Source organism: Ruegeria sp. CDSA221, from assembly GCF_059611825.1.
In genome coordinates this window covers 451,111-507,450 of sequence record NZ_JBXWPK010000002.1, presented here as the reverse complement: position 1 = coordinate 507,450, position 56,340 = coordinate 451,111, and the positions used below count along the sequence as shown (strand labels likewise).

Below are 56,340 nucleotides of genomic sequence, written 5' to 3'. Positions count from 1 at the left end.
CTCTTGCACGGCCATGGATCTCGGCCAAAGACTGTAGGCGCAGCAAAATTGCCGACGGGTTCGCAAAAATAGACTTTAGACCTTCATCCAGCCGGTTGCCGGGAAAAACATGGAGCTGAGCCCGGGCATGAGAATTGCAAATCAGAACATCACCCTGTGCATTGGCAATCGCGCAGGGGTACAGCTCTTCTTCGGCAAAAACCTCCATAACCCTAAGCTCACGACGTACCGAGTCGTCGGAAATCAGCGCCCTCACCACGACCAACAGTGATGCAGCAAGCAAAGACATACCTGCCACCACAAGGCCGAGATTCCAGGCTTGGGGAATGATTCCTGCCAGCGGCAGCAGTGAGAGCAACACCCCTAGCGCAACCAATGGTGCTAGACGCAAACCGCTTGGTGAATTTCGTAACTTTGGATCAGAATAGAAATCTGCGGTATCGGACATTAAATACTCAACTTGCCGGGCTAGGTGTAACCCAACGCAAAAGGGTTAACGCCCACTTAATTAACAAAGTGAGCAATTCTCCTTTAGGTTGCTATTTGTCCGCCAACTACCGCGTCAAGTGTGACGTGAAAAACCCGTCAGTACCGTGTGATACATACCACGTTTTGCGAAACGTCTCGGTCCATTCGGGGTGCGCCGCCACGAACGCATCGACCACTGCACCGTTTTCGACCTCGAGCATGGAACATGTTGCATAGGCAAGAACACCCGCTGGCCCCACCAAAGGCGCGACATCATCTAGGATCGTCCGCTGCGTTTCCGTAAGCCGGTTCAGTCCATCTTGTGTAAGAGACCATTTTCCCGCCGGGGCGCGACGCCAGGATCCGCTGCCTGAACAGGGGGCATCGGTCAGCACAATGTCGAATGGTGCCTGCGCAGAGATCTCGTCATTGGTCAGGAGTGTTATCTGTGCACCCGCTCTCTCGGCCCGGGCGGGCAAATCACGCATTCGCGCCGCATTAACGTCATGCGCGAACACATCTACACCGTGATGCGCGGCCAAGGCCAAGGCTTTGCCGCCACCGCCGGAACAATAATCCAGAACCCGCATGCCGGGGTTTAAGTCTAATGATTCAACCACGGCCTGGCTCGCCGCATCCTGCAGTTCGACCAACCCATCAGTATAGGCACGGCTTCCTGAGATTTTCCGCTCGCCCTCGACAACTTCGAGTGCGGTCGAACAAGCGGGATGTGGCCTCGCTTGGATGCCGTCCGCCAGCAAGACCGTGACCGCCTGATCGACACTCGACTTAATCAGATTGACCCGCAAATGAACCGGGGCCCGAGCGCGCAATGCCTCGGCCACTGAAAGAGTCAAATCACCCAAAGACTCTTGAAAGGTTGGCCAAAGCCATTCCGGTATGTCGTATTTCTGGGCGTCGGATTCACATGGTTTAGCCTGTTCGTGTTCTTCCAAACTGGCCGGAGCGTACCCTTCGCCATTGAATATCTGATCCAGATCGACTTCTTGCATACGCATCGCGCCAATCATCAACCCCCGACCGGTTTCCACCCCACCTGCCGCCGCAAATGACCTTTTGCACCGCAAAGCACCAAACACGTGGTCGCGAATGGCAGCCCTGTCTTTGGAACCGGCGAAACGGCTTCGCCGCGCCCAACCTGTCAGGGCCTTTTCGACCGGGGCACCCGAGAGAATCTGATCAAGAATTTCGATGGAGGCCTGAACACGTGCGGCGGGGGTCATTTCATTCTCCGATATGGTGCAGGGCAAAAACGCAAAGCGGCGCCCTCACCGGGGCGCCGCAGTTCAGGTTCCGGCAATTTACATCACTCGATAATTCGGGCTTTCGCGTGTGATTTGCACGTCATGCACATGGCTCTCCTTCAGGCCAGCCCCTGTGATTCTGACGAAGTTGCAGTTCTTTCGCATCTCTTCGACCGTGGCGCAGCCGGTATAGCCCATGGCTGCGCGCAGGCCGCCGACCAGTTGATGCACAACCGCGCTGGCCGAGCCCTTGTAAGGCACCTGCCCTTCGATCCCTTCGGGCACCAGCTTGTCGCTGGCGGCATCCTTCTGGAAATAGCGATCCGCAGAGCCACGTGCCATCGCGCCTAGACTGCCCATGCCGCGATAAGATTTGAACGACCGGCCCTGATACAGGATCACTTCGCCCGGGCTTTCATCTGTTCCTGCGATCATCGAGCCAACCATGGCACAGGACGCACCCGCCGCAATCGCCTTGGCAAAATCGCCCGAGAATTTGATACCACCATCTGCGATAACCGGCACATCGCCGGCGGCCGCGGCGCAATCCATGATCGCAGTCAGCTGCGGCACGCCCACACCGGCCACCATCCGCGTAGTACAGATCGAACCCGGCCCTATCCCCACCTTGATGGCATCCGCGCCTGCGTCGATCAGCGCCTTGGTTGCGTCCCCAGTGGCGACGTTACCGGCAATGATCTGCACCTCGTTCGACAGGGTCTTGACCCGCTTCACCGCGTCCAGCACCCCTTGAGAATGCCCATGAGCGGTGTCTACAACGATAATGTCGACACCGGAATCCACCAGTTGTTCGGATCGTTCGAAACCAGAGTCTCCAACCGACGTCGCTGCCGCGACTCGCAGACGCCCCAACCGGTCTTTGCAGGCCGTTGGGTTCAGCACCGCCTGTTCGGTATCTTTCAAAGTCAGCAGACCCGTCAGCTTGCCCGCCCCGTCCACAACCAGAAGCTTTTCGATCCGACGCGCGCGCATCAGGCTTTTGGCCTCTTCCAGATCGGCGGGTTCCTGAAGCATCGCCAGATTGTCCGAGGTCATCATCGCGTGAACCGGCGTATCATCCGAGGTCGCAAAACGCATATCACGGTTGGTCAGAATACCGACCACGCGGCCTTCTTCGTCCACCACGGGAAAGCCGGTGAAGTTATAACGCTGCACCAACGCGTTGGCGTCCGCCAGCGTCTGATCCACCCGCAGTGTCACCGGGTTGTAAACAATACCGGATTCAAACCGTTTGACCCGGCGCACTTCGCGGGCCTGTTCATCCACCGTCAGATTCTTGTGCACCACGCCGATGCCGCCCGCCTGCGCCATGGCGATGGCCATGCGCGCCTCGGTCACCGTGTCCATCGCCGAGCTGAGCAGCGGGATGTTCATGGTGATTTCCCGCGTCACGCGCGTGGTCGTATCCGCCGTGGCCGGCAGCACAGAAGATGCGCCCGGAACCAGAAGAACGTCGTCAAAGGTGAGTGCCTCACGAATCTGCATCTGTTAACCCCATGCAAAAGCCCGTTTGACGGTGACCCTATTGCATGGATTGCATCTAAGGAAAAGCCCCCGACATAAACTAGTTTTTACCTGCTGGTCGATGCTGCGACAAAAAACGACGCAACGCACACAAAACGTGCCGCTGAATGGCCTTTCCCTTTGCGTACAAAACCATATCTTGCCCGACATAGGCGCGAATATAAAAGGCAGGCCAATCATGACCACCGACCCTCTTGTTGTCTTTACCCCATCGGGCAAACGCGGGCACTTTCCCGTAGGCACTCCGGTTCTGACTGCGGCACGGCAATTGGGTGTGGATCTGGATTCCGTTTGCGGTGGACGCGGGATTTGTTCGAAATGCCAGATCACGCCAAGCTATGGCGAGTTTCCCAAGCACGGCGTGACCGTAGCCGACGGTGCACTAAGCGAATGGAACGCGGTTGAACAGCGCTATGACGACAAGCGCGGATTGAAACCCGGCCGCCGTCTTGGATGTCAGGCCACGGTTCAGGGGGATGTGGTGATCGACGTGCCACCAGAAAGCCAGGTGCACCGTCAGGTCGTACGCAAGGCCGCCACAGCACGCGCCATCACAATGGATCCGGCCACCCGGCTGTATTTTGTTGCGGTAGAAGAACCCGACATGCATTCACCAACCGGCGATCTGGAACGTCTGGAACGCGCGCTACGCGAGCAATGGAACGTCGACGCCGTAACGGCTGATCTTTCCTTGTTGTCCAAACTGCAGCCCATATTGCGCAAGGGTAAGTGGGAGGTCACCGTTGCAGTGCATAAAGGCCACAAGGACGAGGTCGCACGGATCGTGGAAATCTGGCCTGGATTGCACGAGAACGGACTTTTCGGTCTGGCCATCGACCTCGGCTCTACCACGATTGCAGCTCACCTGACCGATCTGGACACAGGCGAGGTCAAGGCATCTTCGGGCCTGATGAACCCCCAAATCCGCTTTGGCGAAGACCTGATGAGCCGCGTGTCCTACTCGATGATGAACCCCGGCGGCGACAAAGAGATGACCCGAGCCGTACGCGAAGCGATAAACGATCTGACAACATCCATCGCGGATGAGGCCGGGATTGACGCCAACCTGATTGTCGAAACGGTGTTCGTCTGTAACCCGGTCATGCACCATCTGCTGCTTGGGCTGGATCCGGTCGAGCTGGGCCAAGCGCCCTTTGCCTTGGCTACGTCCGAAAGCATGTCTTTGCCCGCGCGCGAGATGGATCTGACCAACATGAACCCACGTGCGCAGGTCTACATCCTGCCCTGCATTGCGGGTCATGTGGGTGCGGATTGTGCGGCGGTTGCCTTGTCGGAAGAGCCCGGCAAATCCGAAGATCTGGTTCTGATCGTCGATGTCGGCACCAATGCCGAGATTTTGCTGGGCAATACCAGCCGGGTTCTGGCGTGCTCCTCACCGACCGGCCCGGCCTTTGAAGGCGCGCAGATTAGCTCTGGTCAGCGTGCCGCCCCCGGTGCGATTGAGCGGATCGAGATTGATCCTGTCACTAAAGAACCCCGTTTTCGCGTCATTGGGTCCGAGAAATGGTCGGATGAAGAGGGTTTTGATCAAGACATCGCAACCACTGGCATCAGCGGCATCTGTGGATCAGGCATTATTGAAGCGGTGGCGGAAATGCGTATGGCGGGTTTGCTGGATGAAAGTGGCCTGATCGGATCCGCAGAACAAACGGGCACATCACGCAACGTCCCCGAGGGGCGCACCCATTCCTATCTGATCCACGACGCAAGCGCCGAAGGCGGCCCACGTATCACAGTCACTCAGGGCGATATTCGCGCGATTCAACTGGCGAAATCCGCGCTTTATGCAGGCGCGCGGCTTTTAATGGACGAAATGAACGTGGATACTGTCGACCGCATTGTTCTTGCTGGTGCCTTCGGCGCGCATATCTCGACCAAACATGCCATGGTTCTGGGAATGATCCCCGATGCGCCCTTGAACAAGGTCTCAAGCGCGGGCAACGCCGCCGGTACGGGCGCCCGGATCGCCCTTTGCAACATCGGGTCGCGGAGTGAAATTGAACATGTAGTGCGCGAAATCACCAAGGTTGAAACCGCCATCGAGCCCAAGTTTCAGGATCATTTCGTGGCAGCGAACGCGATACCCCACAAAACCGACCCTTTCCCGGAATTGGCACAGGTGGTCACCCTGCCCGCGCCCTCGTTCAACACCGGTGGTGGAGATCAGGAAAACTCTGGCCGCCGCCGTCGCCGGAGGTCATAGTCGCGGCAACCACGGAGGGGTACGATGCAGTCGGTGAATGAGGAACAGGCAGAATACTGGGGAAAATCCGAATTCGGAGCCAAATGGCTGACATATCAGGATCAGTTGGATCAACTGATGGCTTCGGTTCTGGACCTTGTGCTGGAGAATGCCCAGCTTAAACTAGGAATGCATGTGCTCGACATCGGCTGTGGCACTGGCGAAAGCTCTCTTGCAGCCGCGCGATTGGTCGGGCCGGATGGCGATGTTCTGGCCGCCGATATATCGCAAGCGTTTCTTGATCGTGCCAGCGCCCGAGCCTCGGAAAACGGGCTGAGCAACATCAGCTTCCAACATGCTGACGCGCAGATATTCGGGTTTCCTGCCAATCAGTTGGACGCAGCGATTTCACGGTTCGGCGTGATGTTCTTTGACGATTCGGTTGCTGCATTCGCCAATATCGCCCGCGCACTTAAACCCGGCGGGCAGATGACCTTTGCAGCTTGGGGGCCATTGGATGGCAACCCGTGGTTCAAAATACCCCATATTGCTGCGGTAAAACGCCTTGGGCAGCCGCCTCGGGTAGATCGTTACGCGCCGGGTCCGCTGGCGTTTCACGATCTGGATCACGTCACCGGCATGATGCAACAGGCGGGGCTGTCGGACATTCAGGCCCAAGCCATCTCCGTAAATCTGCCCGGCGCTGGCGGGTCAGAGGAAATAGCCGCCTTGTGCACCCGCGTCGGCCCCGCCGCGCGAACCATCGCGCATTTCGAAGGCACCGAACAGGACGCAGCAGCAATCCAGCACGAGGTCTGTCAGGAATTCGCCCAGTTCACATCCGAAACCGGCCTGCACATCCCGGCGGTGATAAACCTGTACCAAGCGCGTCGATCGAACTGAATGGAGCGGGTAGCGGGAATCGAACCCGCGCGTTCAGCTTGGGAAGCTGACAGGCTACCATTACATCATACCCGCCGCTGCTAGCTGAATATCACCGGTACAAGATCAGGTTCAAGCGGTTTTGATCCAAACCGTCAGGCTATTTGCGACGGCGAAGACAAAAATGGCCGGATCAAAAGACCCGGCCAGCATGTTGTTTTATAACGCTTATGCGCGACGACGACGGCCACCGCCGCGACGACCACCTCCAGTGCCCTCGGCACCGGCTTCGCTGGGGGCTTTGTTGAACTTGATCCAAGCGCCGCCATGCGGATCGTTGTTGGTCAGCAGGTTGGCGGCGCGGATGGCCTCCATCTCTTTGCCCGCGCGCGGAAGGGTCGAACCCAGACCAAACAGCTGGCAGAAGGTCTCATCATCCATGTCCGCAGGCAGGATGATGCCTTTGGCCTCAACCTCAGCCTTCTTCTCGGCCAGTTTCTTGGGACCAACCGGCAAGGCAACGGGGTTCATGATCGCTGAGGTCATGCCGGCGCCCATCGCCATCGGCAGGAAGGCGTTGTTGATACCATGGCGGTTCGGCAGGCCGAACGAGACATTGGACGCCCCGCAAGTGGTGTTCACGCCCAGTTCCTCACGCAAACGACGAACTAGAGCAAACACCTGCTGACCGGCAGTTGCCATTGCGCCAATAGGCATCACCAGCGGATCGACCACGATGTCATGGGCCGGGATGCCGAAATCAGCGGCCCGTTCGACAATCTTTTTGGCCACTTCGAACCGCACATCGGGGTCTTCCGAAATCCCTGTATCGTCATTTGAGATCGCCACCACAGGGACATTGTATTTCTTGACCAGCGGCAGAACCAGCTCCAGACGATCTTCTTCGCCTGTGACCGAATTCAACAGAGGACGGCCCTCTGCCGCCTCAAGACCCGCTTCCAGAGCTCCCGGAACCGATGAATCGATGCACAGCGGCACTTCGACCAGCCCCTGCACCATTTCAACGATCTTGCGCATCAGCGGCGGTTCGGTCTCGTTCGGATTGGGGTTCGAGTTGTAGACAACGCCCGCGTTGATATCCAGAACGGTCGCGCCAGCGGCAACCTGCGCGAGGGCGTCCTTTTCGACGGTCGAAAAATCGCCTGCTTCCAGTTCCGCCGCCAGTTTCTTGCGGCCTGTCGGGTTGATCCGCTCACCGATCACGCAGAACGGTTCGTCAAAGCCCAGGACGGCGGTTTTTGTTTTTGATTCTACGACTGTACGGGTCATGTCCGATCCTTAGGAGTTTACAGGCTTTGCCGAAGCGCCGCCGTTGTTGATGGCCCAGTTGGCGTTGGTCTTGATGCCGCCAAGCGGGAAGAAATGTACGTTTGTGATGTTGAAATCCGGGTTGGCCGCTTTGTGGTTGGCCAGCTCGGTGATCACATCCGTGGGCTCGTAAGGCAGCAGCAGCTTGGACACGTCCATGGCGCGCTTTTGCAGAACCTTCAGCGATGGACCAACGCCGCAGGCGATGGCGAATTTGATCAGTGTTTGCAGTTTTGCCGGACCGGCGATGCCGATATGAACCGGAATGTCGATCCCCGCCTCTTTCAGGCTGTCGGCCCAGGCGATGATCGGTTTGGCGTCAAAGGCGAACTGAGTGGCCAGCGCCATTTCGGCATCCGTGGTCTCAGAGAACTTCTGTTTCCAACGCAGCGCGTCATCGACATTCTTGGTCGATCCGTCAGGGTCGATGTCCTTGTTGCCTTCAGGGTGGCCAGCGACGTGCAGACGCTTGAAGCCCGCTTTGTCGAACAGGCCGGATTCCAGCAGCTGCATCGAGCTGTCGAAATCACCATGAGGATTCGCGACACCACCGGCCAGCAACAGCGCCTGATCCACACCTGCTTCACCCTGGTACATGGAAATCCAGTTTTCCAGCGTCGCCGTGTCTTTAATGATCCGCGCCGGGAAATGCGGCATAACAGGATAGCCGTCCACCGCGATGCGCTTGGCGGTCTTGACCATGTCTTCGATCGGAGTGCCTTCGATATGGGCAATATAGACGCGTGTGCCTTCAGGCAACAAAGCGCGAAAATCCTCGACCTTCTCGGCGGTGCGCGGCATCACCTCAATCGAATAGCCCTGCAGGAAGGCTTCGACGGTTGGATTTACCGGACCGTTTTCGGCGGCATCACGTTTCTTGAAGTTCAGCAAAGCCATAGCGGCCTCCCATATAGATTTCGAGCTCATGCCCAACCGTCATTGGCGATCAGAGCCTTGATACGGTCCTGATCATATTCCGTTTCCAATCGCACAGCCTGCTGTTCGGCAATTTCGGACGGATCGCCCTCAACCGCGAAAGGCGCGGCCTTGCGCCATTCGGCCAGGTAGGCATCGCTATCCTTGGCGTTCACCTTCATGGCGGCGCGGTCAATGGCTTGCTCGAACCGTTCTTCCAACTGCCGTTTTGCGCCCCGGCGGCCCTTGCCGACGATGACTTGGGCGGGAATGTCGCGCCAGTATACGATGGTGACGTCAGGCATCTGCTTTGATTCCTCCTAACCAGATGGACCGGTTCTAAACTTCAATGTGGTCGCAGGTCGGTCGATTTTCGACACAAGGCGCATTTCAAACGACGTTTTCACCTACAACGGGATACACGGCTTGTAACGAATTGTTCCTATAAACCTCACCTCAAAATTCTCATCACTTTAATGAGTATCTTGCACGAACCAAAAGGCCGACCTATGGTCGGGGTAACTCGTAAATCGGAGGGCGTTGAAGATGGCGCCCAAGCGTCCCAAAGGTGCGGGCGCGTTCCCGAAGGCGGTCGAAAGCCCCGCGCCGGCAAGACCCGATCCTGATGCGCTTTATGCCGCGCTGGATTTGGGAACAAATAGCTGTCGCATGTTAATTGCCCAGCCCAAGGGCAGCGGGTTTCATGTGGTGGACAGTTTTTCTAAATCCGTGCAGCTGGGCGCGGGCTTAGAGCGGACGGGGCGTTTGTCTCGGTCGTCGATGGCGCGCACCATTCAGGCGTTGCGCATTTGCCAGCAAAAGCTGAAACGCAACAAGGTCAAGCGGATGCGTCTAGTCGCAACCGAGGCTTGTCGCCGTGCAAAAAATTCACGTGAATTCATTCGCCAGGTAAAGGGTGAAACCGGGTTGACGCTTGAGATCATCCAGCCCGAGGAAGAAGCGCGTCTGGCCGTAATATCCTGTGCCCCGCTGGTGTCCACTAAGACAGAACAGTTGTTGGTTGTGGATATTGGCGGCGGTTCGACAGAGCTTGTCTGGATCGACATATCCTCGCTTCCGCGTCGGGATCGCCCGGCGGCGATTATGCGTCTGCATAATGGATTTCATACAACAGACAGCCCGTTTCCTGCAGCCAAGGTTGTGGATTGGATCAGTGTTCCCCTCGGCGTTGCGACGCTGCGCGATCAGTTCCATGATGTCGAAGATGATGCGGCGCGGTTTGCTTTGATGAGCTGGTTTTTCGAAGAAAACCTAGCCGATTTTGCGCCTTATAAGGATGAGCAAGCCCGCGAAGGTTTTCAGATCGTCGGCACCAGTGGCACGGTTACGACAGTCGCAGCCTCACATCTGGGATTGAAGCGGTATGACCGGACCAAGGTAGACGGTTTGCGCATGACAAGCGATCAGATTGACAAAGTGATACGCGGGTATCTAGAACTCGGCCCACTGGGGCGGCGGAGAGATCCGCGTATCGGCGATGACCGCCAGGCCCTGATCATGTCCGGCTCGGCCATATTGCAGGCTTTGTTACGATGTTGGCCAACCGACCGTCTTTCAGTGGCGGACCGGGGGCTGCGCGAAGGCCTGCTTTATGCGCAGATGAGCGCGGACGGTGTATTGGAAGACGGACCGTTCTGATGGCGAAGACACCTACTGGCAAAAACAATTCGGGCCGCGGGCAGCGCGACCTGAAGGTTAAGGTCAAAACCGCCCGCGGGCGCAAAATCAGCTCGACTCGGTGGTTGGAACGTCAGCTGAATGACCCCTATGTCAAGCGCGCGCAGGTCGAAGGCTATCGTGGGCGTGCGGCGTTCAAGATATTGGAACTGGACGATAAATTCCGCTTCCTGGTTCCAGGTGCGCGCATCGTCGATCTGGGTTGCGCCCCAGGCGGCTGGCTGCAGGTTGCGGTCCAGCGCGTTAATGCATTGGGTGAGAAAAGCGGTAAGAAAATCGGCACTGTTCTGGGTGTCGACATACAAGAGGTCGAACCGGTGGCCGGGTCCGAGGTTCATCAGTTGGACTTTATGGAGGACGATGCCGACCAGAAGGTCAAAGACTGGTTGGGTGGCAAAGCGGATGTGGTGATGTCAGATATGGCCGCTGCGTCCTCGGGGCATAAACAGACCGACCATTTGCGGATCATGGCCCTGTGCGAAACCGCCGCCTATTTTGCCTTTGATGTGCTGGAACAGGGCGGCACATTTGTCGCCAAGGTTTTGGCCGGAGGAGCCGAAGGGGATCTGCAGAAGATTCTGAAACAGAAGTTTGACAAGGTGGCGCATGTTAAACCACCGGCATCCCGTGCCGACAGTTCGGAAAAATTCGTTGTGGCAACAGGATTTCGCGGCTGAAGTTAATCTGCAAAGTCAGCCAGAGAACGCGCAAGGCGCTGTTCACGCAGCGAAGATATTGCGTTTCCTTGCAACAACAATGCCTCACCGTGACTGATATCCGTCGCCGGTTTTGCCCGTAATTCTTCAATCCGCCGGGTCAGCGACGATGGATTTTGCGATTTCGCGCTTTCGGGCAGTTTGGTCATGAGGCCTCACCTTGATGCGTATGGGGTCACAGTCCATGCAGTTTGGGTAAGAAACGTGCCGATTTCATGACGCAAACCAGGCTTTGAGTTGCTATTTCACTACCCCAGCCACCCTACCCTTCAGGTTTGTCCGTTACTTTGATCCTGCAAATCCATCAGCGCGCCGTTGAATTCAGCGCCCAGAATCAGGATGGCCGCGCATAGATATAGGAAAATCAACGCAGCCATCGCCCCCGCAAGACCAGCATAAGTAGCGCTGTACGAGGCGAACTGTCCGATATAGATCGAAAAGCCCCAACCGCCCATCGCCCACAGAGCGAGTGTCAGAACAACGCCCGGAAGGATTTGCCACAGCCGATGGCGGCGCGTCGGCAGCACAAGATGTGCAACGATAACCGTGCCCGCAGGAACCGCCACGGTAAAAGTCCAACGCAATCGATCCACAGACAACCAGTCTGACACGTTAACATCCGTCTTTTCGGACACGAGGCGCGTATAGACCGGCAAGACGACTTCGACGGCGGCGATGGCCAGAATGGCCGCCCCGCCAACAATCACCAATCCCAGGCACAGCAAGCGTGTCTTCCAGAATGGCCAGGCGTCATGATCATGATAGGCCTGATTCATGGCTGCCCGCACCGCAACTACGCCGTTTGAGGCAAAGAAAATGGCCAGCAAACCGCCCAGGGTGATTACCCCCGAACCTGATTCCGCCAGGACCGAGCGCAACTCTCCCACAATCGGGCCGGCGACATCTTTTGGCCAGGCGCCAAAGATCAGTTCGATCAGCTCGTCCGTGACATAGTCCTGAGACAGCGTACCAGCCAGTGCCACAGTGAACAGAACAAACGGAAACAGGGCCAGCATCAGGGACATGGCAACGTGGCTGCTCATGACCATGCCGTTTTTGGCTCCAAATCGCCCCAAGGCCAGCCAAAGGGCTCGAATTACTCTTCCAGTCAGGGGAATCAAACTTGTCGTCATCCGAAAACTCTACCCTGACTGTATTCGAACCAGAACCGGCAAAACCCGACTGGACGCAATTAACCAACTCCAAATGTTTGGTTGCATTGCATAATCCCTTTGTCCCGTGCAGGATCGAAACGAAACCTACACAAAGCCGGGCGAAAAATGCCAACCAGCGACCAGAACCCAAGCATACCGAACAGGTTGCGCCTTTCGGTTGTCCGCGACACCGCGATTGTCGTGTCACTGATCGTATTGGGGCTTTATGCGGGCTCGGCTTTTCTGATCCCGCTGACCATGGCCTTGCTGATCAACGTCCTGATCATCGCGCTGAGTGACCGGGTTATTGCGCTGACCAAGGCTCCGGTCTGGTTGGCTAACCTGGCTGGAGTGACCGTGGTTTTGGTCGGGTTGTTCATGATCATGTATATTCTGGGCAATCAGGCGACGCAGTTTGCACGCTCGATCAATACATACGAAAGCCAGTTCGACGAGGCCGTTAACCGCATAAACGACCTTGTGGGCAACGATATTACGGCCTTCATCCGGGACAATCTGGTCAACATTGATATGTCTTTCGTCGCCCGGATGTTGCTGGGCAGCGCGACGTCTTTGCTGAACCAGTTTTTCCTCATCAGCCTTTACGTTGCCTTCCTGATGGCCGAACGTCTGGCGTTCCGCAAAAAGATCCGTATGGCCGCCGGTGACCCTAAAACCGGTGCCGAGTTCGCTTTGGTTCTGGACGCGATTTCCTTTAGTCTGCAGCGTTATGTCGGAGTGAAGACCTTTATCAGCCTGATAACGGCTGGAATCAGCTATGTGGTCTTCAAAACCCTTGGTCTTGAGTATTCCGAGACATGGGCCGTGCTGACCTTTGCCCTGAATTTCATACCCTCGATTGGGTCGATTATTGCCGTTTTGTTTCCAGCGGCGATTGCGCTGGTCCAATTTGAAAGCATCGGGCCGTTTCTGATCATAGTTTTCGGCTGTGGCACGCTTCAGTTCATGATCGGTAATTTTCTGGACCCGGCCATGCTGGGCCGATCGCTGAACATGTCGACATTTCTGGTCATTCTGGCACTTATGTTCTGGACCACGGTCTGGGGTCTGATCGGAGCCTTTCTGAGCGTTCCGCTGACCGTCTGCATCCTGATCATCTTCAGCCATATACCCGCATTGCGCCCGATCGCAATTTTAATGTCCCTGAATGGTGAACTCGGCGACGAAGGGCCGCCATCGGGGAATACAGTCTGAACAGGCCAATCCCCAATGCAACTTGAAACACTAAGGAAAATGCCAGGATCGAATCCTCCATGCTGACACTCTTTGTTTCCCTCTTTGTCCTATGTTTGTACCTGACCGCCGCGGTCTTTTCGATACGCGCCGCTCAAACAGCGCGCACACCGCAGGGTGCCGTGGGATGGGTGGTCTTTTTGATCTCGGCGCCGATAGCTGGCGTACCGCTATACTTGTTTCTGGGACATCATCGTTTTCGCGGGTATCGCCTGGCCCGAAAGCACGCTGAGACTGTTGTCGAAGGGATAAAGAGCTTTGCGGATTTTTCGCGCCCAGATCCGGGCATGATTTCGATCAACCCACTCCCTTTCGAAGAGCTTGCGCATCTACCCATATCACGTGGCAACGGTGCAGATTTGCTTGTCGATGGGCAGGCAACCTTTGACGCTATCTTTCAGGCTATCGACGCGGCTCAGGACTATGTGCTTGTGCAATTCTACATCGTGCGTGATGACGGATTGGGGCGGCAACTGCAAAGCAAACTGATCGCCGCCGCAGAGCGCGGCGTGCAAGTTCGCTTTATGACCGACGCCGTGGGCAGTTATGGCTTACCGACAAGCTACATCACGTCGCTGCGCGCGGCGGGAATTCACGTTGCCGGTCAGCATGAAAAGCGTCATCCAGGACAGCGATTTCAGCTAAACTATCGCAATCACAGGAAAACGGTGATCATAGACGGTGAAATCGGCTTTATCGGCGGCCACAATGTCGGCGACGAATATCTCGGTCAGTCCGCAAAGTTCGGACATTGGCGGGACACACACATAAGGCTGACTGGACATATCGTGCGCCAACTACAACTGATCTTTACAGAGGACTGGTACTGGGCGCATCAAGAAGACCTGATAGATCAACTGGCCTGGGCGGGTCAGGAATCTGATCAGGACATGAACGCCCTTCTCGTCGCCACAGGTCCGGGGGACGAAACCGAAACCGGCGCCATGATGTTCTTTTCTGCAATCACGGAAGCAAAGGAACGATTGTGGATCGCATCCCCCTATTTCGTTCCTGATATCGACATCATGACCGCACTACGCCACGCTGCAATGCGCGGGGTAGATGTTCGCATTCTGGTTCCCGACGTGATTGATCACCGCTTGCCTTGGCTGGCGGCCTTTGCCTATTTCGACGAGATCAGGGAATGCGGCGCACGGGTCTACCGGTACACTGATGGGTTCATGCATCAAAAAGTATTTCTGGTGGACGACACTCTAACCGCTGTTGGCACAACCAATCTGGACAATCGCTCTTTCCGCCTGAATTTTGAGGCGATGGCCCTGTTCTTTGACAAGGACGCGGCCCATGCGGTTCACAACATGCTGCTGATGGACTTTGAATCCAGCTATGAGCTGGACAAAACCTTGCCCGAACAACCGGCCTATATTCGGTTCGGCTCGCCTCTGGCGCGGTTGTTCGCACCAATCCTTTAAAGGATCGACTCTTCCTGCAGCACCCGCGACATGACCGCGACCAAAAAGGCTGTGGACAGCCCAAATGCCAAAAGCCCGGTGACCGAGGCAAAGGCACCAAAAATGCGCAGCCCGTCGTCCAGAACAATGTCGCCGTAACCCAGCGTTGTGAACGTAACCAAAGAGAAATACAGCGCCGAGTTCCAGTCCGCCAGAACATCCCCAAAGACCCAGACAATCGCCCAAAGCCAGACCTGAAAGGTATGGATCATCACGATAAAAATCAGCGCGATAGTCAGCGGGCTTGCAATGGTGACGAACCTTTTGCTTTTTTCCAGTTTGATGGACATCACGCGGATGATCTGCATGCACCAAGTCAGCAGGGCAATTTCGATCAAAAAGCAGATACCCAAATAAACGCTTCCCCAGATAATCTGCTCGGATAAGGTCACCGGCGCCCATCCCCTCTGTTTTTAAGTCTCGTCACAATCGCTTCAATTGCAGGATTGGGCAACCCTGCGTCTGCGACGAATGGAAACGATAGCGCCATTGAACTGGACACCGCCTCGGTCGGCTGCAAATTGTGAGTGGCAGAATACAGGGCGCCTATGAATGCTGCTTAAAATAACTGATGTCCATAAATCATATGCAAACGGTCGACCGATTTTGAACGGAGTATCTCTGTCGTTGGACCATGGCCAAACGCTTGCCCTAACCGGGGAAAGTGGCAGTGGCAAAAGCACGCTTCTAAATCTCGCAGGTGCGCTGGACATATTCGATGCCGGCGAAATCTCACTGGGCGGAACCAACCTGTCCACACTAGACGATACCGGGCGCGCAGCCCTTCGGCGCGAGCGTGTGGCCCTGGTATTCCAACAGTTCAATCTGATCCCGTCGTTGACGGTCGGCCAAAACCTGTCCTTCCATGCCCGGCTTGCCGGTAAATATGATCCGGACTGGTGCGATCATCTTGCCGACAAACTGGGATTGCGAGACCTGCTAGACCGCTTTCCCGAGAACCTGTCAGGCGGCCAGCAGCAACGCGTTGCCATCGGACGCGCCCTTGCGCCGCGCCCCAGTCTTTTGCTCGCGGATGAACCAACAGGAAATCTGGATGAGGTCGCAAGCACTAATGTATTGGATTTGATGCTTGCTCTGGTCGCCGAGACCAGCGCTGCCCTGCTGTTGGTGACGCATTCGCAGGACATCGCGGCCCGTCTGGATCGGCAGGTCCGCCTGTCCGGCGGTCTGATCTCGTGACTTTGGCCGTCATACAGGCGTTGGTGTCGCACTGGCGCACCCATTGGCTTCAGCTATTGACCTTGTTGACCGGCATTGCGCTTGCGACCGGGCTGTGGTCGGCAGTTCAAGCCATAAATTCCGAGGCCCGGGCAAGCTATCAACGGGCCAATGATCAACTCTCATTTGGTCAATACGATGAATTGCACGCCACCTCGGGGAATTTGACGATCGACCATTATGTCAGCTTGCGTCGGGCTGGCTGGCAGGTCGCTGCGGTGCTTGAGGGGCGTTGGCGCCATAGTGGGCGCAATCTGCAGGTCATGGGGGTCGACATGGTCGCCTTTCCACCCCTGCCCGCCCTTAGCCGTCTGGAACAAAGCGATACGCCGCCCGATCCCGCAGACATGCTGACCGCGCCCGGCAGGATACTGGTCGCACCGGAACTGGCCCAGGTTCTGGAGCAAGCCAGCGACCTGCCGCCGATCCTGTCCAGCGACGCGCTGCCGCCCGATCTGGTCTTTACCGATATTGGCATCGCCGAACAGCTGCTTGACAAAAAGGAGCAGATTTCACGTCTGGTCATCCTGCCTGATCAACCCCGAGCGATCCCTCCGCTTGAGCAGATCGCTCCTGATCTGACACGAATTGCAGCCTCAACCAGATTGGACACGGCTCAACTGACAGAGAGCTTCCACCTCAACCTCTCTGCCTTCGCGCTTTTGTCCTTTGCCGTTGGGCTGTTCATCGTCTATGGCACCGTCGGGTTGGCTTTTGCGCAGCGCCGAGCGATCATCCGGACAATCCGTGCGCTGGGCGTATCGATGCGCCGGATCATCTGGATCATCCTGGCCGAACTGTCGCTGTTGGCCCTGATTGGAGGGGGCGCCGGTCTGGTCCTGGGGTTCTTGCTGGCCGGGGCCTTGCTGCCCGACGTGGCATCCACCCTACGCGGGTTGTATGGTGCACCAGTTGAAGGTCAGCTATCGCTTCAACTGCACTGGGTTCTCGCGGGCTTGGCCATGGCCCTGTTCGGAACGCTCTTGGCCAGTTCTCAGGCTTTGTTCCGATTGGCTCGGCTGCCGCTGTTATCAAGCCCGGGTCCGCAGGCCTGGCGGGGGGATGACACTGCAACCAAAAGATTGGCTCTGATCGGAGTATTCCTGATTGGGTTGGGGATCGTTTCAATCTTTGTGGCCGACGGTTTGGTCGCAGGGTTCGTGCTGGTTGCCGGAATCCTGACGGGTTCTGCGTTGATTTTACCGTTTCTCTTGCTGATCGCAGTAACCGGACTTCAGAAGCTACAGAACGGCCCGGTCAGACAATGGGTATTCGCCGACATGCAGGCGCAACTGCCCGGTCTCTCTTTGGCCCTGATGGCATTGATGTTGGCATTGGCCGCGAACATCGGCGTGGGCACCATGGTGTCGAGTTTCCGGCTGACATTTACCGGGTGGCTTGACCAACGACTGACATCAGAACTGTATATAGCCGCATCCGACGAACAACAGGCGCAGGACATCAAGAAATGGCTGCTGCCTCAGGTCGACGCCGTTTTGCCGATCCGCAGCGTCGAGCTGGCGCACGGAAGCGGCCCCTTGTTTCTTTACGGGGTGGTGAACAATCCGGTTTATCAAGAAAACTGGCCGCTGATCGCCTCAGTGCCCGGAGTATGGGATCAGGTGATGTCCGGAACCGCCGTTCTGATCAACGAACAGCTTGCGCGCAGATCCAGTCTGTGGCCCGGAGATCAAATCACGCTCCGCCCGGGTCACAAGCTGGTCATTGCAGGGGTCTATTCTGATTATGGCAATCCAACCGGACAAGCCATCGTGTCGATGGAGCTTTTGGAAGACATCGCACCCAATACCGAGGAACGGCGATATGGCGTTCGCATGCCCCCTGATCAAGCCAGCGATGTTGCCGAAAGGCTTCGGGCGGAATTTGACCTTCCTCCGCAGGCAGTCGTTCATCAAGCGGACATGAAGGCCCGATCCACGGAAATCTTCGAAGACACATTTGTGGTGACTTCTGCGCTGAATATCCTGACGCTCGGGGTTGCTGGATTTGCAATTCTGACCAGTCTGCTGACGCTTTGGACACAACGTTTGCCTCAGATCGCACCGGTCTGGGCGCTTGGCCTGACGCGGGCGCAACTGGCGCGGTTCGAACTGACGCAGAGCGTGCTTTTGGCCTCGCTGACCGCCGCGCTGGCCTTGCCGCTTGGGTTGGTTCTGGCCTGGACGTTGCTGACGGTCATCAATGTCGAGGCGTTTGGCTGGCGGTTACCAATGTACCTATTCCCAAGCGACTGGTTCTATCTATTTCTTCTGACCTTACTGGCCGCTGTTATCGCCGCTGCGGTTCCAGCCCTTCGGTTGCTGCGCATCCCGCCTGCCGAGTTGTTAAGAGTGTTTGCCAATGAACGCTAAAGTCTGGTTCCTAATTCTGGCCCTACTATTGCCCGCCCAACTTCGGGCGCAGGGCTTTGCCAGTCTTGGAGGTGAGGCCGACGGGTTCGACGTCCCCCAGCTTGGGTATCAGTTGAGCTTTCCGCAGGATCACGGTCCCCATCCCACTTTCAAGATCGAATGGTGGTATCTGACCGCGAACCTGAAAGGAGAAGACGGGCGCGTTTACGGAGTGCAATGGACTTTGTTCCGCTCGGCGCTGAAACCCTATGAAGAGCAATCCTGGCAAAGTCCGCAGTTGTGGTTGGGCCATGCCGCCTTGACCACCCCCGACGCCCATTACTTCGCAGAGCGCCTGTCGCGCGGCGGGATCGGTCAGGCCGGGGTCACCGCCACCCCATTTGAGGCCTGGATCGACGAGTGGTACATGCGTGGCCCAGACTTTAATGCGCTGAAGATTAGGGCCAACGGTTCCGAGTTCGGATACGATCTGTCAATGCGTGCAACGGGGCCTTTGGTCTTTCACGGGGATGCCGGGTATTCGGTCAAGTCTACGCAGGGGCAGGCAAGTCATTACTATTCACAGCCGTTTTTCGACCTGACAGGCACAGTGCATCTGCCGGATGGGGATGTTGCGGTAACCGGACAGGGATGGCTGGATCGGGAATGGTCCTCGCAGCCCTTGGCCGAGGATCAAAGCGGATGGGATTGGTTCTCGCTCAGCTTTGAGGGCGGCGACAAGCTGATGGCCTTTCGCCTGCGCGGAGAGGCTGAGGATTTCACCTCTGCCACGTGGATCGGCAAGGATGGCGAAACCACCGCGCTTGCCGCTGGCTCTGTTTCTTTTGAACCGCTTCAGACCGCCCATGTCGCTGACCGGGATATCCCGATTGAATGGCGTGTCACACTCCCCGCCCGCGGGGTGGATATTGTCGTCAGCGCCCTGACACCCAAAGCCTGGATGGCAACCCGCTTTGCCTATTGGGAGGGCCCCGTTACGGTCTCAGGCAGCCATTCAGGCCGTGGCTATCTTGAAATGACCGGGTATTAGATCATCGCACCACGTAGACCGAGACTGTCGAATGCCGCACGACGCGCGCAGCATTCGGACCCAGCAGGTAATCCTTGAAGTCCGGCTTATGCGCCCCAATGACGATCAGGTCAGATCCGGCGCTTTCTGCGGTTTTCAGGATCTCCTGATAGGCCGTGCCCGTGGCCACCACATGGCGGATCTTTTCATTGCGCTCACTGCCCAATGTTGATGCGCACAGCTCGGTCAGTTGTTTCTGCGCCTCAGCCAAAGACTTTTCATGGAAATCCGCCTGGAAAAAGCCGGACACCCAGCTTTCTCCAAAATCGGGCAGAACGCTGACCACATCCAGCTGCGCCCCCTCCAAATCGGCCAATGCAGCGGCCTTTTGAAGGACCGGGCCATCAATTTTGCCATTGCTGATATCAACAGCACACAGAACAGAACGTGTCATGCGGGCACCCCTTGTCTGGCGGCACGGCCGCGTTGCAGGAAGGCGATCAGACCCAACAGGATCATCGCCGGGATATAGACCAGCTGCTTGGGTGGCTGGCTTGACGGCAGGCTGACCGAGGTCAGGCGCACGGCCTCATCCCCGTAATAGTCGAAGTTGCCCAAATCATCGGCAACAGGCGCGCCGAACAACGGCTCTTCCAGCTTGATCAGACCGTCCTCTTCGATCAGCAGTAGACCCATCGCATCAACCCGTGCAGGACCGCCGTCTTCGTCGCCGACAGAGACGACAACCGTGGTATCCACCATCTCAAGCGTGTCGAAATCCGGGCCGCTGATGACCAGACGTACCTCGGTTCCGGGCGGTGTTTCCCCGATCGTTTCGGTGAAAGCTGCCGGTTCAACGGTCTGATATGGGGGTGAAATCCTGTCCATAAAGTAATCCGGACGGAATAGTGCGAAAGCAACCGCGACCAAGGCAACGCTTTCATAGATCCGGCTGCGGGTCAGGAAGTAGCCCATCGTGCCCGCCGTAAAGACAAGGATCGCTATCGTCGCAAATATCGCAACGATTATCCCTTCGACCCAGGTCACATCAATCAACAGAAGGTCTGTGTTGAAGATGAAGACAAACGGCAACGCGACCGTGCGCAGGCTATAGAAGAAGGCGATGAATCCGGTCTTGATCGCATCGCCCCCCGATACAGCCGCAGCCGCGAAACTGGCCAGCCCCACGGGCGGTGTCACATCCGCCATGATGCCAAAGTAGAAGACGAACAGATGCACCGCGATCAGCGGCACAATCAGCCCGCTCTGCGCGCCCAGCTCCACGACCACACCGGCCATCAAAGAACTGACGACGATATAGTTCGCAGTGGTCGGCAGGCCCATGCCCAGGATCAGGCTGAGGATACCGACCATGATCAGCATCAGGATCAGATTGCCACCCGACAGGAACTCGACCAGATCGGCCATCACCTGGCCCACACCGGTCAGGGTCACGGTACCAACGATCACACCCGCCGTGGCCGTCGCCAGCGCGATACCGATCATGTTGCGCGCGCCGTCGATCATGCCCTGCCACAGATCCGCGACACCGTCGATGAACGCGTTGTAGAGGTTGCTTTGCCCCCGGAACATCGCCTTCAGCGGTTTCTGCGTCAGCAGGATCACGAACAGCAAGGACGTGGCCCAAAAGGCCGAAAGACCGGGCGATTTCTGTTCAATCATCAGGAAATAGACCAGCACGATGATCGGCAGAAGGTAGTGCAGGCCCGCCTTGTAGATCTCGCTAATGACCGGCAGCGTCACCTCTTTGGCATTCGGGTCATCGGGTTCCAGATCGGGCACCTGTGCGGCCAGATACAGCAGCGCCACGTAAATTGCGCAGATGATGAAGCTGAGGACCAGACCGGCCGAGTTCGGCATCCAATTTGTCACTGCTTCCACAGGGAATTGAGAGCCATAGCAGAGCCCAGCAAAAACAATGAAGAACGAGAACATACCAACCACGGTACGTGCCAGTTTCACTTCGCGGTCGCCCAACGTGGGCATGTTCCGCTTTACGGCTTCGAGATGCACGATATAGACCAGAGCAATGTATGAGATCGCCGCTGGCAGGAAGGCGTGGGTGATCACCTCGACATAGGAAATACCCACATATTCTACCATCAAGAAGGCTGCAGCGCCCATGACGGGTGGCATGATCTGCCCGTTCACCGAACTGGCGACCTCAACCGAACCCGCCTGTTCGCTGCTGAACCCAACACGTTTCATCAATGGAATGGTGAAGGTACCAGTAGTCACAACGTTTGCTATGGACGAGCCCGAGATCAGACCGGTCGCAGCTGAGCCCACAACCGCCGCCTTGGCGGGGCCGCCGCGCAGGTGACCCAGCGCGCCAAAGGCCATCTTGATGAAATAGTTCCCTGCCCCGGCCTTATCCAACAAGGCGCCAAACAGAACAAACAGGAATACAAACTTGGTCGAAACACCCAAGGCGATACCGAACACGCCCTCGGAGGTGATCCACATATGGCTCATCGCCTTTTTCAGGCTGGCGCCCTTCCAGCGGATGACTTCGGGCACCCATTCGGATGATCCAAAGAAGACATAGGCCAAAAAGATCGTCGCAATGATCGCCATCGCCGGGCCAAGCGCACGGCGCGCGGCCTCGAACAACAGCAACAGACCACCCAGCGCGATCCACTTGTCAGTGTTGTCTGCCAGCCCTCCGGCATCGACGATCTTGGTATAGAAGAAATATCCATACAGCGCCACAAACGCGCCCAGAAGGCCCATGATCCAATCCTGCACAGGGATATAATCTCGTGGGCTGGATTTCAGCGCCGGATAGGCTGCAAAGGCCAGAAACATCGCAAAGGCCAGGTGAAACTGACGCGAATTGTTAACCACGCTGCCGGGCAACACATAGTTCGCCAGGGGCGAAGCAAGTACGACCTGAAAGATCGACCAGATCGCCGCCACGATCGCAAGGAAAACGCCTACATTCCCAACCGGATTACGCCCTCCGGCATCTGAAGATGCGACCAGATCCTGTAGTTCTTCTTCGGATAGCGGGCGGTTCGATTGTGTCTCGGAACTCATGAAAATGTCTCCCCGTCGTGGCCATTTGCGGCCTTCTGATTCACCCGCTTGATACGGGTTTTGTGCGGGGTGCCCGAAGGGCACCCCGCGTCAGGTCTGGCTTATTGAATCCAGCCTTTTTCTTTGTAGTACTTCTCGGCACCCGGATGCAGCGGGGCTGACAAGCCGTCCGCGATCATCTCTTCGGGCTTGAGGTTGGCAAATGCCGGGTGAAGCTTTTTGAAGTCATCGAAGTTCTCGAAAACCGAGCTGACAACCGCATAAACCGCATCATCCGACACGTCCGCCGAAGTCACGAAGGTCGCGCCAACGCCGAATGTCGCGGTATCACCATCCGACCCGCGGTACATGCCGCCGGGAATGGTAGCTGTACGGTAGAACGAGTTGTCGTTGACTAGCTTGTCCACGGCCTCGCCGCTGACATTGACCAGAACCGAGTCGCAAGCCGTGGTGGCTTCTTGAATCGAGCCCGAGGGGTGACCCACGGTATAGACCATTGCGTCAATCTGGTTGTCGCACAGGGCTGCGGACTGTTCCGCCGCTTTCAGTTCGGTCGCCAGTTCGAAATCGTCAGTGGACCAGCCCATTTCGCCCAGCAGAACCTCCATGGTGCCACGCTGACCGGAACCGGGGTTACCGATATTTACGCGCTTGCCTTTCAGGTCTTCGAAATTGGTCACACCGGAATCGGCACGGGCCACAACGGTAAACGGTTCGGGGTGAACCGAGAAGACGGCGCGCAGGTTTTCAAACGGGCCGGCCTCTTCGAATTTCGAGCTGCCGTTATAGGCGTGGTACTGCCAGTCGGACTGCGCGACACCAAACTCCAGCTCGCCTTCGCGAATGGTGTTGATGTTGTACACGGAACCGCCGGTCGATTCGACCGAGCAGCGCACGCCATGTTCCTTGCGCCCTTTGTTGACCAGACGACAGATTGCACCGCCAGTTGGGTAATACACCCCGGTCACGCCACCTGTGCCGATCGTGATAAACTCTTCGGCATAGGCCGCAGGCGCCATCAGAGCCGCCGTGACAACCGCGCCGAGGCTAAGCTTGCTGCTGTTTTTCATAAGTGAACTCCCATTATTTTTCTGGTGGGAGACACATCAAAGCGCCGGATAAATGGCCCTGCGATATGCAACAACGCCCGCTATGCAGCAGGCATATCTTTGATTTTTCAGAATCTCCCAACCCGTAAGAGGTTTCATTCTGAGCATTAGCTTGTCAAGGCCAGCAGGTCACCAAAGCAGGCGTATCCTCAGATTTGACAAGCCCCCCTGAATTTTCCCCGCCTTTGAAGCTTTTCTTGCGCATCTGCCCCGCAGTGACCGCAAACACATCCAATTATGCGCTTTTGACATCGGGAATTCTGACCAGAACGCGAAAGTGTGAGTTGGGAATCCGAGCAATTAGAACTGCCGGAAAGAAAAAACAGAAGGCAGGTTCCCCTAACCCTCTGTTTTTACTTTGGTACCCAAGGCCGGACTCGAACCGGCACGGTATCACTACCGGGGGATTTTGAATCCCCTGCGTCTACCATTCCGCCACTTGGGCCACGGACACTGAATTAGCGTTCAAAATCGAGAAGGTCCAGAGGCAAAAAACACCCTGATTGAGGAATGTTCCAGCCTGCAAGGTTGACGGCCTGCGGGGCGCATGATTTGGGTTACCCAACACATGTACAGGGAAATTGCACCTGATGCTGCGACCTCTTTATGACTGGACCATTCGTCTGGCAGAACACCCGAATGCCTTGTGGGCGCTGGCTATTGTTTCCTTCATCGAAAGCTCTTTCTTTCCGATACCGCCGGACGTTCTGATGATTCCCATGATCCTTGCCCGACCCTCCCGGGCCTGGCTGATTGCTTCTGTGGCACTGGTAGCTTCGGTTTTGGGCGGAATGTTAGGATATGCAATCGGCGCGTTCTTTTATGAAAGCCTCGGCCAGCCCATCCTTGAATCCATGGGCAAAGCCCACGCCATGGAAGAGTTCAACACACGGTTCAATGACTTTGGTTTCTGGGCTGTTCTGGCCGCTGGGGTTACGCCTTTTCCCTATAAGGTCATCACCATCATGTCCGGCTGGACAGGGATGCCCCTGGGCACCTTCATTGCCACCTCGATTCTGGCCCGAGCGATCCGGTTCTTCATCGTCGCCGGTCTGCTTTGGGGGTTCGGAGAGCCGATCCGCACCTTCATAGAAAAGCGGCTGGGCCTTATGTTTACCCTGTTCATCATCCTTTTGTTCGGCGGGTTCCTAGCGGTGAGATTCCTATGACAAGACGAAATTTACTGGTCCTGGTTGCCACGTTTGGATCTGTGGCATTGCTGCTTGGGGCCTTTGCGTTTCAGTATCTCGGCGGGCTTCCACCCTGCAAAATGTGCATCTGGCAACGCTATCCGCATGCTGTCGCCATCCTGATCGGTGCTGCGGCGCTTGCGCTACCTCGGCTGGCGATCCTCCCTCTTTTAGGCGTCATGGCGGCGCTGACCACTGCGGTCATTGGTGTCTATCACGCTGGTGTAGAACGCGGTTTGTGGGAAGGTCCGTCAAGCTGCACATCAAGCAGCATCGGCGGTCTGTCGGCAGAAGAACTGCTGGATCAGATCATGTCGGCACCACTGGTACGCTGTGATGATATTCCATGGGAGTTATTTGGTGTTTCCATGGCCGGATGGAATGCCGCTTTGTCTTTCGTTCTGGTTCTGCTCTGGTTCGCCGCGTGGCGTGAAGGCCGTTAGAGCTCGTCCAGTTCCGCATCCCAATAGAGAAAGTCGATCCAACTGTCATGCAGGTGGTTCGGTGGGAATTTTCGTCCAACGTTGCGCAAAGCCTCAGCATCCGGCTGCCGCGGAGGCTTGCGCAATGTCATTCCTGCTTGCCGCAGTGATTTAGACCCTTTGCGCAAGTTACATGGGCTACAGGCCGCAACAACGTTCTGCCAGCTTGTCACCCCGCCCGCCGCGCGCGGGATCACGTGATCAAAGGTCAGATCCCCACGGCTGCCACAGTATTGGCAGCGGAATTCATCCCTCAGAAATAAATTAAAGCGCGTGAAGGCCACGCGCTTTCTGGGTTTTACATAATCTTTCAGCACAACGACCGAGGGTATTCGTATCTCGGTGCTCGGGCTTCGGACAACTTCGTCATATTCGGCGACGATATCCACCCTGTCCAGCCAGGCAGCTTTTATGGCCTCCTGCCACGGCCAGAGCGATAGTGGATAGTAGGACAAGGGGCGGTAATCGGCGTTCAAAACCAATGCCGGATGATGCTTGAGCGCACCGGGTTCCCTGACAAATTCGGTCCTGAAATCTCCGTCCATATCAGAATCTCTCCACGCTCTGCTCTGCCTCTTTTGACATCAGAGCGGAGAACCCCCGCCCCGGCCTTAGCTTTACTATATATCGTGTTAAAGCTCTGACAAGCCCTGAGTTTCCACAATATCTCGGGGATTGAGTATTCCGAATCCGTAACAGGCCGATGACAGTTATCCACAGGTTGCACCAATTCGATCGCCGGGCTATGGCGGGTAATGTCCTGGTTCATCCGCTTCAATAAACCATTCAATGTATTGCCGCAGTTCACGGATCGCGCGAATGCGGAGTCTCCGCGCAGTACGCTGTCGGATTTCATTGATCTGCCGGACGTATATCCCGCCGGGCGATTGGACCGCGATAGCGAAGGTTTGATGCTGTTGACCGACAATGGTCGCCTTCAGGCGCAGATAGCCGATCCCAAGCATAAAATGGCTAAGACCTATTGGGTGCAGGTCGAAGGGGAGCCAGACGCCTCCGCCCTAAAAGCCCTGCGCGAGGGTGTTGAGCTGAAGGAGGGCTTGACCCGCCCTGCCAAGGCGCGATTGATGGATCAGCCCGAGGCATTATGGCCGCGCGACCCGCCGATCAGAGTGCGGCAGACGGTGTCGGATTGTTGGGTCGAACTGGTCCTTCGAGAAGGTCGAAACAGGCAAGTGCGCCGAATGACGGCGGCCGTTGGGCACCCGACCCTTCGACTGATCCGCGCCCGGATTGGCGACTGGACATTGGACGGGCTTGAGCCGGGGCAATGGGATAGCCTATCTATGCCTGCCCTTACGCCATCTTCTTCGCGCAAACGGGACCGGCGCCCACGTCGGTGACCGAAACGCCTATTTGTGATAGGATAGAGGAATGAAGGTATCACCTGACATTCCGCAGCCAACCGGCCTTTTAGAAGCGTCACTTTATGTCGACGACCTGGATGCAGCAGAGCATTTCTATGGGGACGTTCTAGCGTTTGAGCAAATCCAGCGTGTCGCCAACCGGCATGTGTTCTACAAGGTGGGTGGTTCAGTGTTGCTGCTATTCAATGCGGCAGAGACCGAAAAACCTCCGGACAACCCGCGCCTGCCTGTTCCCGCCCATGGCGCCCAAGGTCCGGGTCATGCCTGCTTTGGCATGGCGCGCGCGCAAATCGCGGTGATGCGAAAGCATCTTATAGACTGGAACGTGCCCGTAGACGCTGAATTTGAATGGCCGAACGGAGTACTGTCTTTATACGTTCGCGACCCGTCCGGGAATTCCATCGAATTCGCCGAGCCTTCCTTATGGGACTAGGATCACCGCAGCGGTTTCTTGTCACCTCCCGTGATCCGATAGATTAGACTTTCAGTCACTCCGACCTTGCCTAGCACCGCCTGAAATGTTGCCATGTGCGGTGTGGCAAAATGCGCCTCGAGCGCGGCCTGACTTTCCCATTCTTCGTAGATCCGAAACCGATTGGCATGACCCAGAATCTGGCTGAATTCATAGACCGTGCAGCCTGCTTCCTTCACCGTCTCGGCAACCATTTCCTGCGCAGCTTTTCTGGCAGCCTCGACACCTTCCGGCGTAATTTCGATAGTTCCGGTTACGATCAGCATGGTATCTCCAATCTCAGATCAATCCGTTTGGTAATCCTATCGACCGGCGTGCCGTCACGAAGGGGCACACCAAAATCAACCGAGTAATCTTGGAATCCCATCTTCTCGTAATAGTTCAGGCCCATCCGGTTATCAGCCCTTATTGTCGCGCTGATGGAGCCGAGCCCAACCCCTACGGCAAATTTGGCGGTTTCTTCAAACAAGGCACGCCCTGCCCCCTTCAAAACCGGTTCGCGGCGGGTGAAGGTTGCAATGTCAGCACAATCGTCGGGCAGTGCGTCATTCACCCCAAGCCATTGAAACCCGGCAACCTCACCTTGCGCGTCCATCGCCACATGGCTGCAAATCTTATCGAGACCCAATAGATAACTCTGCGCAAACTGCGCCTCGGAGAAAGGGGTTTCGAACGCAGTCGTACCACCAATGGCGATGATCTGGTTGAGCAAATCGCAAGCTGCTGCGACATCCTCGGGCATCATGGGGCGGACCGCAATCATCGCTTAAAGGCTCAGCTTGTCACGCATGAAAGCCAGTGCGACGCTAAGACCATCCGGGGCAATACCGTGGCCGGTGCCCTTCATGACATGGGCATAGACCTCTTTGAACTCAGCCGCTTGCAGGGCCTCGGCGGCTTCGGGCAAGGATTGTGGCGGCACGACGTCATCGGCATCGCCATGTACCAGTAGGACCGGCATGCGGCTGACTGTTTCATCCGGCAGTAGATCGGGTTCCAGAAGGCGTCCTGAAATGGCTACTATCCCGGCCACTGGGTCCTCGCGGCGCGGGGCGACATGCAGGCTCATCATCGTGCCTTGCGAAAATCCGAACAGAACCACCTGCTCGGGCAGAACGTCTTCGTCCACCATCAACGCATCGAGGAAAGCGTCGAAGTCATCCGCCGCCATTTCCATCCCGCGGCGCGATTCTTCTTCGGAAGAGCCATCAATCCACGGGATCGGGAACCACTGAAAGCCATTGGGCATACCCGGGATCTGCTCGGGCGCGTCAGGGGCAACGAACAGAGTGTCCGGTAGATGCTCGCCCAACACATCGGCCAACCCCAGCAAGTCGGCCCCGTTGGCGCCATAGCCATGCACGAACACCACGACCGAGCGCGTATCGCCGGAAACCGGCTCTTTTCGGAGCGCATTCAAAACCCGTGTCATCTGATCCCTTCTCGTTCTTTTGCGACCCGGTAATAGGCCCACAACACCCGCGCTGCAACCGACCGCCAGGGTGACCACGCTTCGGCCATCCGGCGCAGTTCTTTATCCGTAGGGCGCTTGGGTAAATCATAGAGGATGCGCGCGGCCTCTTGCAGCGCAAGGTCGCCCGGTGCAATCACATCGGCACGGCCCAGAGAAAACATCGCGTAAATCTCGGCCGTCCAAACGCCTATGCCTGAGACTTCGGTCAGAATCGCCACTACGTCCTGATCAGGTGCGTCGCGTAACGCCTTGTAATCAATACGAGCCTCCGCAAGCGCTCGGGCATATCTGATCTTTTGGCGGCTCAGGCCCACCGCACGCAAATCCTCATCGGTGGCCCACATGATTTTGCGTGGGCCCGTCAGTTTTGCATCTTGCAGTCGTTTCCAGATGGCGTTCGCCGAGGCCACACTGACCTGTTGGCTGACAATCGCACTTAGCAGCTGGGCAAACCCGTCAGGTTTACGGCGCAGCGGTAGAGGTCCGGTCTGGTCCATCGCAAAAGCCATGCGCGGACAGATATCCGCCAGCCATTTGGCCCCCTCGTCCACGCAATCGGGGGTTTCAATGATACGTCCGACGGACATGCGCGCTCCGGTAATTTGGTCAGCAGCACGTTAGGGTGCTTTGTCGCAGATGCAACCGTCTTGTACGCAATGGATTTCGCAGCTAGGCATTGGCGCATGACAATGACACCCACGATCCCGGATAACAGTCAGGCCAAGCGTAATGTCGCTGTTCTGGTCGCAGCTCAGGCCATTCTGGGATCGCAGATGCCGATGATCTTTATTGTTGGCGGTCTGGCCGGGCAGTCGCTGGCCACCAATGCCTGTCTCGCAACCCTGCCCATCTCGCTGATCGTGCTGGGGTCAATGCTGGCGGCAACGCCGATTTCCGCCATAATGCAACGCTGGGGACGGCGCGCAGGGTTTCTGGTTGGGGCAACGGCAGGTGCCTGCGGGGGTCTGGTTGGGGCCTACGGTTTGTATCTGGCCTCGTTCCCGGTCTTCCTGGCGGGCAGTCTGCTGACCGGCATCTATATGAGCGCGCACGGATTCTATCGCTTTGCCGCCGCGGACACAGCCTCGGACGCGTTTCGCCCTAAGGCAATCTCATACGTCATGGCCGGTGGTCTGGCAGCCGCGCTCATTGGCCCCCAAATCGTTAAGCTGACCTCAACCGCCTATGTAATCCCATTCCTGGGCACCTATCTGGCGGTGATTGTGCTCAACATTCTGGGTTCGGTCTTGTTTTTCTTTCTGGACATCCCCACGCCTGCAAAAGCCGCTGAGGGGGCCCCGACCGGACGCACCCGGCTTGAGATGCTAAAGACGCCGCGCATCGCCGTGGCCATCATCTGCGCAATGGTTTCTTATGCGTTGATGAATCTGGTCATGACATCCACTCCGCTGGCAGTGGTTGGTTGTGGCTACACAGCCAATGACGCGGCAGATGTGGTCTCTTTTCACGTTCTCGCCATGTACATCCCCAGTTTCTTCACCGGCCAGTTGATTGCCCGTTTCGGCGTCGAAAAAATCGTAGCTCTTGGTCTGGCAATCCTTGCCGGTGCTGGCGTTGTCGCCTTGCAAGGGGTTGAGCTTGAGAACTTCTTCATCGCTCTGATCTTGCTGGGCGTCGGTTGGAATTTTGGCTTTATTGGCGCGACCACCATGTTGGCGGCATCGCATGACATCAACGAGCGTGGCCGTATGCAGGGTCTGAACGACCTGCTGGTATTCGGTGGTGTAACACTGGCTTCGCTTGCTTCGGGTGGATTGATGAACTGCTCTGGCGGCTCACCGGTTGAAGGCTGGACCGCGGTAAACCTTGCCATGGTTCCATTGTTGACTCTGGCCGGGGGCGCATTGCTTTGGTTGGTTCTGCGCCCGTCCGATCCCGAAACGGTCTGAGGTCTACCAGCGACCCCGGACCACCTTCCACATCAGGGAAACCCGGCGCCGAACCTCACCCTGCATCAAATTCCCTGCGGCCACGCGATCTGGCTGAGCAATCGTCTTGCGCAACACCCATTCAGATTGCCAACCCACCAAAAGCGCCGGGCGCGCCTCTGGTGAAATCGCCAGACGCTGTCCCTGTGCGCGCCGTAACCGGTTCAGAGCCTTTTGCGCCAGATCGCGCACTGCATCGGGTGTTCCATCCAACAAAGGAATACGCCCGCGCGCCTCAAGATCCGGGATTGCGCGCAGCCAGTTCGCCACGCCAACGGCATAGCCGAAATCTCGTAACACAGGCTCGTCGGCCTCACCCAAAGATTGCGCCGACGCCACCATCAAACTGGCCGAGCTGTGATTTAGGTAGGCCTCGAAATGGGCCTCGTCCTCAAAAGGATCGCGATAGATATCCCAGCGCCTTACGGCCACGTATTCATCCAGCATCACCGCCAGATGTGGAGAAAGAACCTGCGATAACGGCGTCACGACCTCATGTCGACGCACAGTCGGACCTTCGGCGATTTCCTGCAGCGCATCACGCCACCATTGCAGGCGCATTTCAGCAATCATCGCCTCTTGCGTGACCCAGGGCGCGCGGGCGACCTCGACATTCAGAGCATAGATCGGAAACAGAACCGCACGTGCAGCAACCGGCGCGGCCATCGCCGCCATGAACCGGTCCGGATCGGCGCGATGCACCAATGCAGCACAAGCCTTCAGATCGTCATTGAACTGCACCGTCACTCGGCCACCACCGCCCGAGGACGGCAATCCCGTACAAGCTTCCACTGGATCGCATCCAATAGGGCCTCAAACGACGCATCCACTATGTTCGCGCTGACCCCGACAGTTGACCAGCGCCGCCCCTGCCCGTCTTCGCTGTCGATGATGACCCGCGTCACAGCCTCGGTTCCGCCTTGGGTGATCCGCACCTTGAAATCGACCAGATGCATGTCGTCCAATATCCGCGAATACTGCCCCAGATCCTTGGCCAGAGCCTTGGCCAAAGCGTTCACCGGCCCTCGGTCGCTGCCATCTTCGTCCAGAGATTCACTGACCGACAGCTTCTTTTCCCCGTCGACCTTCACCACGACAACCGCCTCGGACAGGCTGACCATCTTGTCGTATTTATTCTTCCGCCGCTCAACCGTGACCTTATAGCGTTTGACCTCGAAAAAGGCAGGCAACTGACCCAGCTCATCGCGCGCCAACAGCTCAAAACTGGCCTGGGCGGTGTCATAAGAATAGCCTTCGGCCTCGCGCTGCTTGATCCGGTCAAGAATGCGCCCCAGCGCCGGATCACCACTTTCCACGCTCAGGCCGGCCTCAGTCAGGCGTTTACGCAGATTCGACTGCCCCGCCTGGTTCGACATCGGGATGATCCGTGCATTGCCGACAGTCGCCGGATCGACATGTTCGTACGTCGACGGATCCTTCAGGATCGCGCTGGCATGCAGCCCCGCCTTATGCGCAAAAGCAGACGCCCCCACATAGGCCGCCTGCTTGCTGGGAACCCGGTTCAGGATTTCGTCCAACATACGGCTGACCCGCGTCAGACCCGCCAAGGCCTCGACGCTGACCCCAATATCAAACTGCGACACATAAGGTTCTTTCAGCAGCAAAGTGGGGATCAAAGCCGTCAGATTTGCATTCCCGCAGCGTTCGCCCAACCCGTTCAGGGTTCCCTGAACCTGACGCACGCCCGCATCCACAGCAGCGAGCGAGCACGCAACCGCGTTTTCCGTGTCATTATGGGTATGAATGCCCAAACGATCACCTGGCAAGCCTGCGGCAATCACCTCGGATACAACCCGCGACACTTCACCGGGCAATGCGCCCCCATTGGTGTCACACAGAACAACCCAGCGAGCTCCGGCCTCTAAAGCGGCCTTGCAAACCTGGACCGCATATCCGGGATTGTCCCTGTAGCCATCAAAGAAATGCTCGGCGTCAAACAACGCCTCACGCCCCTGCGCCACGATATGCGCAACCGAGGCGCGCACGTTCTCGACATTCTCGTCCAGAGTGATCCCCAGCGCCTGGGTCACGTGGTAATCATGCGACTTGCCCACAAGACACACTGCCTTCGTGCCTGCGTTCATCACCGCCGCTAGAACATCGTCATTCTCAGCCGACCGGCCCGCGCGTTTGGTCATCCCAAAAGCAGTCAACCGCGCCGCAGTTTTCGGCGCAGCATTAAAAAATGCACTGTCAGTCGGGTTCGCACCGGGCCAACCACCTTCGATGTAATCCACACCCAACTCGTCCAGAGCCTGCGCGATCTGCACCTTCTCAGCGGTCGAGAACTGCACGCCCTGCGTCTGCTGCCCATCGCGCAGCGTGGTGTCGTAGAGGTAGAGGCGGGTTTTGGTCATTCTTCTGACTCACTGGCTAGTTCGGGCCGTGCCCAGCTAAAGGCGCTGCGAAATTGGCGGATTAGGCAAAAGCTATTCAATCTGCTTTAGTAAATTGGTTTTTCTACGAATTTCCTCCAGCAACTTCTCTCGTGTCATATCCAAAGACATCTTACGCGCTTTCCACGTGACAGCATCTTTTCCATCCATCACTTCAATGAAGTGATCACTAAGAAAGCCGCGAATTTCATCCGCCAAAGCATAGTTTTTTCTAACTTTTGCAACATGCCTTAGCGCTACCAAGTGCGATATCTCGCTAGTTGTTTGTGGATCGGAATTGGAAGGCCGACCGATCATGGGAACCGACACTCCAAGCAGTTCTCTAGGGTCTTCTCCGATATTCTCAATAATCCAATTTGGAAATTGTGTGACGTGAATTCCAAGCAACGCCATACCTGCAGCCAACTCGGCGCGCTTTCCCTGTTTGAATAGCTTTCTTAGGAGCGTGATGGCCAAGGGCGTATTCAAGTCATCTGACAGCGCGGCAATGATTTGGGGATCCGGAGCTAGGTCTGAAGGAGCAAAAGTTCGCGTCGACAAAATCCAATCCGTCAGTTCGTCCTTAGCTTGTTCCGCCTTGGTTTCCGTCCAATCCATCGGCTTGCGATAATGAGTCTGCAGGAACACAAAGCGGATCACCTCTCCCGGCACGCCTTGCTCCAACAGGTCGCGCACGGTGAAGAAATTGCCCAGCGATTTGGACATCTTCTTCCCTTCGACCTGCAGCATCTCATTGTGCAGCCAGTAATTGGCAAAGACGTCTTGTTCATTTGCACAGCAGCTCTGGGCAATCTCGTTCTCATGGTGTGGGAACATCAAATCGTTGCCCCCACCATGAATATCAATGACGTGAGGATGCTGCAGCGCTTGTACAGACAAAGCGCCCTCAGCCAATGGTTGCTTCCACAACAAATCATCCGCCATCGCCGAGCATTCGATATGCCAACCCGGACGCCCTCGGCCCCAAGGAGACTCCCACCCGGGCAACTCGTCGGTAGACGGCTTCCACAGAACGAAATCCATCGGGTTCTTCTTATACGGCGCAACTTCGACCCGGGCACCCGCGATCATGTCATCCACGGACCGACCGGACAGGGCTCCGTACTGCTCTTTCCAACTGTCCACCGCGAACAGAACATGCCCTTCGGCCGCATAGGCGTGACCCTTGGCAATCAGATCCTCGATCATCGCGACCATCTGAGTAATATATTGCGTCGCGCGCGGCATCTCGGTCGGCTCCAACGCCCCCAGCGCGCCCATGTCGTGCAGATACCAGCCAATGGTCTCATCCGATCGTTCCTGCACCAAATCCTCCAGCGACCCTTTGGCCCCGGCCTTCTGTCGAGACAACGCGGTCGCGTTGATCTTGTCATCCACATCGGTGAAATTGCGCACATAGGTCACATGATCTGCGCCATAAACATGCCGCAGCAAACGATAGAGCACATCAAACACGACCACGGGCCGCGCGTTACCCAGATGGGCGCGGTCATAGACGGTAGGTCCACAGACATACATCCGCACATTGTCGGTGCTGATCGGAACGAAATCCTCTTTTGTCCGTGTCCGTGTGTTGTGCAGTTTGATCGTCTTCATCTGTCGGCTCCTAAGAACGGCATGGCGTCTCGCGTTGGCGCGGGCTTAGCAACTTGTCTCAGGGAAGAAAACGAAAGAAACCGGCCCGCTTGATAAATCAGCAGGTAATGCAGCAGAAAATGATGCAGGTCATCCGGTTCATGGATCATCCTCTAGCATGGCTATCCCGCCGCGCCAAGCCTTACGTTCTATCATGACCAGGGAGTGATTGGCGAACGCCTTGAATTGGAATAGGAAATTGACGCCATGTTCCGCAAACACCTGACCTTCTTGGTCGTGAATTCAGCAGCTCAGATCAGATTCAATCTGGAAATCTTGCTAGAACCGGAATGTCGTGCGCAGGTTGAACACATTCGAATCCAGCCCCCCATTCGATCGGGTAACGTCATTGAAATTCTGGCGCAGCGCCTCACCGCTGATGACGAAATTATTGCCAATCGGATAAGCGACACCAATGCCATAAACCGCTGCGGTATCGTTTTCGACCGTGGAATCCACGCGCGCCGCACCGATAACTACATATCCCAACGCATTGCCGAAATCGTATCCGCCGCGCAATTTCAGCCGGGTCATGCTATCCAGACTGCCTTCGCCCTGACCAAGATTCAGCGACAGCCGGTTATACTCAAGCTCACCACCCAACACGAACTTGCCGAAATCAAAGTCATACCCGAGATGAGGACCAAAGCTGGTGTCGCTGCCGCTTGAACCATTCGGCCCGTCTGCATCAGCATAGCCAAAGCTGAATCCCGCATAGGCACCGCTCCAATCCTCGGCCAAAGCCGGTGAGAAGCCGGATGTCGCCAGAGCAACAATTAATGCGATATGCGCCTTCCTACGATTCACCAAAAACCTTTCAGCAATGCTTTCGAGTATTCAGATCAATTTGCTACAAACTGGGCCGCATTCGTTAAAAAAGTGTTTAGCCTAGAGGCCCAATTCAAGTAAGCACAGGAATTATAGCAGATTTCGACCGCCTCGGGGAAAAATATCTTTAGGCAACAATCACTTGAGAATTTGCTTCGCTTTTCGGCATCAAGGTCGCAAATAGAACAGATAATGCCGTTCTGAATTGGAACACTGCGGCCACTGGATGAGGAACCAAATGCAGAACGAATTTTGGAAAATCCACCTGATCAGCCGCACAATCGGCGCGGATCGGGGACGTGCTGCCAGGGGGCGGCCGTCAGGCTTTTTGTAAGGCCTCTCAAAATACGTTTCTCACTATTGGATCCTAAACATGAACGACCAACCCCGTAACTCTTCCCGCAGTGGCGGACGTGCTGCGCGTCGTGCTGCCCGCGCATCTGCTCTGCCTGATCATCTGCGCCCTATCCGCCCGGGAATGGAGGGCGGACGCTACAAGCCACTGACTCAGCCACAAGTCGAACGCATTCACGAGGCCGCGCTGCAGGCGCTTGAAACCATAGGTCTGGCGGATGCTCCGCAAAGCGGGATCGACTATCTGGTTGGCGCGGGCTGCACACTTGGCGACGACGGACGCATCCGGTTTCCGCGCGCGCTGGTTGAAGACACCATTGCCAAAGCCAACCGCTCGGTCACTTTGTTCAGCCGGGATGGTCAAACCGACCTCGAATTGTCAGGCGCCAAGGTTCACTACGGAACCGCCGGAGCCGCCGTCAGCATGGTTGATGCCCATGGTCGCGAATACCGCGATTCAACCGTGCAGGATCTGCACGATGCCGCGCGGATTTGCCAACAGCTGGACAATATCCATTTTGTGCAGCGCCCCATGGTTTGCCGCGATATCTCTGACAATCTCGAGATGGATCTGAACACGATTTACGCTTGTACTTCAGGTACTTACAAGCATATCGGAACGTCGTTCACCGATCCCAGCTATGTCGCGCCAGCGATGGAAATGATCCATATGATCGCGGGCGGCGAAGACAAATGGCGCGAGCGGCCCTTCATGTCGAACTCGAACTGCTTTGTCGTGCCGCCGATGAAATTTGCCACCGAAAGCTGTCAGGTGATGGAGGAATGTATCAAGGCCGGAATGCCTGTTCTTCTGCTGTCTGCTGGAATGGCAGGGGCAACCGCCCCGTCCACGATCGCGGGCGCCATTGCCCAGGCCACAGCAGAATGCCTTGCCGGTTTGGTTTATGTAAATGCGGTAAAGCCAGGTGCTCCGGCGGTTTTCGGGACCTGGCCCTTTGGTCTGGACCTGCGAACCGGCGCGATGTCGGTCGGCTCTGGTGAACAGGCCCTGCTCAGCGCGGGCTGCGCCCAGATGCACAAATTCTACGACCTCCCGGGCGGAGCTGCAGCGGGTGCCTCGGATTCGAAGCTTCCGGATATGCAGGCCGGTTGGGAACAGATGTGTTCCAATGTCATGGTCGGCTTGTCCGGTCTGAACATGGTCTATGAAGCCGCTGGCATGCATTCGTCTCTATTGGGTTTTTGCTTTGAAAGCTTGATCTTAGGAGACGATCTTATCGGACAGGCACTGCGCTGCGTCCGCGGGATCGAAGTAACAGACGAGACATTGGCATTGGATCAGATGGCCGAGGTTTGCCTGGGTGGGCCCGGTCATTATCTGGGTACCGATGCCACGCTTGGCCGCATGCAGGCGGATTATGTGTACCCAACACTAGGAGATCGAACCTCTCCGAAAGAATGGGTCGAGATTGGTAAACCCGACCTGATCGAAAAAGCGACCGCGCGAAAACTTGAGATCCTGTCGACGCCGTCGCCGGCAACTTTCGATCCGGCATTGGATGCGCAGATTCGCAGCGCGTTCAACATTCATTTACCACGATAACCACTTATAAAAGCGGCCAGAATTCCTATCTGGCCGCCCTTCCTATCTATTGATCACCCGTTTGTGGAGGGCAGCAACCCGGCTTCCTGCGCGATTGCAACTTCATCCTGATCCAGCGCGCCGTCGCCATTTGCATCCATTGCTGCAAATCCGTTTGCGTCAACGTCTGGCACGACGGCCTGAACTTCTTCGATTGTCAGAACGCCGTCCCCATTGGTATCAGCCGCAGACTGCGCGAAAGCCAAAGTCGGCAGAGCAAAAGCAAGTGCGGAAAATGTGACCAGAGTATTCAGTTTCATTGTGATGCCTCCTGATAGAGTTTGTGTGTTTTGTGTCCGGACAAGCATCAAGAACACGCAATCACCACCAGTTGTCAGCCACTGAGTACCATCGCTTTGATTTCGCGCCAAACTCCGCGTGTTTGCCAGAGTCGCATCCGCGATCTGTCGCTGGGTAAAACTCCCCCAAACACGGTCGGCGGTTCTTGCCCGATGGGAAACAGGCAATATGGCGAGGCTCTGCCGAGTTAACGGCTTTAGGACAAAAAGAAAGGGGGCCGAAGCCCCCTGTCAGTTTCGCCATCCAGGCTCCATTCGTTGACCGCCCGGTGTTTTGTTTGCCTGCGGCCTGGACGTCGCATGGAACGAGCGCACCCGTTCCGTGAAAGAGTGGGAAAGAGCAAATATTCCGCCCCACCCTGTTCCCGGCCAACACGGGCATGTCGGCCGAGTGGACCAAGGCATCGAAGGTAAGTCTCTGCGCCTTGCTCCGTATTCGTCGGGGCCGGTAACTGTGGCAGCTTCCGACCCCTGCGCCCCGGGTTGCCGGGGCGCTTAACTCAGCTACACCCGCTTGTTGAGCCGCAGGTGTTGCACTTCATGCAGGTGCCGTTGCGCACCAGCGTGTAGTTTCCACATTCACCGCAGGGATCGCCCTCATAGCCTTGCATTTTGGCTTTGGTACGGGCGTCCATTCCGGTTGCGACGGCGGTTTCGGCCACCGGCGCTTCGAATGTGGCTGCGGTTTCGGCCATGCCGTTCACCACGTTCTGTCCGCCATTGAGAACCATCAGTTCCTGCGGCATCCGCTTGCGCAAGTAACCCGTCGAGCTGATTTGTTTCAGCACTTCCAATGACTTGGACGCCGCGCTTTCGCTGATCTCGGACACATTCGAGACGCCTTCTTCCTCGCCCCGGCCCAGATCGTCAAAGCTTGCGCCTTCGGGTTTCACATGGGCCAGATCGGTGCGGTCCAGATAGGACACGGCCAGTTCGCGGAAGATGTAGTCCAGGATCGACGTCGCATTTTTGATCGAGTCGTTGCCCTGCACCATCCCAGCGGGTTCGAACTTGGTGAAGGTAAAGGCATCCACGAACTCTTCCAGCGGCACACCATATTGCAGACCAACCGACACCGCGATAGCAAAGTTGTTCATCATCGCCCGGAAGCCCGCGCCTTCCTTGTGCATGTCGATGAAGATCTCGCCCAACTGTCCGTCTTCGAACTCACCGGTGCGCAGATAAACCTTGTGACCACCGACAATCGCTTTTTGGGTATAGCCCTTGCGGCGATGGGGCAGTTTTTCGCGATGGCTGCGGATCATTTCCTTGACCACAACTTTCTCGATCACCTTCTCGGCCAGAACGACGGCTTTTTCCTGCGGCGTCCCGGTTTCCAGAACTTCTGCTGCCTCTTCGTCATCCTCGACCAGCGCGGCGGCGAGCGGCTGCGACAGTTTCGAGCCGTCGCGATACAGCGCGTTGGCCTTCACACCCAGCGACCAGGACAGCTCATAGGCCTTCTGGCAGTCTTCGATGGTGGCGTCATTCGGCATGTTGATCGTCTTGCTGATCGCGCCTGAAATAAAGCTCTGAGCGGCGGCCATCATCGTGATGTGGCTATCAACACCCAGGAAACGCTTACCTTTCTTGCCACACGGATTGGCGCAGTCGAAGATCGAATAATGCTCTTCCTTAAGATGCGGCGCGCCTTCCAGCGTCATGGTTCCGCAAACGTGGTCGTTGGCCGCGTCGATATCCGCTTTGGTAAAGCCCAGATGGCGCAGCAGATCGAAGGTCGGGTCATTCAGCTTGGTCGCAGGAATGCCGAGAACGCCGGTGCAGAAATCCTCGCCCAGAGTCCACTGGTTAAACACGAACCGGATGTCGAAGGCGCTTTCGAGCGCGGCATCCACTTTGGCCAGTTCATTGGGGCCAAAGCCGTGACCCGTCAGCGAGGTGTGGTTGATCCCCGGAGCGTTGCCGATGGTGCCATGACCAACCGCGTAGCTGACGATCTCTTCAATCTGAGCCGAGGAATACCCCTGCTTTTCCAGCGCTGCAGGCACCGAGCGGTTGATGATTTTGAAATACCCGCCACCGGCCAGTTTCTTGAACTTCACCAAAGCAAAATCCGGCTCGATCCCAGTGGTGTCGCAATCCATTACCAGACCGATGGTTCCGGTTGGCGCAATCACAGTGGCCTGCGCGTTGCGGTAACCGTTCTGCTCACCCAGGCTCAGCGCTTCGTCCCAAGCTGACATCGCCAAATCAACCAAACGTTTATCCGGGCAGTTGCCATGGTCCAGAGGTACAGGCTTCACTGCCAGTTTCTCATACCCTTCAGTCACACCCTGAGATGCGCGTCGGTGGTTGCGGATGACCCGAAGCATGTTATCGGCGTTGCGCTCATAGCCATTGAACGGACCCAATTCGCCGGCGATCTCGGCCGAGGTTGCATAGGCTACACCGGTCATGATCGCGGTCAGCGCGCCACAGATCGCGCGGCCTTCATCCGAGTCATAGCTATAGCCCATGTTCATCAGCAGACCGCCGATATTGGCATAGCCCAAACCCAAAGTGCGGAAGTCATAGGACAGCTGCGCGATTTCCTTGGACGGGAACTGCGCCATGGTCACCGAGATCTCCAGCGTAAGGGTCCACAAGCGCGAGGCATGCATATAGTCCACTGCCTGGAACTCATCATCCTTGAGGAAAGTCAGCAAGTTCATCGACGCCAGGTTACAGGCCGTGTCGTCAAGGAACATATATTCCGAACACGGGTTCGATCCGCGAATCTCCCCATCTTTGGGGCATGTATGCCACTCGTTGACTGTGTCGTGAAACTGGATGCCAGGATCGGCGCAGGCCCAGGCCGCGTGGCCAACCTTTTCCCACAGGTCGCGCGCCTTGACGGTCTTGGCGACTTTCCCGTTTGTGCGGTTGACCAGTTCCCAGTCCGCGTCCTTCTCGACAGCGGTCAGGAAGGCGTTGGTTACGCGAATCGAGTTGTTCGAGTTCTGGCCCGAAACCGAGCTGTAGGCTTCCGAATCCCAATCCGTATCGTAGGTCGGGAATTCGATGCTATCGTGACCCTGCTTGGCGTAATCCAGAACGCGTTTGATGTAAGTCTCGGGGATCGCAACATTTTTCGCCTGGCGAACCGCCTTTTTCAGGCTGTCATTCGTCTTGGGATCATACGCGTCTTCCTGCGCGCCGTCCCAGCTGCGGATGGCCTCGAAAATGCCGTTCAGCATCTTCTCGTGCATCTTCGATCCGGCAACGATCGAGGCCACCTTCTGCTCTTCGATCACCTTCCATTCGATGAATTTCTCGATGTCTGGGTGATCTGCATCGACGATGACCATCTTTGCTGCTCGACGGGTCGTGCCGCCTGATTTAATCGCGCCAGCGGCGCGGTCGCCGATCTTGAGAAAGCCCATCAAACCCGAGGATTTACCGCCACCCGACAGTGCCTCGCCCTCGCCACGCAGGTGGCTAAAGTTGGTCCCGGTTCCGCTCCCGTATTTGAACAGGCGCGCCTCGCGGACCCACAGGTCCATAATGCCACCCTCGTTCACCAGATCATCATCTACGGACTGGATGAAACACGCATGCGGCTGCGGATGCTCATAGGCGGATTTCGATTTGGTCAGCTTGCCTGTCTTATAATCGACATAGTGGTGCCCCTGTGCCGGGCCATCGATTCCGTAAGCCCAGTGCAGGCCGGTATTGAACCATTGCGGGCTGTTCGGCGCAGCGCGCTGAGTCGCCAGCATATAACGCATCTCGTCGAAATAGGCGCTCGCGTCATCCTCGGTCGAGAAATAGCCACCTTTCCAGCCCCAATAGGCCCAGGCGCCGGCAAGCCGGTCAAACACCTGCTTGGACGAGATTTCGCCCCCAAATTCAGCGTCCTCAGCCGGAACAGAACGCCACAGAAATTCTGGGACATCCTTTTCCTTGACCTTCTTCAGCTTGGTTGGAACGCCTGCCTTGCGGAAATACTTCTGCGCGATGACGTCGCTTGCGACCTGGCTCCAACTGGTAGGAACCTCGATATCGTCTAGGCGGAAAACGATGGTCCCATCCGGGTTTCGGATTTCTGACGTCGCAGAAGCGAACTTAAGCTCTGCATAAGCATCCTGTCCCGATTTGGTAAATTTTCTGTCAATCTTCATGTCCGCCGCCCTAGATTCAATCAACTTGTCCCTTGGCTTTTGATCCCAATAAACGGACCATCTGCCCTAACCGAAAATCTTGGGCGCAGGAAACCGGCCGCTGCCCGAAGCAGCGTTACCCCGTTCCAACGGACGCACGTAAGTATGATGTGCTCTCCAGCCCTCGCCCTGTGCCACGTTCTGGATTTTCTACCAGATTTAGTGGCAGCACTTTCGGCCTATACAATCTGGCGTATTCACACATAGATCGTCAACGGCCTTTTTCCGCCATTTTTGGAATCTTTTATGTTGACCGATCCGCACAGACAAACTGGAGAAGGACAGTTTCCGATTCCTCCACAGAGTTATCCGCTATGGTTCGCCATCACCTGGCCAAGTCCGCAATACGATTAACCGTTCTTTCCGGCTTACTTATCGGGATTTGATAAACCAGCCTTAAGATGTCTAAGTTGAAATAGAATCAGCATCCGGCCGATTTCGACATTATTCAGAGGTGCGCGTAAAAGCACATCCAACAAAGGGCAGACCGATCAATGACCGCGTTTCGAACAATTTCCCTGTTTGCCCTGATCGTGGCCTGCACACCACAAGAAACGCCCGCCACATCGCGCAGCGCGCAGTTCTCGGCCTTTCCCGACAAGTTGTTTGCTACGTTCGAGACATCCTGCAACGGTCCGGGTGAGGAATTTAGGAAAATCGGAAATCGTCAGTTCGAGTGTCAGGAACTTCTGCCTCCGAAGACCACAGCATACCTGATTCTCAACTATGACGGCTATCCACAGAACCTACCCAAAAGTGTGACTCGGCTGACCGCCGAAAAAAATACAGGTGGCTATCTGGTTGAAGCGGATCTGTTTTTTAATGTGCCGCGCGAAACAGGGCCTGCTGCAAAAGTCCCTGTAGAAAGCAAAGAATTGGATAAAACCCTTAGCGCCATCTATCAAACGATGGGTGGGTCGCCATTTTAATTTTTGAAGAAGTGGTCGGGGCGGCAGGATTCGAACCTACGACCCCCTGTACCCAAAACAGGTGCGCTACCAGACTGCGCCACGCCCCGAACCGTGCGCCTTCCTAACCGTGCCGTTCTGATTTGAAAAGCCCTAACAGGGCCAAATTGCCGGACCATGTGAAAAAACTTTGTGCTGGATCTGTGTTCCGGGCGTGATCAGATAACGATCTGCGAGACCAGCGTTGATTTCCAACACCGCGAATACCGAATCGCCCCCTCCGATAGGGGTCAAATCACCGGGAATCGCGTTGTGATGAACTTTCGTTACCATACCCGTCTTATCTATGAAGATCAGGTCCAGAGGAATCAGCGTGTTCTTCATCCAGAACGCAACAGGTTGCGGCGGGTCGAATACAAACAGCATTCCTGAACGTACCGGAAGCGATTCTCGAAACATGAGTCCGCGCGATCGCTCCTGTGGCGACACGGCGAGTTCAATATCAAAGCCGATTTGGGACTTATCATTTTTCAGGCTAACACGATCTGTACGACAGGCGGCGTCTGCGCCACCGGCCCAAAGTAACAAGACAACAGTCAGAACCTTGAAAAGCCCTGCCATGACAGATCAGTCATCCATAGCTGCTTCCCAGGCCATAACCTGGGCCGCCATCCGACCACGCTGTCCGTCTATGACCCGCATGGCCAATGCTTCACCGGGTTGCAGATCCGCAAGCCCCGAACGGCGTAGAACCTCAATATGCAGGAACACATCCTCGCCACGCCCGAATACATTAGCGAAGCCAAACCCTTTGCCCTTGTCGAACCACTTAACCCGCGCAGCCACCAAAGGGGCCGCTGCAATCTCAACTGGATCAAGTTCAGCAAAATCCGCGAGCATCATCGTATCGGCGCGCGCTGGCGGATCGACGCTGATGACTTCGACAGCTTGCACACCGCGATCAGTGCGATGCGTCATAATTTCGATGCCCGCCCCGTCTGCAACCGAGCTTTGACCGAAATTACGCAAAACGTTTACGTGCAGCAGAATATCCGGCCCACCTTCATCCGATACGACAAAGCCGTATCCTTTGGCAGGGTCGAACCATTTAACGTGTCCTCGGACGCGGTACATGTTGTTCAGATCTTCTGGCACTGTGGTCCCACTGCGTTTTTTTTCACTTTATTAAGGGTCCGATGTGTATGGGATTGACGCGCAAATTCAAGGTGAAAAATCCCTTTGTTATCTGCGCATTGCAATTCGCGACACGTGAACGTCATGGATTCAACCTCTGAATCTGCCATTCGGAAGCAGCGTCATCCCGGCACCACCTGAACCTGTCATGCAGACGAAATGCGCCGTCTGCCCAGAATTCGATTTCCGTCGGCACAAGCCGGTAACCACCCCAAAATTTAGGGCGCGGAGGGTTAGGGCCAAGCCTTGCGGTCACTTTCGCCACATCCGCCATCAGCGCGGAACGGCTGCTAAGCGGCTGAGATTGCTTGGACGCCCATGCACCAAGCCGACTTTTCAATGACCTGGAGGCATAATATTCATCAGCCTTTGGTCCATCCTCGCGCGTGATTGTACCACGAACGCGGACTTGACGCCGCAAAGATTTCCAATGCATCACGAAGGCCGCCTTGCCAGCATTGTCCAACTCGCCCGCCTTGGTACTTTCGTAATTTGTGTAGAAAACGAAGGCGTCGGATTCGATCTCTTTCAACAGCACCATTCGTACATTGGGCATACCATCTTCGCCCACGGTTGCCAGTGCAATCGCGTTAGGATCGTTGGGTTCACTCTTCACAGCTTCACCCAGCCACCGCCCTGCTATTGCAAATGGGTCGGTTCCTGCGAAGATGCCATCACGTTCGCTCATTTCCATCCCCTGGAAACTATTGAGGGATACCCTAGGGCGAGTTCCCGCCACGGGCAAGAGTGCACGGCCTTGAAGCAGACCAGCCAATGGCATAAACCAACGCAACATAACGCGAAGACAGGCGGAGAACCGAACATGTCAAATCAGTTGATGGCCGGAAAGCGCGGCCTCATCATGGGACTGGCCAATGACAAATCAATCGCATGGGGAATCGCCCGCGCCTTGTCCGAGGCCGGGGCCGAGTTAGCATTCTCATATCAAGGGGATGCCTTGAAAAAGCGCGTTGACCCTCTGGCGGCACAGCTGGGCAGTGAGATCGTCCTGCCTTGCGATGTCAGCGATGAAGCCTCGATCGACGGTTTGTTCGATGCGCTGTCCGAGAAATGGGGAAAGCTGGACTTTGTTGTCCACGCAATCGGTTTTTCAGACAAGAATGAGCTACGCGGGCGCTACGTTGATACGTCGCGGGCGAATTTCAACCTCACGATGGACGTGTCGGTTTATTCCTTTACCGCCGTGATGCAGCGTGCCGAAAAGATGATGACCGAAGGCGGCAGCGCCATCACCCTGACCTATTACGGTGCCGAACAGGTGATGCCGCATTATAATGTCATGGGCGTTGCCAAAGCCGCGCTGGAAGCATCGGTCAAATATCTGGCCGAGGATTTAGGCAAGGACGGCATTCGTGTGAATGCGATCTCGGCCGGGCCGATCAAGACGCTGGCCGCCAGCGGTATCGGGGACTTCCGCTATATCATGAAGTGGAACGAATATAACTCACCCCTGCGCCGCAATGTGACCATCGACGATGTGGGCAACTCGGCGCTGTATCTGCTTTCCGATCTAAGCGGCGGTGTCACTGGTGAGAACCTGCATGTGGATTCGGGATACCATATCGTCGGCATGAAAGCAGTTGATGCTCCAGACGTTGAGAAGGGTTGAATCATGAGTGCCAAGGACCGCCTGCCCCACGAAAAAGGCTTTCACATCAGCTGGGATCAGATTCACCGCGATTCCCGAGCGCTCGCTTGGCGGCTGGATGGGCAAGGTCCGGATGATGGAGCCTGGCGTGGCGTCGTTGCCATTACCCGTGGCGGCATGGCACCGGCGATGATTGTCAGCCGCGAGCTGGACATTCGCACAGTCGACACGATCAGCGTGCGCTCCTACCATCATCAGGATCAAGGCGAAGCCGAAGTGCTCAAAGCGCCCGACGCTGACCTCATGGGCGACGGCACCGGAATCCTGATTGTCGACGATCTGGTCGACAGTGGCAAAACTCTGGAACTGGTGCGGGCGATGTATCCCAAGGCGCATTTCGCGACGGTTTATGCCAAGCCGAAAGGCCGCCCGATGGTTGACACTTTCATCACCGAAGTCAGCCAGGACACCTGGATTTTCTTCCCGTGGGATATGGCTTTGCAATATGTCGAACCCTACCGGGGCACGGATTGATCCGGCCCAAGCGCAGCAACTGACTGGGGCGTTGAGATGACCCGGACACGCACCGCCGCCACCTTTCCGCCCCCAGTCATGGAGGCGCGCCGGTGGATTGAAGGCGTGACCTTCCCTGAAGACCAGCCCTTGATAAATGTAAGTCAGGCGGCCCCCGTCGATCCGCCTCCACTTGAGATGCGTCAGGCTTTGGCGGCTTATGCGTCGACCGAGGATTCCGCTCATCTCTATGGCCCGGTTCTGGGCAACAGCGCCCTCAGGTCTGAGCTGGCCAGCCAGATTTCGGATCATTATGGCGCACCTGTCGTACAGGAACAGGTTGCCATTACCTCTGGCTGCAATCAGGCCTTCGCCGCTGCGATTTCCTCCATCACAGACCAAGGGGATGAAGTCATTCTGCCCACGCCGTGGTATTTCAACCATAAAATGTGGTTGGATATGACAGGTGTTAACGCCATTGATCTGAGAACTGATGATGACCTGTTGCCAGACGCGAACGCGGCACGGGACTTGATCACCGAAAGGACTCGGGCCATTGCCCTGGTCACCCCGAACAATCCCGGAGGCGTCGAATATCCCTCCGAACTGCTAAGCGCATTCTTCGAACTGTCGCGCGAAACCGGAATTAAGCTTTTGGTTGATGAGACCTACCGCGATTTCGACAGCCGCAGCGGCCCGCCCCATGATCTGTTCGCTCAGCCGGGCTGGGATGACACTCTGATTCATCTATATTCGTTTTCAAAGGCCTACCGTCTGACCGGTCACCGAGTAGGTGCTGTTGCGACCAGTCCGTCGCTGCTGTCTGAGATTGAGAAATTTCTGGATACCGTCGCGATCTGTCCAAACCAAATCGGTCAGTTTGGTGCGCTTTGGGGGATGCAAAACCTGTCGCAATGGCTGGCCGATGAACGAAGGGAAATCCTCGACCGTCGCGCTGTCATTACAAGACAACTTCCCAAACTGACCAGTAAAGGATGGCGGTTGCTTGGGTTGGGCGCCTATTTTGCCTATTTCGAACACCCGTTTGACATCTCTTCGGATGATTTAGCCCATCGGCTGGTCACGGATGCCAGCATTCTGTTGCTGCCAGGCACGATGTTCATGCCCGACCACGACCCGGCCGGGAAACGACAAGTCCGCATCGCATTTGCCAATCTTGATCGCAACGGAATTACGGAATTGTTTGACCGCCTGCACGCTCTCTCCTTCTAAGCTTGCCCCTCGGCGGTGCGCGTCGTATTCAGGGCCGCAACCGACAGGGCAAATACTTGCCGAATAAAACAAGAGGGCACCATGGCCGCAGGCATGAAAAATCTATCAAAGACCTTTGTCTGGATCCTCATGGGTCTTTTGATGCTGGGCCTTGCAGGATTTGGCGCGACCAGCCTGACTGGAACTGTGCACACTGTGGCGCAGGTGGGCAACGAAGATATCTCGATTGACGATTACGTCCGCGAACTTCAGCGAGAAATCCGCGCGGTCGAAAGCCAGACCGGCCAGCCCCTGCAAATGTCACAGGCCCGCGATTTTGGCTTGGACCAGCTGGCTCTGTCACGCCTCACCGCGCTGGCGGCTCTGGATAACGAAGTTGGTCTGCTGGGTATTTCGATCGGCGATGAAAATTTGCAGGAAGAAATCGTCTCGATCCCTGCGTTTCAGGGGCCTGACGGTTCTTTCGACCGTGAGGCATATCGCTTTCAGCTTGAACAGGTTGGTATGACCGACACCGAGTTTGAAACCGATCTGAGGAAAGAATCCGCACGGACCATCGTGCAGGATGCCGTGGTCAGCGGAGTAGAAATGCCCTCGATCCTGACTGAAGTTCTGACAGACTTTGTCGGTGCGCGCCGCAGCTTTACTGTTGCAACCGTTTCACCCGAAGCTTTGGCAGAGCCGGTTGCAACCCCAACCGATGAACAAATCCAGGCCTATTACGACGAGAACCAGGACCAGTTTTCCCTGCCCCGCACCAAAAAGCTGACCTATACGATTCTGTCGCCCAATATGCTGCTGGATAGTGTCGAGGTGGACGAAGATTCAGTTCTCCGGCTTTTCGAACAGCGCGCAGACGAGTTTCAGCAACCCGAACGCCGCCTTGTTGAACGCCTTTCTTTTTCTGATGACGCCGCTGCGCAAGATGCCATGGCACAGATTGAAGTTGGCGGGACAACCTTCGAACAACTTGTCCGTGACCGTGAGCTTGAACTGAGCGACGTGGATCTGGGCGACGTTACCCGCGACGACCTAGGCGATGCGGCCGAGGCCATTTTCGCGGCTGAACTGGACACTGTTGTTGGACCTCTGCCCTCGGTATTCGGCCCTGCCCTTTTCCGCATCAACGGCTCGCTGGCTGAGAACAACACTCCCTTCGAAGACGCCGCCCCAGCTCTGCGCGAAGAGTTGGCCGCAGACCGTGCGCGCCGCCAGATCGAGGCTCAGTCCGAAGACATCAATGACCTGCTTGCAGGCGGGGCAACACTTGAGGAGTTGGCAGCCGAGACCGGGATGGAGCTGGGGCAGATCGACTGGACTCGCGCCAGTCAGGATGGCGTGGCCGCATATGACGGTTTCCGCAGTGCAGCCGAAGCCGTGCAAGACGGAGATTTTCCCGAGATTGCATTCCTTGAGGACGGTTCGATCTTTGCGCTGCGCCTGAACGAAACGCTGCCTCGTCGGCCTGAACCGCTGGAATCAGCGCGTGATCTCGTTGCGGCGGCCTGGACACAGGTTCAAACTGACAAAGCGTTGGAAGACCACGCGAATGCCGTGTTGGAGCAGTTGCAGGAGAACGGGGATTTCACCACGACCGGTCTACTTCACCGCGTGGAAAACGCTCTGACACGAACTGCATTTCTGGAAGATGTACCCGCTGGTTTCATGCCGGAAGTGTTCGACATGGAACTAGGAAGCTATCGCGTCGTTCCCGGTGCCGGGGTCGCGTTGATCGTTCGACTTGACGAATTGTTGCCCCCTGCCGAGACCGATGAACGCCGTCAGGTTCAACAGGCGCTGGCCGCTCAGCTGAATCAGGCTCTGGCACAGAACATTTTCGATGCCTATGTTCGCGACGCCCAGGCCCGCGCCCGTCCTGTGGTGGATCAGCAAGCACTGAACGCCGTTCAGGCGAGCTATTAATTAAGAGACCGAATATGGCCCTGACCCCAGAGTTTGACAGCTTCGCCCGCGCCTATGAGGCCGGCGAAAACCAGGTCGTTTACACCCGTCTGGCAGCCGATCTTGATACGCCTGTCTCCTTGATGCTGAAACTGACCGGAGCGCAAAAAGACGCCTTTATGCTCGAGTCGGTGACTGGTGGCGAGGTCCGCGGACGGTATTCGATCATCGGTATGAAACCCGACCTGATCTGGCGCTGTCGCGCTGAGACCTCGGAACTGAACCGCTCGGCCCGGTTCGACCCGGACGCTTTCACGGCGCAGGATGGCGATCCGATGGACAACCTTCGGACGCTTCTGGCCGAAAGCCGGATCGAGCTGCCTGACGACCTTCCACAAGCTGCGGCGGGACTATTTGGCTATCTCGGTTATGACATGGTGCGCTTGGTCGAGCATCTGCCGAACATCAACCCCGACCCTTTGGGCCTGCCGGATGCCGTCATGCTGCGCCCTTCTGTCGTCGCGGTTCTGGATGGTGTGAAGGGCGAAGTCACGGTCGTTTCCCCCGCCTGGGTCAGCGATGGCCAGTCGGCCAAGGCTGCATATGCCCAGGCAGCCGAGCGCGTTATGGACGCAGTGCGCGATCTGGAGCGGGCGATGCCTGCTGAAACACGCGACCTTGGCGATGCGTACGAAGTTGCCCCGCCCGTCTCGAATTTTACCAAATCCGGCTATCTGGAAGCGGTCGAGAAGGCCAAGGAATACATCCGCGCTGGTGATATCTTTCAGGTAGTGCCAGCGCAGCGCTGGACGCAGGATTTCCCGCTGCCTCCATTTGCGCTGTACCGGTCGCTGCGGCGAACAAACCCGTCGCCCTTCATGTTCTATTTTAACTTTGGCGGGTTTCAGGTGATCGGCGCCAGCCCGGAAATCCTGGTGCGCGTGTTTGGCAATGAAGTCACCATACGACCCATCGCCGGGACGCGTCCACGTGGAGCGACCCCGGAAGAGGACAAGGCTTACGAAATTGAATTGCTGGCCGACAAGAAAGAACTGGCCGAACATCTGATGCTGTTGGATCTAGGCCGCAATGACACCGGGCGGGTTTCAAAGATCGGAACGGTGCGCCCGACCGAAGAGTTCATCATTGAACGGTACAGCCATGTTATGCACATCGTTTCAAACGTTGTGGGTGAGTTGGCCGAGGGTAAAGATGCGCTGGACGCCTTTTTTGCGGGAATGCCCGCGGGGACTGTCTCGGGCGCCCCCAAGGTACGAGCCATGGAAATCATTGATGAGCTTGAGCCGGAAAAACGCGGTGTCTACGGCGGCGGCGTCGGCTATTTCAGTGCCGGCGGAGACATGGACATGTGTATCGCCCTGCGAACGGCCATCGTTCAGGATCAAAAGCTATATATTCAGGCCGGTGGTGGCGTTGTGTATGATAGCGATCCAGAGGCTGAATTCATGGAAACCGTCCACAAGTCCAACGCGATCAGACGCGCTGCGGCTGACGCGGCCCGATTTACGCTGTCCGGCAAGAATTGATAAAGGCAGCCCGTCTGGGCTGCCTGTTTCGGGGAAGGATGTGATCGGGCTTATTGTGCCCCTTGCATCATCACCGCCGAAATAGGCGCCATTGCTACGCGGCCTCCGCGATCTTCCAGACCCCAAAGCAGCAAGGCGGATATGGTATCCGGGCGCAACCGGCCCAACATGACAACAGTGCCCTCCTGCCCGGCCCGGAACGCAGCCTGGTCCAGGAAACGTCGCATGATTTTTGCATCCTGCCGCGCGCCGTCGATATCTCTGAAAATTACCGCAGACGGAATTCCATTACGGGAGGCCAACTTCTGTACCGTGTTGAGCCCGTTATCCTGAGTGATCAGTCCTCGACCCGTTCCACCGGCGATGGCGGCGACCTGATCCGCCAGTTTCCGGTTACCCTGGATGCCGGATCCATCACCTTCAAGAATTCCTACCGTTTCGGGCAACGCTTCAAGCCACACCGAAAGCGATACCTCAGCATCCTGTGCGCTGGCCGCCTTTGGCAGGTCAGCAGTGACCATCACTTCGAACCCGGCCGCCCGATGTCGAGCCATTTTCTCAGCTGCATCGGGGTCTGATGGGCGCACCGCAAACGTAAGCGGATATGGAAAATCCTGAAGCGCCTCGGCGCCATATGCACCCTCATCGTCAATCAGAATGATCGACATGAGGGGTTTGGAATCCGGATTGTCAAACTTCTCTGCGAAGGCCTCGATCGGTTTACCTACAGGAACCTCTTCCTGCGGATCTTGGGCTACTTCATCATCTCGTTCAGTCAAAGGCACTACACGACGCCCGATAGTGGTATTTCCCGACGTGTTTTCCTCTGCGCCGATCTGCGGAACCGAGGCGATACGCGGTAGCGGCTGACTGGGCAGCGCGTCCTCGTCCCCTTCCACTGCGATTGGGTTATCCTCCGGATTCACCTCCAGCTCGATTGATTCCGAAGGCGAGACTTCGGGCAAGGGCTCGGCAAGAGCAACCTGATCAGCCGGTGGTTCAGGGGCATCTTCTGCGGCATCTGGGCTGAGGTCGGCAAGCGGCGCAGGCTGAACGGGGACAGGCATTCGCGGAACGACCGGGGCCTCACTCGAGATGCTTACGGAATCCGCCTCGCTGGGCGTCGGCGCTTCGACCGGAACGCTTACGTCATTCACTACCGGCTGGCTGTCCGGGGCGTTCTCAGCTTCGGATAAACCGGCCAGAGAATCCTCTTCTTCGACTTCATTCTCGGGCGTCTGCGCAGGGAGTTTGAGCAGATTGGCATCTGCACCCGCCTCAGCGACAACCTCGGAGCTCTCCGACGTCTGCACTGGTGCAGGTTCTGGTGCGACTGTCGCTATGGACGGCTTTTTCGACAGCGGCGCGTTGAGCGAAAAGACTGCCCCCAGCACCACAACGACAACTGCGCCTGCGATCATTCCGCCGACAAATCCGCCCATAATATTTGCCTCTCGCCTTAGTCCTGCTGCCTTGCCCTTGCACCATCTGTTGTGGCACCTGCCTGCAGGACCGCCAAGTTCGGGATGCACCCTTGACGCTGCCCCACAAGCCTGAGCATGTATGTGCCAACACTATACCGTGGCCTTGGGTTGCATCGCCAGCCCGAAATGCCCAACACGAGACAAGAGCCAAATGCTGCTGCTGATCGACAACTACGACTCATTTACCTACAACCTCGTACATTATTTAGGCGAACTTGGCTCGGAAATGGTCATTCGAAGGAATGACGCGCTGGACGTGCAAGAAGCGATGGCCATGAACCCCGCTGGCATCCTGCTCAGCCCTGGCCCTTGCGACCCTGACCGGGCAGGCATTTGCCTTGCCCTGACCGAGGCAGCCGCCGAAACACGGACGCCTTTGTTGGGTGTCTGCCTTGGCCATCAGACCATAGGTCAGGTTTTCGGTGGAAAAGTCACGCGTTGCCATGAGATTGTGCATGGCAAAATGGGAACAATGCACCACACCGGTAAAGGTGTGTTCGCGGGCCTGCCCACGCCGTTTGAGGCGACGCGCTATCATTCGCTGATTGTGGATCGCGATACCCTGCCCGATTGCCTGGAGATTACGGCGGAATTGGAAGATGGCACCATAATGGGCCTCCAGCACCGCGAACTGCCCATTCATGGCGTACAGTTCCACCCGGAATCCATCGCTTCCGAGCACGGCCACGCGTTGCTCAAGAATTTCCTGTCCGAGATGAAAGTTCCCGCATGAGCGACGCCCTGAAACCGCTGATCGGAGTTGCCGCCGACCGCCCCCTGACACGCGCCGAAGCGGAAGAAGCCTTTGGGATCCTGTTTGACGGCGCCGCAACACCCAGCCAGATCGGCGGGCTTTTGATGGCTATGCGCACACGCGGAGAGACCGTCGATGAATATGCCGCCGCCGCTGCCGTGATGCGTGCAAAATGCAATGCAGTTCAGGCACCAGCTGGCGCGATGGATATCGTAGGCACTGGCGGTGACGGCAAGGGAACGCTGAATATCTCGACCGCGACCGCCTTTGTGGTTGCGGGTGCCGGTGTCACCGTGGCCAAACACGGCAACCGGAACCTGAGTTCTAAATCCGGAGCCGCAGATGCGCTAGGCCAGCTGGGTATCAACGTTATGGTCGGCCCGCAAACCGTTGAAAATGCACTGCAAGATGTCGGCATCGGATTCATGATGGCCCCCATGCATCACCCGGCGATTGCGCATGTCATGCCCACCCGGCAAGAGCTTGGGACACGGACGATCTTTAACATTCTCGGTCCGCTGACCAATCCGGCAGGCGTCAAGCGGCAGTTGACCGGAGCCTTTAGCCGAGAGTTGATCCGCCCGATGGCCGAAACGTTGGGCCTGCTTGGGTCCGAACGCGCATGGCTGGTGCACGGATCGGACGGCACAGACGAATTGACCATCACGGGTATCAGTTGGATTGCGGCCCTCGAAGACGGCACAATTAAAGAGGTCGAGCTTCACCCAGAAGATGCAGGGCTGCCGGTACATCCCTTCGAGGACATTCTCGGCGGAACCCCCGAAGAAAACGCAGTAGCCTTCCGAGCTCTTCTAGACGGCGAGGCCTCCGCCTATCGCGATGCGGTATTGTTGAATGCCGCAGCAGCCCTGGTCGTCGCAGAGGCCACTGCTGATCTGCGCGAAGGTGTCGCAAAAGCCGCTGAAAGTATCGACAGCGGAAAAGCCAAAGACAAGATCGCGGCCCTGGCCCGCATTACTCAGGAGGCCGCATGACCGAAACGGTTCTGGACAAAATCAAAGCTTACAAGCTCGAAGAGGTCGCTTCGGACAAGGCCAATAAGTCTCTGGAAGCTGTTGAAAACGAAGCAAGATCAGCCTCTGAACCGCGCGGATTCGCATCGGCGTTGCAAATGGCTGTACGTAGCGGGTACGGGCTGATTGCAGAAGTCAAAAAAGCCAGCCCCTCCAAAGGTCTGATCCGCGCTGACTTTGATCCACCAGCACTTGCACAGGCTTACGAAGAAGGCGGCGCTGCCTGCCTTTCCGTGTTGACCGACACGCCCAGCTTTCAGGGTGCCAAAGAGTTTCTGGTTCAGGCACGCGCAGCCTGTTCTTTGCCGGTTCTACGCAAAGATTTCATGTACGATCCCTATCAGGTGGCTGAAGCCCGCGCTCTTGGGGCGGATTGTATTCTGATCATCATGGCATCGGTTGATGACAGCCAGGCGGCTGAATTGGAACAGACCGCCTTTGACTGGGGCATGGACGTTCTGATAGAAGTTCATGATGAAGCCGAGCTGGAACGTGCAACGCAGCTCAAAAGCCCGTTGATTGGGATAAACAACCGTAATCTCAAGACCTTCGAGACCACTCTTGATACGACACGCCGCCTGTCAAAACTAGTTCCCGCTGACCGGACCATCGTTTGCGAAAGCGGGTTGAGCACACCAGCAGACTTGGCCGATATCGCCCGTTACGGTGCGCGTTGTTTTCTAATTGGCGAGAGCCTGATGCGTCAGGAAGACGTCGCAGCAGCGACACACGATCTGCTGTCGCGTCCGCTCAGCCCGGGTGTGATGTGATGCCGCTGACTCACTTCGATGCCCAGGGACAGGCTCATATGGTCGATGTGTCGAACAAGCCCATCACGGATCGTGTCGCCGTCGCAGCGGCTCGTATCACGATGGCACAAGATACGTTCGACTTGATCGCAGAAGGTCGCGCCAAAAAAGGTGACGTCTTGGGGGTTGCACGTCTGGCCGGTATCATGGGGGCAAAGAAGACACCCGATCTGATCCCGCTATGTCACCCACTGCCAGTGACCAAAGTTACCGTAGACCTGACACTGGACCCAGAATTACCCGGCATACAGGTACAGGCAACCGTCAAGACATCTGGTCAAACCGGCGTGGAAATGGAGGCACTGACAGCGGCCTCAACCGCCGCACTGACCATATACGACATGGCCAAAGCCGTCGATAAGGCAATGGAAATTGGCGGCATTCGCGTCTTGCTAAAAGATGGTGGTAAATCAGGTCGTTACGAGGCGAAATGATAACCGTTGAAAGCGCCCGGGCGCAGCTATTCGATCTTGTAAACACCCTCCCCTCCGAGCCGGCTCCCTTGATGGATGCGGCGGGTAGAGTACTGGCCGAGAATGTAGCAGCCACACGCGATCAGCCGCCATTCGCTTCGTCTTCTATGGATGGCTACGCGGTAAAGTCGACCGAGGTCGAGCTGCACGCCATGTTCAAAGTCATTGGCGAGGCTGCGGCCGGTCGGCGATTTGACGGTCAGGTTGGACCCGGACAGGCGGTTCGAATCTTCACTGGCGCCCCTATTCCTGAAGGTGCAGATTTTGTTGTCATTCAAGAGGATGTTGATCGCCGAGGTGACCTAATCACCATTTCTGATCTGCCGGGCCCTAAATCCAACATTCGTCCAAAAGGCGTCGATTTCGAAATTGGCGCCAAGATTACGGCTCCACGTCGTTTGAGCCCCGAGGATCTGGCGCTTTTGGCGGCGATGAATATCCCCATGGTGCCGGTTGCACGTAAACCCGTGGTCGCGCTGATCGCAACCGGGGATGAATTGATCATGCCCGGCGAAACACCGGGACCGGATCAGATAATCGCCTCAAACACCTTTGGTATCAAAGCGTTGCTAGAGGATGTTGGAGCGCATGTTCGGGTTCTGCCTATCGCCTCTGACACGGTTTCGTCCCTTGAGACCGCCTTTGCCCTAGCAGCCGACGCTGATTTGGTGGTTACGATCGGCGGTGCCTCGGTTGGGGATTATGATCTTGTCTCTCAGGTCTCCACCGCACTGGGGTTGGAGCGGAGTTTTTACAAAATCCGCATGCGCCCCGGCAAACCGCTGATGGCCGGTCGCTTGGGCGATAGCGTGATGGTTGGACTTCCGGGTAATCCGGTCAGCGCAATGGTTTGCAGCTATCTGTTTCTTGCCCCGATGATCCGTAAGATGCTGGGCCTGGAACAGGTTCTGACCCCGCTTCAAAGCGCCAAAATGACCGAGG

The 56,340-nt window shown here is 56.7% G+C and carries 53 protein-coding genes and 3 tRNA genes (2 of these 56 cut by a window edge); 26 read left to right on the top strand and 30 right to left on the bottom strand.

Features of this window, described 5'->3' with window-relative positions; all coding sequences use genetic code 11:
* From AC2FJ5_RS04895 to guaB, 3 genes are all read right to left on the bottom strand, one after another.
* Positions 1-448, bottom strand: the beginning of a protein-coding gene (locus AC2FJ5_RS04895; RefSeq protein ID WP_496792628.1) for a hybrid sensor histidine kinase/response regulator. 1,844 nt of this gene lie to the left of the window's left edge; only the first 448 of its 2,292 coding nucleotides appear in the window; the start codon lies at positions 446-448; its stop codon lies off the left edge, out of view.
* Positions 449-554: 106 nt separating this feature from the next.
* The gene (locus tag AC2FJ5_RS04890; protein ID WP_496792627.1) at positions 555-1,712 is read right to left on the bottom strand and encodes an RsmB/NOP family class I SAM-dependent RNA methyltransferase; all 1,158 of its coding nucleotides are present in this window, start codon (positions 1,710-1,712) and stop codon (positions 555-557) included.
* A 78-nt stretch (positions 1,713-1,790) separates the two neighbouring features.
* Complete coding sequence (gene guaB, locus AC2FJ5_RS04885) at positions 1,791-3,239, bottom strand: IMP dehydrogenase (RefSeq protein WP_496675678.1); 1,449 nt, start codon at positions 3,237-3,239, stop codon at positions 1,791-1,793.
* A 217-nt stretch (positions 3,240-3,456) separates the two neighbouring features.
* Between guaB and AC2FJ5_RS04880 the strand changes: the two genes are divergently transcribed.
* Together AC2FJ5_RS04880 and AC2FJ5_RS04875 are read left to right on the top strand one after the other, a co-directional pair.
* Positions 3,457-5,502, top strand: coding sequence for an ASKHA domain-containing protein (locus tag AC2FJ5_RS04880; RefSeq protein WP_496792626.1), 2,046 nt, complete (start codon positions 3,457-3,459; stop codon positions 5,500-5,502).
* A 24-nt stretch (positions 5,503-5,526) separates the two neighbouring features.
* The gene (locus AC2FJ5_RS04875) at positions 5,527-6,384 is read left to right on the top strand and encodes a class I SAM-dependent methyltransferase (RefSeq protein WP_282021231.1); all 858 of its coding nucleotides are present in this window, start codon (positions 5,527-5,529) and stop codon (positions 6,382-6,384) included.
* Between the two features lies 1 nt (position 6,385).
* On the opposite strand, the gene AC2FJ5_RS04870 is transcribed toward AC2FJ5_RS04875, so the two are convergent.
* The 4 genes from AC2FJ5_RS04870 to AC2FJ5_RS04855 all read right to left on the bottom strand — a co-directional run bounded on the left by AC2FJ5_RS04870 (position 6,386) and on the right by AC2FJ5_RS04855 (position 8,912).
* Positions 6,386-6,459 (bottom strand) — tRNA-Gly (locus AC2FJ5_RS04870).
* A 132-nt stretch (positions 6,460-6,591) separates the two neighbouring features.
* Positions 6,592-7,653, bottom strand: coding sequence for a methyltetrahydrofolate cobalamin methyltransferase (locus tag AC2FJ5_RS04865; protein ID WP_496691210.1), 1,062 nt, complete (start codon positions 7,651-7,653; stop codon positions 6,592-6,594).
* A gap of 9 nt (positions 7,654-7,662) precedes the next feature.
* Positions 7,663-8,589, bottom strand: coding sequence for a methylenetetrahydrofolate reductase (locus AC2FJ5_RS04860; protein ID WP_496691345.1), 927 nt, complete (start codon positions 8,587-8,589; stop codon positions 7,663-7,665).
* A gap of 26 nt (positions 8,590-8,615) precedes the next feature.
* A complete protein-coding gene (locus tag AC2FJ5_RS04855; protein WP_142633696.1) occupies positions 8,616-8,912 on the bottom strand; it encodes a virulence factor in 297 nt (98 codons plus the stop codon).
* A gap of 241 nt (positions 8,913-9,153) precedes the next feature.
* Between AC2FJ5_RS04855 and AC2FJ5_RS04850 the strand changes: the two genes are divergently transcribed.
* Both AC2FJ5_RS04850 and AC2FJ5_RS04845 read left to right on the top strand, forming a co-directional pair.
* Entirely contained in the window at positions 9,154-10,266 is a 1,113-nt protein-coding gene (locus tag AC2FJ5_RS04850; RefSeq protein ID WP_142633694.1) for a Ppx/GppA phosphatase family protein, read from the top strand.
* Positions 10,266-10,982 carry an RlmE family RNA methyltransferase gene (locus AC2FJ5_RS04845; RefSeq protein WP_142633692.1) on the top strand — a complete coding sequence of 239 codons (717 nt, stop codon included), beginning with the start codon at positions 10,266-10,268 and terminating at the stop codon, positions 10,980-10,982. The genes AC2FJ5_RS04850 and AC2FJ5_RS04845 overlap by 1 nt, the downstream gene beginning before the upstream one ends.
* Positions 10,983-10,984: 2 nt before the next feature.
* On the opposite strand, the gene AC2FJ5_RS04840 is transcribed toward AC2FJ5_RS04845, so the two are convergent.
* Both AC2FJ5_RS04840 and AC2FJ5_RS04835 read right to left on the bottom strand, forming a co-directional pair.
* Positions 10,985-11,170 carry a hypothetical protein gene (locus AC2FJ5_RS04840; protein ID WP_142633690.1) on the bottom strand — a complete coding sequence of 62 codons (186 nt, stop codon included), beginning with the start codon at positions 11,168-11,170 and terminating at the stop codon, positions 10,985-10,987.
* A 120-nt stretch (positions 11,171-11,290) separates the two neighbouring features.
* Entirely contained in the window at positions 11,291-12,154 is an 864-nt protein-coding gene (locus AC2FJ5_RS04835; RefSeq protein WP_142633688.1) for a YihY/virulence factor BrkB family protein, read from the bottom strand.
* Positions 12,155-12,301: 147 nt separating this feature from the next.
* Here AC2FJ5_RS04835 and AC2FJ5_RS04830 point away from each other — a divergent pair, with 147 nt between their 5' ends.
* Positions 12,302-13,390, top strand: coding sequence for an AI-2E family transporter (locus AC2FJ5_RS04830; protein ID WP_496691208.1), 1,089 nt, complete (start codon positions 12,302-12,304; stop codon positions 13,388-13,390).
* A 59-nt stretch (positions 13,391-13,449) separates the two neighbouring features.
* Complete coding sequence (gene cls / locus AC2FJ5_RS04825; RefSeq protein WP_496792625.1) at positions 13,450-14,862, top strand: cardiolipin synthase; 1,413 nt, start codon at positions 13,450-13,452, stop codon at positions 14,860-14,862.
* Here the strand turns inward: cls and AC2FJ5_RS04820 are convergent.
* Positions 14,859-15,293, bottom strand: a complete 435-nt coding sequence (locus AC2FJ5_RS04820) for an ion channel (protein WP_271947221.1) — start codon at positions 15,291-15,293, stop codon at positions 14,859-14,861. The two genes, cls and AC2FJ5_RS04820, sit on opposite strands and share 4 nt — an antisense overlap.
* Positions 15,294-15,453: 160 nt before the next feature.
* Here AC2FJ5_RS04820 and AC2FJ5_RS04815 point away from each other — a divergent pair, with 160 nt between their 5' ends.
* Genes AC2FJ5_RS04815 through AC2FJ5_RS04805 form a run of 3 tightly spaced genes read left to right on the top strand, consistent with a single transcriptional unit; the run spans position 15,454 to position 19,542 of the window.
* Positions 15,454-16,101: an ABC transporter ATP-binding protein gene (locus AC2FJ5_RS04815; protein ID WP_271947223.1), complete on the top strand. Its 648-nt coding sequence runs from the start codon at positions 15,454-15,456 to the stop codon at positions 16,099-16,101.
* Positions 16,098-18,512 (top strand): ABC transporter permease, encoded by a 2,415-nt coding sequence (locus tag AC2FJ5_RS04810; protein WP_496792623.1) that lies wholly within the window; start codon positions 16,098-16,100, stop codon positions 18,510-18,512. The genes AC2FJ5_RS04815 and AC2FJ5_RS04810 overlap by 4 nt, the downstream gene beginning before the upstream one ends.
* Positions 18,502-19,542, top strand: coding sequence for a lipocalin-like domain-containing protein (locus AC2FJ5_RS04805; protein WP_496792622.1), 1,041 nt, complete (start codon positions 18,502-18,504; stop codon positions 19,540-19,542). The genes AC2FJ5_RS04810 and AC2FJ5_RS04805 overlap by 11 nt, the downstream gene beginning before the upstream one ends.
* A gap of 1 nt (position 19,543) precedes the next feature.
* Here the strand turns inward: AC2FJ5_RS04805 and AC2FJ5_RS04800 are convergent, their stop codons facing one another.
* The 4 genes from AC2FJ5_RS04800 to AC2FJ5_RS04785 form a co-directional block, all read right to left on the bottom strand.
* Entirely contained in the window at positions 19,544-19,975 is a 432-nt protein-coding gene (locus AC2FJ5_RS04800; RefSeq protein ID WP_496792620.1) for a universal stress protein, read from the bottom strand.
* On the bottom strand, positions 19,972-22,581 hold the full coding sequence (locus tag AC2FJ5_RS04795; RefSeq protein WP_496792619.1) for a TRAP transporter permease: 2,610 nt from the start codon (positions 22,579-22,581) through the stop codon (positions 19,972-19,974). Before AC2FJ5_RS04795 ends, AC2FJ5_RS04800 begins: the two co-directional genes overlap by 4 nt.
* A 101-nt stretch (positions 22,582-22,682) precedes the next feature.
* Positions 22,683-23,651: a TAXI family TRAP transporter solute-binding subunit gene (locus tag AC2FJ5_RS04790; RefSeq protein ID WP_142633669.1), complete on the bottom strand. Its 969-nt coding sequence runs from the start codon at positions 23,649-23,651 to the stop codon at positions 22,683-22,685.
* A gap of 398 nt (positions 23,652-24,049) precedes the next feature.
* Positions 24,050-24,135 (bottom strand) — tRNA-Leu (locus AC2FJ5_RS04785).
* 145 nt (positions 24,136-24,280) lie between these two features.
* Between AC2FJ5_RS04785 and AC2FJ5_RS04780 the strand changes: the two genes are divergently transcribed.
* Both AC2FJ5_RS04780 and AC2FJ5_RS04775 read left to right on the top strand, forming a co-directional pair.
* On the top strand, positions 24,281-24,859 hold the full coding sequence (locus AC2FJ5_RS04780) for a YqaA family protein (protein WP_496700406.1): 579 nt from the start codon (positions 24,281-24,283) through the stop codon (positions 24,857-24,859).
* A complete protein-coding gene (locus AC2FJ5_RS04775; RefSeq protein ID WP_271947233.1) occupies positions 24,856-25,323 on the top strand; it encodes a disulfide bond formation protein B in 468 nt (155 codons plus the stop codon). The genes AC2FJ5_RS04780 and AC2FJ5_RS04775 overlap by 4 nt, the downstream gene beginning before the upstream one ends.
* Here the strand turns inward: AC2FJ5_RS04775 and AC2FJ5_RS04770 are convergent.
* The gene (locus AC2FJ5_RS04770) at positions 25,320-25,907 is read right to left on the bottom strand and encodes an HNH endonuclease (protein WP_142633663.1); all 588 of its coding nucleotides are present in this window, start codon (positions 25,905-25,907) and stop codon (positions 25,320-25,322) included. The genes AC2FJ5_RS04775 and AC2FJ5_RS04770 overlap by 4 nt on opposite strands.
* Before the next feature lie 210 nt (positions 25,908-26,117).
* Here AC2FJ5_RS04770 and AC2FJ5_RS04765 point away from each other — a divergent pair, with 210 nt between their 5' ends.
* Together AC2FJ5_RS04765 and AC2FJ5_RS04760 are read left to right on the top strand one after the other, a co-directional pair.
* The gene (locus tag AC2FJ5_RS04765; RefSeq protein ID WP_496792618.1) at positions 26,118-26,723 is read left to right on the top strand and encodes a pseudouridine synthase; all 606 of its coding nucleotides are present in this window, start codon (positions 26,118-26,120) and stop codon (positions 26,721-26,723) included.
* Positions 26,724-26,754: 31 nt separating this feature from the next.
* The gene (locus AC2FJ5_RS04760) at positions 26,755-27,180 is read left to right on the top strand and encodes a VOC family protein (RefSeq protein WP_496792616.1); all 426 of its coding nucleotides are present in this window, start codon (positions 26,755-26,757) and stop codon (positions 27,178-27,180) included.
* A 2-nt stretch (positions 27,181-27,182) separates the two neighbouring features.
* On the opposite strand, the gene AC2FJ5_RS04755 is transcribed toward AC2FJ5_RS04760, so the two are convergent.
* Genes AC2FJ5_RS04755 through AC2FJ5_RS04740 form a run of 4 tightly spaced genes read right to left on the bottom strand, consistent with a single transcriptional unit; the run spans position 27,183 to position 29,280 of the window.
* Complete coding sequence (locus tag AC2FJ5_RS04755; protein WP_496691199.1) at positions 27,183-27,485, bottom strand: putative quinol monooxygenase; 303 nt, start codon at positions 27,483-27,485, stop codon at positions 27,183-27,185.
* Positions 27,479-27,982 (bottom strand): GNAT family N-acetyltransferase, encoded by a 504-nt coding sequence (locus tag AC2FJ5_RS04750; RefSeq protein WP_281972058.1) that lies wholly within the window; start codon positions 27,980-27,982, stop codon positions 27,479-27,481. The genes AC2FJ5_RS04755 and AC2FJ5_RS04750 overlap by 7 nt, the downstream gene beginning before the upstream one ends.
* A 3-nt stretch (positions 27,983-27,985) precedes the next feature.
* Complete coding sequence (locus AC2FJ5_RS04745; protein ID WP_142633653.1) at positions 27,986-28,651, bottom strand: alpha/beta hydrolase; 666 nt, start codon at positions 28,649-28,651, stop codon at positions 27,986-27,988.
* Positions 28,648-29,280 (bottom strand): DNA-3-methyladenine glycosylase family protein, encoded by a 633-nt coding sequence (locus AC2FJ5_RS04740; protein WP_496792615.1) that lies wholly within the window; start codon positions 29,278-29,280, stop codon positions 28,648-28,650. The genes AC2FJ5_RS04745 and AC2FJ5_RS04740 overlap by 4 nt, the downstream gene beginning before the upstream one ends.
* A gap of 96 nt (positions 29,281-29,376) precedes the next feature.
* On the opposite strand from AC2FJ5_RS04740, the gene AC2FJ5_RS04735 reads away from it, so the two are divergent.
* Positions 29,377-30,603, top strand: coding sequence for an MFS transporter (locus tag AC2FJ5_RS04735; protein WP_142633649.1), 1,227 nt, complete (start codon positions 29,377-29,379; stop codon positions 30,601-30,603).
* A gap of 3 nt (positions 30,604-30,606) precedes the next feature.
* On the opposite strand, the gene AC2FJ5_RS04730 is transcribed toward AC2FJ5_RS04735, so the two are convergent.
* From AC2FJ5_RS04730 to AC2FJ5_RS04715, 4 genes are all read right to left on the bottom strand, one after another.
* Positions 30,607-31,383 (bottom strand): squalene/phytoene synthase family protein, encoded by a 777-nt coding sequence (locus AC2FJ5_RS04730; RefSeq protein WP_496792646.1) that lies wholly within the window; start codon positions 31,381-31,383, stop codon positions 30,607-30,609.
* A 2-nt stretch (positions 31,384-31,385) separates the two neighbouring features.
* Positions 31,386-33,020, bottom strand: a complete 1,635-nt coding sequence (gene cimA, locus AC2FJ5_RS04725; RefSeq protein WP_496792614.1) for a citramalate synthase — start codon at positions 33,018-33,020, stop codon at positions 31,386-31,388.
* 72 nt (positions 33,021-33,092) lie between these two features.
* On the bottom strand, positions 33,093-34,655 hold the full coding sequence (gene cysS / locus AC2FJ5_RS04720; protein ID WP_496792612.1) for a cysteine--tRNA ligase: 1,563 nt from the start codon (positions 34,653-34,655) through the stop codon (positions 33,093-33,095).
* A gap of 318 nt (positions 34,656-34,973) precedes the next feature.
* Complete coding sequence (locus AC2FJ5_RS04715; protein WP_496691196.1) at positions 34,974-35,501, bottom strand: outer membrane protein; 528 nt, start codon at positions 35,499-35,501, stop codon at positions 34,974-34,976.
* 394 nt (positions 35,502-35,895) lie between these two features.
* Between AC2FJ5_RS04715 and AC2FJ5_RS04710 the strand changes: the two genes are divergently transcribed.
* Complete coding sequence (locus AC2FJ5_RS04710) at positions 35,896-37,440, top strand: trimethylamine methyltransferase family protein (protein ID WP_496792611.1); 1,545 nt, start codon at positions 35,896-35,898, stop codon at positions 37,438-37,440.
* Between the two features lie 53 nt (positions 37,441-37,493).
* Here AC2FJ5_RS04710 and AC2FJ5_RS04705 read toward each other — a convergent pair whose 3' ends face one another.
* Both AC2FJ5_RS04705 and AC2FJ5_RS04700 read right to left on the bottom strand, forming a co-directional pair.
* Positions 37,494-37,739, bottom strand: a complete 246-nt coding sequence (locus tag AC2FJ5_RS04705) for an EF-hand domain-containing protein (protein WP_142633639.1) — start codon at positions 37,737-37,739, stop codon at positions 37,494-37,496.
* Between the two features lie 539 nt (positions 37,740-38,278).
* Entirely contained in the window at positions 38,279-41,899 is a 3,621-nt protein-coding gene (locus AC2FJ5_RS04700) for a vitamin B12-dependent ribonucleotide reductase (RefSeq protein ID WP_496691195.1), read from the bottom strand.
* A gap of 572 nt (positions 41,900-42,471) precedes the next feature.
* On the opposite strand from AC2FJ5_RS04700, the gene AC2FJ5_RS04695 reads away from it, so the two are divergent.
* Positions 42,472-42,867 carry a hypothetical protein gene (locus tag AC2FJ5_RS04695; protein WP_496792610.1) on the top strand — a complete coding sequence of 132 codons (396 nt, stop codon included), beginning with the start codon at positions 42,472-42,474 and terminating at the stop codon, positions 42,865-42,867.
* Positions 42,868-42,879: 12 nt separating this feature from the next.
* Here the strand turns inward: AC2FJ5_RS04695 and AC2FJ5_RS04690 are convergent.
* From AC2FJ5_RS04690 to pdxH, 4 genes are all read right to left on the bottom strand, one after another.
* Positions 42,880-42,956 (bottom strand) — tRNA-Pro (locus AC2FJ5_RS04690).
* 43 nt (positions 42,957-42,999) lie between these two features.
* On the bottom strand, positions 43,000-43,467 hold the full coding sequence (locus AC2FJ5_RS04685) for a DUF192 domain-containing protein (RefSeq protein ID WP_281972048.1): 468 nt from the start codon (positions 43,465-43,467) through the stop codon (positions 43,000-43,002).
* Positions 43,468-43,473: 6 nt separating this feature from the next.
* Complete coding sequence (locus AC2FJ5_RS04680) at positions 43,474-43,980, bottom strand: cold-shock protein (RefSeq protein WP_282021219.1); 507 nt, start codon at positions 43,978-43,980, stop codon at positions 43,474-43,476.
* A 142-nt stretch (positions 43,981-44,122) separates the two neighbouring features.
* Positions 44,123-44,728 carry a pyridoxamine 5'-phosphate oxidase gene (gene pdxH / locus AC2FJ5_RS04675; protein ID WP_496704548.1) on the bottom strand — a complete coding sequence of 202 codons (606 nt, stop codon included), beginning with the start codon at positions 44,726-44,728 and terminating at the stop codon, positions 44,123-44,125.
* A gap of 135 nt (positions 44,729-44,863) precedes the next feature.
* Here pdxH and fabI point away from each other — a divergent pair, with 135 nt between their 5' ends.
* The 5 genes from fabI (at position 44,864) to trpE (ending at position 50,844) form a co-directional block, all read left to right on the top strand.
* On the top strand, positions 44,864-45,670 hold the full coding sequence (gene fabI / locus AC2FJ5_RS04670; protein WP_142633624.1) for an enoyl-ACP reductase FabI: 807 nt from the start codon (positions 44,864-44,866) through the stop codon (positions 45,668-45,670).
* 3 nt (positions 45,671-45,673) lie between these two features.
* The gene (gene gpt / locus AC2FJ5_RS04665; RefSeq protein ID WP_496688181.1) at positions 45,674-46,183 is read left to right on the top strand and encodes a xanthine phosphoribosyltransferase; all 510 of its coding nucleotides are present in this window, start codon (positions 45,674-45,676) and stop codon (positions 46,181-46,183) included.
* A 36-nt stretch (positions 46,184-46,219) separates the two neighbouring features.
* On the top strand, positions 46,220-47,395 hold the full coding sequence (locus AC2FJ5_RS04660; RefSeq protein WP_496792608.1) for an aminotransferase: 1,176 nt from the start codon (positions 46,220-46,222) through the stop codon (positions 47,393-47,395).
* 81 nt (positions 47,396-47,476) lie between these two features.
* Positions 47,477-49,318 (top strand): peptidylprolyl isomerase, encoded by a 1,842-nt coding sequence (locus AC2FJ5_RS04655; RefSeq protein ID WP_496792607.1) that lies wholly within the window; start codon positions 47,477-47,479, stop codon positions 49,316-49,318.
* 14 nt (positions 49,319-49,332) lie between these two features.
* Positions 49,333-50,844, top strand: a complete 1,512-nt coding sequence (gene trpE, locus AC2FJ5_RS04650) for an anthranilate synthase component I (protein ID WP_142633617.1) — start codon at positions 49,333-49,335, stop codon at positions 50,842-50,844.
* Between the two features lie 50 nt (positions 50,845-50,894).
* On the opposite strand, the gene AC2FJ5_RS04645 is transcribed toward trpE, so the two are convergent.
* On the bottom strand, positions 50,895-52,286 hold the full coding sequence (locus tag AC2FJ5_RS04645) for a divergent polysaccharide deacetylase family protein (protein ID WP_496792605.1): 1,392 nt from the start codon (positions 52,284-52,286) through the stop codon (positions 50,895-50,897).
* Positions 52,287-52,479: 193 nt separating this feature from the next.
* Between AC2FJ5_RS04645 and AC2FJ5_RS04640 the strand changes: the two genes are divergently transcribed.
* The 5 genes in view from AC2FJ5_RS04640 to AC2FJ5_RS04620 are tightly spaced (each overlapping or abutting the next) and all read left to right on the top strand, a layout consistent with a single transcriptional unit that may run on beyond the window.
* A complete protein-coding gene (locus tag AC2FJ5_RS04640; protein ID WP_142633613.1) occupies positions 52,480-53,061 on the top strand; it encodes an anthranilate synthase component II in 582 nt (193 codons plus the stop codon).
* A complete protein-coding gene (gene trpD, locus AC2FJ5_RS04635; protein ID WP_496792604.1) occupies positions 53,058-54,077 on the top strand; it encodes an anthranilate phosphoribosyltransferase in 1,020 nt (339 codons plus the stop codon). Before AC2FJ5_RS04640 ends, trpD begins: the two co-directional genes overlap by 4 nt.
* Complete coding sequence (gene trpC / locus AC2FJ5_RS04630; protein WP_282021215.1) at positions 54,074-54,886, top strand: indole-3-glycerol phosphate synthase TrpC; 813 nt, start codon at positions 54,074-54,076, stop codon at positions 54,884-54,886. Before trpD ends, trpC begins: the two co-directional genes overlap by 4 nt.
* Entirely contained in the window at positions 54,886-55,359 is a 474-nt protein-coding gene (gene moaC, locus AC2FJ5_RS04625; protein ID WP_282021214.1) for a cyclic pyranopterin monophosphate synthase MoaC, read from the top strand. The genes trpC and moaC overlap by 1 nt, the downstream gene beginning before the upstream one ends.
* Positions 55,356-56,340, top strand: the 5' portion of a protein-coding gene (locus AC2FJ5_RS04620) for a molybdopterin molybdotransferase MoeA (RefSeq protein WP_496792603.1). It continues 188 nt past the right edge of the window; the window shows 985 of its 1,173 coding nt (coding positions 1-985); the start codon lies at positions 55,356-55,358; its stop codon lies off the right edge, out of view. The genes moaC and AC2FJ5_RS04620 overlap by 4 nt, the downstream gene beginning before the upstream one ends.

Excerpts from the sequence above, each read along its gene's own strand:
- AC2FJ5_RS04890 (WP_496792627.1), bottom strand. The coding sequence starts at position 1,712 with ATGACCCCCGCCGCACGTGTTCAGGCCTCCATCGAAATTCTTGATCAG.
- guaB (WP_496675678.1), bottom strand. The coding sequence starts at position 3,239 with ATGCAGATTCGTGAGGCACTCACCTTTGACGACGTTCTTCTGGTTCCG.
- AC2FJ5_RS04880 (WP_496792626.1), top strand. The coding sequence starts at position 3,457 with ATGACCACCGACCCTCTTGTTGTCTTTACCCCATCGGGCAAACGCGGG.
- AC2FJ5_RS04875 (WP_282021231.1), top strand. The coding sequence starts at position 5,527 with ATGCAGTCGGTGAATGAGGAACAGGCAGAATACTGGGGAAAATCCGAA.
- AC2FJ5_RS04865 (WP_496691210.1), bottom strand. The coding sequence starts at position 7,653 with ATGACCCGTACAGTCGTAGAATCAAAAACAAAAACCGCCGTCCTGGGC.
- AC2FJ5_RS04860 (WP_496691345.1), bottom strand. The coding sequence starts at position 8,589 with ATGGCTTTGCTGAACTTCAAGAAACGTGATGCCGCCGAAAACGGTCCG.
- AC2FJ5_RS04855 (WP_142633696.1), bottom strand. The coding sequence starts at position 8,912 with ATGCCTGACGTCACCATCGTATACTGGCGCGACATTCCCGCCCAAGTC.
- AC2FJ5_RS04850 (WP_142633694.1), top strand. The coding sequence starts at position 9,154 with ATGGCGCCCAAGCGTCCCAAAGGTGCGGGCGCGTTCCCGAAGGCGGTC.
- AC2FJ5_RS04845 (WP_142633692.1), top strand. The coding sequence starts at position 10,266 with ATGGCGAAGACACCTACTGGCAAAAACAATTCGGGCCGCGGGCAGCGC.
- AC2FJ5_RS04840 (WP_142633690.1), bottom strand. The coding sequence starts at position 11,170 with ATGACCAAACTGCCCGAAAGCGCGAAATCGCAAAATCCATCGTCGCTG.
- AC2FJ5_RS04835 (WP_142633688.1), bottom strand. The coding sequence starts at position 12,154 with ATGACGACAAGTTTGATTCCCCTGACTGGAAGAGTAATTCGAGCCCTT.
- AC2FJ5_RS04830 (WP_496691208.1), top strand. The coding sequence starts at position 12,302 with ATGCCAACCAGCGACCAGAACCCAAGCATACCGAACAGGTTGCGCCTT.
- cls (WP_496792625.1), top strand. The coding sequence starts at position 13,450 with ATGCTGACACTCTTTGTTTCCCTCTTTGTCCTATGTTTGTACCTGACC.
- AC2FJ5_RS04815 (WP_271947223.1), top strand. The coding sequence starts at position 15,454 with ATGCTGCTTAAAATAACTGATGTCCATAAATCATATGCAAACGGTCGA.
- AC2FJ5_RS04805 (WP_496792622.1), top strand. The coding sequence starts at position 18,502 with ATGAACGCTAAAGTCTGGTTCCTAATTCTGGCCCTACTATTGCCCGCC.
- AC2FJ5_RS04800 (WP_496792620.1), bottom strand. The coding sequence starts at position 19,975 with ATGACACGTTCTGTTCTGTGTGCTGTTGATATCAGCAATGGCAAAATT.
- AC2FJ5_RS04795 (WP_496792619.1), bottom strand. The coding sequence starts at position 22,581 with ATGAGTTCCGAGACACAATCGAACCGCCCGCTATCCGAAGAAGAACTA.
- AC2FJ5_RS04790 (WP_142633669.1), bottom strand. The coding sequence starts at position 23,651 with ATGAAAAACAGCAGCAAGCTTAGCCTCGGCGCGGTTGTCACGGCGGCT.
- AC2FJ5_RS04780 (WP_496700406.1), top strand. The coding sequence starts at position 24,281 with ATGCTGCGACCTCTTTATGACTGGACCATTCGTCTGGCAGAACACCCG.
- AC2FJ5_RS04775 (WP_271947233.1), top strand. The coding sequence starts at position 24,856 with ATGACAAGACGAAATTTACTGGTCCTGGTTGCCACGTTTGGATCTGTG.
- AC2FJ5_RS04770 (WP_142633663.1), bottom strand. The coding sequence starts at position 25,907 with ATGGACGGAGATTTCAGGACCGAATTTGTCAGGGAACCCGGTGCGCTC.
- AC2FJ5_RS04765 (WP_496792618.1), top strand. The coding sequence starts at position 26,118 with ATGTCCTGGTTCATCCGCTTCAATAAACCATTCAATGTATTGCCGCAG.
- AC2FJ5_RS04760 (WP_496792616.1), top strand. The coding sequence starts at position 26,755 with ATGAAGGTATCACCTGACATTCCGCAGCCAACCGGCCTTTTAGAAGCG.
- AC2FJ5_RS04755 (WP_496691199.1), bottom strand. The coding sequence starts at position 27,485 with ATGCTGATCGTAACCGGAACTATCGAAATTACGCCGGAAGGTGTCGAG.
- AC2FJ5_RS04750 (WP_281972058.1), bottom strand. The coding sequence starts at position 27,982 with ATGATTGCGGTCCGCCCCATGATGCCCGAGGATGTCGCAGCAGCTTGC.
- AC2FJ5_RS04745 (WP_142633653.1), bottom strand. The coding sequence starts at position 28,651 with ATGACACGGGTTTTGAATGCGCTCCGAAAAGAGCCGGTTTCCGGCGAT.
- AC2FJ5_RS04740 (WP_496792615.1), bottom strand. The coding sequence starts at position 29,280 with ATGTCCGTCGGACGTATCATTGAAACCCCCGATTGCGTGGACGAGGGG.
- AC2FJ5_RS04735 (WP_142633649.1), top strand. The coding sequence starts at position 29,377 with ATGACAATGACACCCACGATCCCGGATAACAGTCAGGCCAAGCGTAAT.
- cimA (WP_496792614.1), bottom strand. The coding sequence starts at position 33,020 with ATGACCAAAACCCGCCTCTACCTCTACGACACCACGCTGCGCGATGGG.
- cysS (WP_496792612.1), bottom strand. The coding sequence starts at position 34,655 with ATGAAGACGATCAAACTGCACAACACACGGACACGGACAAAAGAGGAT.
- AC2FJ5_RS04710 (WP_496792611.1), top strand. The coding sequence starts at position 35,896 with ATGAACGACCAACCCCGTAACTCTTCCCGCAGTGGCGGACGTGCTGCG.
- AC2FJ5_RS04705 (WP_142633639.1), bottom strand. The coding sequence starts at position 37,739 with ATGAAACTGAATACTCTGGTCACATTTTCCGCACTTGCTTTTGCTCTG.
- AC2FJ5_RS04700 (WP_496691195.1), bottom strand. The coding sequence starts at position 41,899 with ATGAAGATTGACAGAAAATTTACCAAATCGGGACAGGATGCTTATGCA.
- AC2FJ5_RS04685 (WP_281972048.1), bottom strand. The coding sequence starts at position 43,467 with ATGGCAGGGCTTTTCAAGGTTCTGACTGTTGTCTTGTTACTTTGGGCC.
- AC2FJ5_RS04680 (WP_282021219.1), bottom strand. The coding sequence starts at position 43,980 with ATGTACCGCGTCCGAGGACACGTTAAATGGTTCGACCCTGCCAAAGGA.
- pdxH (WP_496704548.1), bottom strand. The coding sequence starts at position 44,728 with ATGAGCGAACGTGATGGCATCTTCGCAGGAACCGACCCATTTGCAATA.
- fabI (WP_142633624.1), top strand. The coding sequence starts at position 44,864 with ATGTCAAATCAGTTGATGGCCGGAAAGCGCGGCCTCATCATGGGACTG.
- gpt (WP_496688181.1), top strand. The coding sequence starts at position 45,674 with ATGAGTGCCAAGGACCGCCTGCCCCACGAAAAAGGCTTTCACATCAGC.
- AC2FJ5_RS04660 (WP_496792608.1), top strand. The coding sequence starts at position 46,220 with ATGACCCGGACACGCACCGCCGCCACCTTTCCGCCCCCAGTCATGGAG.
- AC2FJ5_RS04655 (WP_496792607.1), top strand. The coding sequence starts at position 47,477 with ATGGCCGCAGGCATGAAAAATCTATCAAAGACCTTTGTCTGGATCCTC.
- trpE (WP_142633617.1), top strand. The coding sequence starts at position 49,333 with ATGGCCCTGACCCCAGAGTTTGACAGCTTCGCCCGCGCCTATGAGGCC.
- AC2FJ5_RS04645 (WP_496792605.1), bottom strand. The coding sequence starts at position 52,286 with ATGGGCGGATTTGTCGGCGGAATGATCGCAGGCGCAGTTGTCGTTGTG.
- AC2FJ5_RS04640 (WP_142633613.1), top strand. The coding sequence starts at position 52,480 with ATGCTGCTGCTGATCGACAACTACGACTCATTTACCTACAACCTCGTA.
- trpD (WP_496792604.1), top strand. The coding sequence starts at position 53,058 with ATGAGCGACGCCCTGAAACCGCTGATCGGAGTTGCCGCCGACCGCCCC.
- trpC (WP_282021215.1), top strand. The coding sequence starts at position 54,074 with ATGACCGAAACGGTTCTGGACAAAATCAAAGCTTACAAGCTCGAAGAG.
- moaC (WP_282021214.1), top strand. The coding sequence starts at position 54,886 with ATGCCGCTGACTCACTTCGATGCCCAGGGACAGGCTCATATGGTCGAT.